The following is a 57,368-nucleotide window of genomic DNA, read 5'->3' on the forward strand; positions in this document are numbered from 1 at the left end:
GGCAGAGCGTCCGGGACGAAAGCCGCGCAAGCCCCATACCGCCCAGGTTGTGCGCACCGAGCGGCTGACTCCGCACATGCAGCGTGTGGTGCTCGGCGGCGAGGGTCTGGCCGGATTCGCCGCGGACACCTGCACCGACCATTATGTGAAGCTCCTTTTCGGCCCCCCGGGTGTGACCTATCCGGAGCCGTTCGACGTGGAGCGGATCCGTGCGGAGTTCCCCCGCGAGCAGTGGCCGGTCACCCGGACATACACGGTGCGCGCCTGGGATCCCGAGCACCATGAGCTGACCCTGGACTTCGTGATCCATGGCGACGAGGGTCTCGCCGGGCCCTGGGCCACCCGGGTGCAGCCCGGTGAGAGCGTGCGCTTCATGGGCCCCGGCGGTGCGTATGCGCCCGACCCGAGCGCCGACTGGCATCTGCTCGCCGGGGACGAGAGCGCGCTGCCCGCGATCGCCCGGGCTCTGGAGACGCTGCCCGCCGGCACCCGGGCCCACGCCTTCGTGGAGGTGTCCGGCCCCGAGGAGATCCAGAAGATCGACTCCGATGTGCAGGTCGTCTGGCTGCACCGCGGGGACCGGCCGGTGGGCGAGGCTCTGCTGGAGGCCGTGCACGCGCTGGAGTTCCCGGCCGGCCGGCTGCAGGCGTTCGTGCACGGCGAGGCGAGCTTCGTGAAGGAGCTGCGCCGCCTGCTCCGGGTCGAGCTGCAGATTCCGCGCGAGGACCTGTCGATCTCCGGCTACTGGCGCCGCGGCCACAACGAGGACGGCTGGCAGGCCTCCAAGCGGGAGTGGAACGCCCGTATCGAGGCCGAGCAGGAGACCAGCGCCGCGGCCGCCGCCTGAGCGGCCGTACGCCATGTGAGCAGCTGGGTGGACGGCGCACCGAGGACCGTGCCGCGCACCAGGCGGCCCCGGGCTCACCGCACCCGGCCCCCGTACCCTTGACCGCGATGAGACGCCGTAAGCCGCCCCCGCCCTCTCCGCTCCCCCAGCGCGACGGTGTCGACCCGGTGCGGGTGCGGCTGCCGTTCGGCGAGGCCTGGGACAGCGTGCGGGAGTATCTCGTGGCGCGGCTGACCGGTGCCGGGCCCGGGGTGATCGAGGGCATGTTCGACGCGGGGCTGGTCGTCGGGGCCGATGCGCGGGCAGTGGCGCCGGACGCGCCCTACGAGCCGGGGATGTACGTGTGGTTCCACCGGGAGCTGCCCGCCGAGGTCCCGGTGCCGTACGCGGTGGAAGTGGTGCACCGGGACGCGCACATCGTCGTGGCCGACAAGCCGCACTTCCTCGCGACGACCCCGCGCGGCACACATGTCACCGAGACCGCGCTGGCCCGGCTGCGCCGCGAGCTGGACATCCCTTCGCTGAGCGCCGCGCACCGGCTGGACCGGCTCACCGCCGGTCTGGTGCTGTTCACGGTGCGGCCCGAGGAGCGCGGCGCGTACCAGACGCTGTTCCGGGACCGCCGGGTGGGCAAGGAGTACGAGGCCGTCGCGCCGTACGATCCCTCGCTCGCCCTGCCCCGGACGGTGCGCAGCCGGATCCTGAAGGAACGCGGAGTGCCGGCCGCGCGAGAGGTCGAGGGCGAGCCGAACGCCGTGACCCGGGTGGAGCTGGCCGAGCGCCGGGGCGAACTGGGCCGCTACCGGCTCCTCCCGGAGACCGGCCGGACGCATCAGCTGCGGGTGCATCTGAACGCGCTGGGCGTACCCATCCTCGGCGACCCGCTCTACCCGGAGGTGACGGCCCCCGTACCGGACGGCGACTTCCGGCGTCCGCTGCAACTGCTCGCACGGAGGCTGGAGTTCACCGATCCGGTCACGGGGGCGGAGCACACGTTCGTCAGCGGACGGACGCTGCGGGCGTGGTCCTGCCCGCAGGTGTGGGCAGACCGGCGGCCGTAGCCGCTCAGTCCCCCCGCCACCAGCGCAGCATCCGCCGCCACAGGTTCTGGCGGCGCGTCGGTTGCGGCGTCGCGGGCACGGGCTGCGGAGCGGGGCGCGGAGGTGTCGCAACGGGCTCCGGGGCGGGTGCCGGGTCCGTGCGCACGGTGCCGACCTGCCAGTCGGCACGCTGGGGCGGAATGGGCGAGGGGCTGGGTGGCAGGCCCACGTCCTGCTGGGGCTTCGGTTCGAAGCGCACCGGCAGGGCCACCAGATGCCGGGAGGCGATGGACGAGCGCCAGCGCAGGTCCTCCTCGGGGCAGTCCAGCTGGATGTCCGAGAGCCGCATCAGCAGGGCGTCCACGCCGACGTCGGCGATGGCACGGCCGATGTCCTGGCCGGGACACTCGTGCGGCCCCCCGCCGAAGGCGAGATGGGAGCGGTTGCCCTGCATGTTGGCGGACAGGTCGGGCCGCACCCGCGGGTCCACGTTGCCCGGGGCGGGCGCGAAGAGCACCCCGTCGCCCTTGCGGATGCGCTGGCCGCCCAGCTCCGTGTCCTGCTTGGCGAAATAGCCGAGGACGGTGCTGAACGGCGGCTCGTCCCACAGGGACTGCTCGATCGCCTCCGGCACGGTCATCTGGCCGCCGTTGAGCTGGGCGCGGAAGCCCGGCTCGGTGAGGACCATGCGCAGGGCGTTGGCGAGCAGGTTGGCGGTGGCCTCGTAGGCCGCGAAGAGGACGAGGCGCAGGTGTTCGCGGACCTCGTCGTCGGTCAGTCCCACGGGGTGGGTGATGAGGTGACTGGTGAAGTCGTCGTCGGGCCGGGCGCGGCGGCGGGTGGTGAGGCGGCCCAGCGCGTCCATGACGTAGGCATGGCTCTGGATGGCGGTCTCGGTGCCCTTGAGCGCGTCGCGGGCGGCCTGCACCATCCGGTCGTTGTACTCCTCGGGCATGCCGAGGATCTCGCACATGACGGCCATCGGCAGGTGCTCGGCGAACTGGGACACCAGGTCGGCCCGGCCCCGCCCGCAGAAGCTGTTGACCAGCTCCTGGGTGTAGCGGCCGATGTGGCGGCGCATGCTGCGGTGGTCGATGGTCGACATGGCTCCGGTGACCGCCGCACGCAGCCGCTGGTGCTCGTCGCCCTCGGCGTGCGAGCAGATGGGCTGCCAGGCGATGTGCGGCATGAGCGGGTGGTCGGGTTTGACCATGCCCTCCAGCAGCGGGGTCCAGATCCGGCTGTCGCGGGCGTACAGGGAGGGGCTGCGCACCAGGTGGAGGTTCTCGGCGTGCCCGAGGACCACCCACATCGGTACGTCGTCGTGGAGCAGCACGGGCGCCACGGGGCCGTGCTCCTCCCGCAGGCGCTCGTAGAGGTCGCCCAGGTCCTCCGCGTGGGGGCCGTAGAGACGGCGCAGCCCCCCGGGGCCGAGGCCGTGCGCCGGGCAGCCCGGCGGCGGGCCGGAGGTGGGGTCTGTGCCGGTCAGGGAATGGGATTCAGGCGTCACAGTGTCGCTCCGGAACGGAAAGGTGGGGGTAGGTCGGATACGTATCAGGTGAGGGCGCCGGAGAGGGCGAGCGAGTGCAGGAAGCGCATCAGGGTCATCAGCACGTCCTTGCTGGAGGCCCGGCGGCGCACGTCGCAATCCATGATCGGGATGTCCGGTGCCAGGTCCAGCGCGGTGCGCAGTTCCTCGACGGGGTAACGGGGCGCGTCGGGAAAGGAGTTGATGGCGACCACGAAGGGGACGCCGCGCTCCTCCAGCCGCCCCATGACGTCGAAGCTGACTTCCAGGCGCCGGGTGTCGACCAGGACGACCGCGCCGAGGGCGCCTTCGAACAGACGGTTCCACAGGAACCAGAAGCGCTCCTGGCCGGGGGTGCCGAAGAGGTAGAGCACCAGCTTGTCGGTGATGCTGATGCGGCCGAAGTCCATGGCCACGGTGGTGGCCGTCTTGGAGTCGGAGCCGTAGTTGTCGTCGACCCCGATGCCGGCCTGGGTCATGGTCTCCTCGGTGGTCAGCGGCCGGATGTCGCTGACCGAGCCGACCATCGTGGTCTTGCCGACGCCGAAGCCGCCCACGATCACGATCTTCACCGCGGCCCGGGCCGTGTGCGGGAGATGGTCCTCGGTGCGTGGGCCGGGGATGGTGTCAGAGCCGTTGAAGTCCATGCATCACCGCTTCGAGGAGGGAACGGTCGGCTACCGCCTTGCGGACGATCGGGGCACGCGCCTGCACCAGTTCGGTCGTGATCAGCTCGGTGATCACGACGGTCATCGCGCTGAACGGCAGCTTGAGATAGGCCGAGAGCTCGGCCACGGACAGGGGCGCGGTGGAGAGCCGGAGCACTGCCGCCTCCTCCGGTGAGGCGGACGGCGGTGGCGCGGCACGCGCCACGATCAAGGTCACCAGGTCGAGTTCGGCCCGGCCGCCGTCGGCGGTGCCGGCGATGGTGTAGAGCCGTTCGGGGTTCCTGGGCGTCTCCTCGCCCTCCGCCGGTTCGGGGGGCGGCGGTGGCGGGGGCGGCAGTTGCTCCGGCTGGCGCCGTTTGCGGCGCGGAGGAGTCATACGGTCTGCCCGTTCCTCCGGGGCGGACTGGTGAGATGGGTGCCGATCCGGACGACCAGGTCACGCATCATGCCGCTCATCCGGCCCGGCTCGCACGTCACGTCGGCGAGCACGGCGAGGTAGGCGTTGGCACCGGCGTTCATGAGGTAGAAGTAGCCGCCGTCGATCTCGATGACGACGAGCTTCATGTCGCCGGCGCCGGTGATTTCCTGGGTGATGGCACTGGCCAGGCTCTGTACGCCCGCGCAGGCGGCGGCCACCCGGTCGGCGGCGTCGGGGTCGCCGCCGTAGCGGGCGATGCGCAGTCCGTCGGCGGAGAGGACCACGATCATCTGGATGCCCGGTACGCCGTCGTTCAGCTGCTTGAGCATCCAGTCGAAGTTCGCTCGCTGCTGGATCACTTGAGGTTCCCCTCGTCGTCGGCCTGGATGGCGGCCTCGATGGCGGTGTCCGAATCGTCGATCAGGTGCAGATACGCGGTCGGGTTCCGTGTGAAGTCGGTCAGCTCGGCCGCGGAGGCGTCCTCGGGCATGCCCTTCCTGAGGCCGTCCCAGAAGGCGTCGACCCACATGCCCGGCGGCCGGTCCAGGAGCTTCTGGCGCTCGGGGTCGATCTCGGGCTCGGGCTCGGGTTCGGGCTTGTGCTGGGACCAGATGGTCGGCCGGCCCTCGCGCTCGGCGCGCTCGATGGCGGCCTGTTCGGCGATCCGCTGGCTGAGCGGGGTCTTCACCCGGCTGCGGCGCTGCGGCAGACCGCCCGCCGTCCATTCGGTGACCTCCGGGACGTCGTCCTCCATGGAGATCCCGGCAGGGATGCGGGGGCTGGTGGGGCGGCGCTTCTTGGGCGGGCGCTTCGGGCCCTCGACGGCACCGAGTTCGGGCTGCGGCACGGCGGTCGCACCGATGCCATGGGCGGCTCCGACGCCGGGCTCGGTGGTGGTCATCACGCGCGGTACGACGAGGATCGCGCGGACACCGCCGTAGGCGGAGGCGCGCAGCGAGACCTGCATGTCGAAGGCCTTGCAGAGCCGGCCGACGACGGCGAGGCCGAGGCGCGGGCTCGAGCCCAGGTTCTCCGCGTCGTCACCCGCCATGGCGTCGGTGATCGCCTTCTCGATGCGGGCGCGGCCTTCCTCGCTGAGGCTGACGCCGGCATCCTCGATCTCGATGACGAGGCCGGTCTGCACCTCGGCGGCGGTGACGTGCACCTTGGTCGACGGCGGCGAGTAGCGGGTGGCGTTGTCGAGGAGTTCGGCTGCCGCGTGGATGATCGGCTCGACGGACGTGCCCTTGATGTTGATGTTGACGATGGAGTTCAGCTCGATGCGCCGGTACTCCAGGATCCGGGACATGGCACCGCGCAGCACGCTGTACAGCGACACGGGCAGCGGCCACTGACGACCGGGGCGGCCGCCGCCGAGCACGGAGATGGAGTCCGCGAGGCGGCCGATCAGCGCGGTGCCGTGGTCGATGCGCAGCAGGTCGTCGAAGACCTCGGGGTTGCGGCCGTGGTCCTCCTCCATCTCGCGCAGTTCGTTGGCCTGCTGATGGACGATGGCCTGGACGCGGCGGGCGATGCTGACGAAGGAGCGCTCCGTGGCGTCGCGCATCGAGATCTCGTGGTCGGCGCCGCGCAGCGCGTTGTACAGCAGGGTGCGCTGCGACTCGGGCATGTGGCGCAGTTCGGGGTCGTTGTCGACGACCTTGCGCATCACCTCTCTGAGGGGTTCGCCGTAGCGCAGCCGGTGCAGCGCGGTCGGTACGACCTCGGTGCCGAGGCGGACGATCTCCGCGTCGTGGGCGGCGAGACGGTGCTCCAGATACGCGGTGTGACGGGCGTGCTCGGCCTGCGCCTCGCGGAGCCTGCGTCCGCGGCGGACGGCTTCGGCGGCCGTGGCGAGGACCAGCAGCAGGGCCACGGCCCCGCACCCGCCGACGGCGATCCGGGCCGAGGCCGGTGCCAGGGCGACGGCGGCTCCGGTCGCCGCGGCCATCACTATGGCCGGCAGCAACAGCACGCGCGCATAAGGACGTTCACGGCCACCGGGAGGCTTTTGAACACTCACCATGGATGCCTTCTGAGACGAGTCGGCTGGGTGTCAGGGGGGCTTGAGGGGGGAAGGTTCATGGAACTGAAGGGATCTTCAGGAAGTTTGGGAACAAGCGCACGAATACACCTCAACTCGGTGCGCCGCGGGCGAGCTTAGTCCGACCGGATCATCGCCGTGTCATATTCGGCAAGCACCTGAAATCGCCCCTGCAACAGGAGTACGCTCGGCTCCATTTATACGCTCGGCGATCATTCGAACACGGCACGTGATCGCGGATGGGTGTACGAAAGTAACTCACCGTGATGAGTGAAAGAGCGCTCGCGCCTGCCTCGGATGCCCGCTCGTCCCGGCATCGCACGACGAGCAGACATGTCCGGCACCGTCGGCCGCGTCGAGGCGGCCTACGCCCGTATCGACGCCATGGACCGGCCCGAGCCGTGGTTCGGCCCGCGTCCCCGTGCGGACGCCGAGGCGGAGGCCCGCGCGATCGGCGAACGGGGCGCAGCGGGCACACACCTCCCGCTCGCGGGGCGCCTGCCGGCCGTCGATCGGCCCGGCGTCCACGGACGACCCTCCGGCCGCCATCACCCGCAGCCCGACGCCCGAGACCGCCCGACGGTGCTGGGCGCCCGTCCGACGGGCCGGCCCCTGAAGCCCGGCTTCTCGGCCTGGGCGCCCGTCCGGGCCTTACGACGACCACGGCCCCGGTGTGCCGCCCGCACGCGCTGCGCACCGATCGAGACGGAGATGTGGTGTCTCCCGGCCGAGGGCCTGGGCCGCCTGGTGACCAGGCTCCCCCGCCCGATGCCCCTGGGCAGCGTGCACCCGGCGGACGGCAGGCGGGCCCCGGGCTTCCTCTGGAGCCGGACGCCCTGCCGGACACGGAGGACATCACGCGCTACGTCGGCCGGCGAGCCTCTCCGTGCCGCTGATCGGGTCCGACCGCCCAGGGGCGCGGGGAACTGCGCGACCGGCCACAGCGCACCCGCGAACGCAGGATCAGCCCACCGACGAATAGGCGACCACACCCCGCAGCAGCTGATCGACCGCCTTGCGCGCGGCCTTGGCCACGGTCGAGCCCGCCACGGGAGAAGCCGCCGAGATCTGCCCGAGCACGTCGATGACCTGCTTGCACCAGCGCACGAAGTCACCGGCCGGCATCTCCGCCTCGCGCAGCACCTCGTCGAGGCCCTTGCCGGAGGCCCACATATAGGCGGCCCAGGCGAAGCCGAGGTCCGGCTCGCGCTGGCCGACGCCCTCGGTCTGGCTGATCCGGAAGTCCTCCTCCAGACCGTCCAGCCGACCCCAGATCCGGACCATCTCGCCGAGCGCGGCCTTCGCCTTGCCGGAGGGCAGCTTGGGCGCCATGGCGTCGTCGGCGACCCGGGCCTCGTACACCAACGCCGAGACGCAGGCGGCGAGTTCGGCCGGGGCGAGGCCCTCCCAGACGCCCTCGCGCAGGCATTCGCTGGCCAGCAGGTCGAGTTCGCCGTAGAGCCGGGCGAGCCGCTTGCCGTGCTCGGTGACCTCGTCGCCGCGCAGGTAGTCCAGCTCGGTCAGCAGCGCCACGATCCGGTCGAAGGTCCGCGCGATGGTGTTCGTACGGCCCTCGATACGGCGCTCCAGCTGCGAGGTGTCGCGCAGCAGGCGGTGGTAGCGCTCGGCCCAGCGGGCGTGGTCCTCACGGTCGTTGCAGCCATGGCAGGGGTGGGCGCGGAGCTCGGCGCGCAGCCGGGCGATCTCGCGGTCGTCGGCGGCCTGGGACCGCTTCTTGCGGGCCCGCTCCGGCGGAATGTGCCCGGCCTTGCTGCGCAGCGCGGAGGCGAGGTCCCGACGGGACTGCGGGGAACGCGGATTGAAGGACTTCGGGATCCGCATCCGCTCGAGCGGCTCGACGGGCACCGGGAAGTCCATCGACGCCAGCCGCTTGACCTGCCGCTCGGCGGTCAGCACCAGCGGGCGCGGGCCGTCGTGGTGGTCGAAGCCGCGATGGCCGTTGGAGCGGCCGGCGGGCAGCCCGGGGTCGAGGACCAGGGCGAGACCCGCGTACTTCCCCGTGGGCACGTGGATGACATCGCCCGGCTTGAGCCGCTCCAGGGCGACAGCGGCCTCGGCGCGCCGCTCGGACGCGCCCTGCCGGACCAGTTCGGTCTCGCGGTCCTTCAGCTCACGGCGCAGCCGCGCGTACTCCTCGAAGTCGCCGAGGTGGCAGGTCATGGAGGCCTTGTAGCCCTCCAGACCCTCCTCGTTGCGCTGCACCTGCCGGGAGATCCCGACGACCGACTTGTCGGCCTGGAACTGCGCGAACGAGGTCTCCAGCAGCTCGCGCGAGCGGTGCCGGCCGAACTGCTCGACCAGGTTGACCGCCATGTTGTACGACGGCTTGAAGCTGGAGCGCAGCGGATACGTGCGGGTGCCCGCGAGACCGGCGAGGTGCTCGGGGCTCATACCGCGCTGCCAGAGCACGACCGCGTGGCCCTCGATGTCGATGCCACGGCGGCCGGCCCGGCCGGTCAGCTGGGTGTACTCGCCGGGGGTGATGTCGGCATGCTGCTCGCCGTTCCACTTGACGAGCTTCTCCAGGACCACCGAGCGGGCGGGCATGTTGATGCCGAGGGCGAGGGTCTCGGTCGCGAACACGGCCTTGACCAGTCCGCGCACGAAAAGCTCCTCGACGACCTCCTTGAAGGTCGGCAGCATGCCCGCGTGGTGGGCGGCGATACCGCGCTCCAGGCCCTCCAGCCACTCGTAGTAGCCGAGGACGTGCAGGTCCTCGGACGGAATGGCGGCGGTGCGCTCCTCGACCAGTGCGCGGACCTGCTGCCGCGCCTCCTCGTCGTTGAGCCTGAGGCCCGCGAACAGGCACTGCTGGACGGCCGCCTCGCAGGCGGCGCGGCTGAAGATGAAGGTGATCGCGGGCAGCAGGCCCTCGGCGTCCAGGCGCTCGATGACCTCCGGCCGGCCCGGCGTCCACACCCGTGAGCGCTGTCGGCGCTCCCGCTCGCGGTCCGCCTCGCGCATCGCGCGGCCCCGCCGGCGGTCCTGGAAGGACGGCCGGGTCGCCTCCATGCGGGCGAGGCGGGCGAGGTCGGGGTTGACGGCCTTCCTGTGCCCCTCGCCCTCCTCGAACAGGTCGTACATCCGGCGCCCGGCGAGCACGTGCTGGAACAGCGGCACGGGCCGGTGCTCGGAGACGATCACCTCGGTGTCACCACGGACGGTGTCCAGCCAGTCGCCGAACTCCTCGGCGTTGGACACCGTCGCCGACAGCGACACCAGGGTCACCGACTCGGGCAGGTGGATGATCACTTCCTCCCAGACGGCACCGCGGAAGCGGTCGGAGAGGTAGTGCACCTCGTCCATGACCACATGGCCGAGGCCGAGGAGGGTCTGCGAGCCGGCGTACAGCATGTTCCGCAGCACCTCGGTGGTCATCACGACCACCGGGGCGTCGGAGTTGACGCTGTTGTCTCCGGTGAGCAGGCCGACCTTCTCGGCGCCGTAGCGGCGGCACAGGTCGGCGTACTTCTGGTTCGACAGCGCCTTGATGGGTGTCGTGTAGAAGCACTTCTTGCCCTGCTGCAGGGCGAGGTGGACGGCGAACTCGCCCACGATCGTCTTGCCCGAGCCGGTGGGGGCGGCCACCAGCACACCCTTCCCCTCTTCGAGTGCCTGGCAGGCCTCGATCTGGAAGGGGTCGAGGCCGAAGTCGTACATCTCGCGGAAGGACGCGAGCGCGGTGGCCTGCTCGACTGCCCGTCTCCGGGCTGCCGCGTACCGCTCGGCCGGTGAGAGATCCTCTGTCATCGTGCTTTCGAGCGTACCGGGCCCCACTGACAACAGGACGATCATTATCCGATCGTGGGCCGAGCAACAGCGGCTCCGGGGGGCGCGGGAACGACGGATGCCCCCGTCCTCGGGACAGGGGCATCGCGGCGGCTCGGTGCGGGCTCAGGTCACGTCGTCGTAGCCGTTGACCCGGTCCGTGCTCGTCTGCTCGGGCAGGGCCCGGTTCGCCGAGACGGGCTCGATGTCGCCGATGTCCTCGGGTGTGAGGTCCAGGTCGGAGGCCTCGTCGTCGTCGGGACCCGACGCATCGCGGCGGCGCTTGCGCTTGTCGTTGGCCAGCGAGAAGGCGACCGCGGCGAAGTACAGCACCCAGATCGGGCCGGCCAGGGCCATCATCGACAGCGGGTCCGTGCTCGGCGTGGCGACGGCCGCGAAGATCGTGATGCCGAGGATCATGGCCCGCCACCAGCCGAGCATGCGCCTGCCGGTCAGCACCCCGGTGAGGTTGAGCATGACCAGCAGCAGCGGCAGTTCGAAGGACAGGCCGAAGACGATCACCATGCGGGTGACCAGCTGGAGCAGGTCGTCCAGTGGCAGCAGGTTGTCGATGTTGCCGTTCGGCGTGAAGTCGATCAGCACCTTCGCGGTGGTGGGGAGCACCTTGTACGCGAAGTACGCACCGCCGAGGAACAGCGGGGCGCCGGTGAAGACGAAGGCGTAGGCGTACTTCTTCTCGTGCCTGTGCAACCCGGGAGCCACGAAGGCCCACAGCTGGTACAGCCAGATCGGCGAGGCGAAGACGACACCGGCCGTCAGCGAGACCTGCAGGGCCAGGGTGAAGGGGGCGAGCAGGCCGTTGATCGTGATCCGCGCACACGGCTGCGACTTGACGGTCGAGCTGGCCAGCTCCTCGAAGCTCTTCCCACAGCCGACCGAGTCGAGAATCGGCTGAGTCAGGAAGTTGATGATGTCGTTGTAGAAGAAGGCGGCGACGACCGTCACGACGACGATGGCCAGCAGTGCCTTCGCGAGCCGGTTGCGGAGCTCACGAAGGTGATCCGCAAGGGGCATCCGCCCCTCGGGATCTTTCTCCTTCTTGCGGGCAGACTTGGGCAACCCACGTCCTCATCTCGTGCGGCAGGCCGGAGCGCTCCGGCCCTGCGTCAGCGCTTGGTGGTGTCCGTCGGCTCGTTGACCGGCCGCGAGCTGGTCACGTCGCCGGGAGACGCCTGGATGGTGCGCTGGGACGGAGGCTGCTCGTTGGAGGTGGGGGCCTGGGCGGAGGAGTTGCTCTCTTCCTTCATCGCCTTGGCCTCGCTCTTGAGGATGCGAGCGGACTTGCCGAGGGAGCGGGCCATGTCCGGAAGCTTCTTCGCGCCGAACAGCAGCACGACGATGACGAGGATGAGAATGATCTCGGTAGGTCCGAGCCTTCCGAACATAAGTGTTTACCTTCTCACCGAGGCGGCTGGGATGGGTGCTGTCCGACCGGTCGGACATGCGTCCGAGCAGTCGTGCTGCCAGCGATCGTAACGCTCAGGGGTGAACGAGAGGCAATCCCCGTGCGTACTCCCGGTCCGCGGTACGCGCCTCGCTCTTCGCACCGCGATCAGCAGCGTACCTGTCCCGGCGGTCGCCATGACAGGGCGAAGTGACCCAAAACGTTTGCCGTGGAGACTCACGGGGCCCGTCGACGCCCCTCACAGCGTGTCCGCGGAACGGGCCGCGCTCACCGCCGCCCGCTCCAGATCCTCGGCCGCCCTGTTGATACGGCGCGCGGAGGCGTCGACCTGCTGCCCGAGGCGCCGCGCCTCCAGGAAGACCCGGACGGCGAGCACCCCCAGGACGGCGAGACCCAGGAAACCCACGGCTACCGCGAACATCGGCCAGAACATGACGTCGAGCCTAGACGGTCCTACACCGTGGAGTGCAGCCGCAGGGTCCTGACCCCGCCGCCGGTGAGCAGCTCGACGATGCGCTCCCCGGCCGGCTTGCGCACCGAGGCGCCGCAGTCGGGGCAGGTGAAGGAGTAGAACGTCGTCCGGCTCGAGGCCCCGATGGCGAGGCGCAGAGCGCTCGCGGAGAGTTCGAAGCGGCCCCGGCAGTCCGGGCAGCCCGCCTTGAACATCACGGGAACCGCTCTCTTCATCCCGGCGAAGGCGGCCGCCACCGTCATCTGACCCGCACCGGACACCGCAGACTCGCTCAAAGCCCTCGCTCCTGCCTGTCGTGAACACCGTGCACCGCCGCCGGCGGTGTGTCTGTGTCGTACGCCGCCAGTGCCTCGCGGGCCGCCCGGCGGGCGCTGTCGGCCAGCTCGGGCGGCGAGACGATCCGGCCGTCGCCGCCGAGGCGCAGCGCCAGTCGGCGCAGGGAGGCCGGATCGGGGGTGCGCAGAGTGATACGCAGCCCGCCGTCGGGAAGCTCATCCGCGCTGTCGTGCGGGTAGTACTCGGCGACCCAGCGGCCGCCGGGGCCGACCTCGATCACGACCTCCGGGTCCTCGGCGGCCGGCTGCACCAGGGCCTCCGAGAGGTCCCGCAGCTCGATCTCCGGCGGTGCCGCGGGCTCGTCCAGGATTCTGATCTCGGCGACCCGGTCGAGCCGGAAGGTGCGCCGGGCCTCGGAGCGGCGGCACCAGGCCTCCACATAGGTGTGGCCGACGCTGACCAGGCGGATGGGGTCGATCTCCCGCTCGGTGACCTCGTCACGCGCCGGTGAGTAGTAGCGGATCCACAGTCTGCGGCGCTCCGAGATCGCGCGGTCCACGTCGGCGAAGACTCCGCCCTCGGACTCGAAGGTCACCGAGAGCCGGGAGCTGGCGCCGGCGACCTCGCCGGCCGCCGTCTCCACCTTGGCCGTCGCCCGCAGCAGGGCCTGGCGGTCGCTCTCCCGCAGTCCGGGCAGGGTCGACACGGCGCGGGCGGCCACCAGCAGGGCCGTGGCCTCGTCGGCGGCGAGCCGCAGCGGTTCGGCCGCCTCCTCGCCGAGCGCGGCCGGGTTGTGCCACCAGATGCGCTCGCCGTCGGTGTCGATGTCCAGCAGATCGCCGCCGCGGAAGCTGGTGCCGCACATCGGCAGCAGATCGAGGTCGGAGACCAGCTCGTCCTCGGTGATGCCGAAGGCGCGCGCGACGTCCGCGATCCTGGCGCCGGGGCGCTCCCGGAGGTAGGTGACCAGCGAGAGCATCCGCCGGGTCTGGTCGATGGCGTTCACGGGCCTGACCGGTTTGCCTGCCATGGTTCTGCTCCGCTCCCCCTCAGCCCTTGGCCACGGCACGCAGCCGGTCCACCACGTCGGCCCGCAGCTCGGCGGGCTCCACGACCACCACGTCCGGACCGAACTCCACCAGCCAGGCGTCCAGGCCGTGGCCGTACGGAATCTCCAACTCGTCCCAGCCGTCACCGAGTTCCCGGACCCTGGCGGCCTTCGCCCGAAGGGGGTAACCCGCTCCGGAACGCAGCCTGATCAGCGCCGACCGGTCGGCGATCTCCCCGGCCCAGCCGGCGACGGTCTCGCGCACGGTGACGACGTCGGGAACGGGCACGGTGAAGCCCGTACCGCGCGAGCGGACCCTGCCGGTGATCCGGGAGAGCCGGAAGACGCGCTCGGCGCCCCGGTCGCGGTCCCAGCCTGCCAGGTACCAGTGGCCGCGCCAGCACTCCAGCGCCCACGGCTCGACATGCCGGGGCCCGGGGTGGGCGGCGGAGGCCTTGCGGTAGTCGAAGACGACCGGGCGGCGGTCGCGGCAGGCCAGCATCAGCGGCTCGAAGGCGGCCTCGTGCACGGGGATGCGCGGCTCCAGGGCGCCGTGCGCCTCGTACGGGTCGACGTCCTCCGGCAGCCCGGCCGCGCGCAGCTTCTGCAGGGCGCCGCTGGCCGCGCCTGCCAGCCGCGCCTGCTGCCAGACCTTGGCGGCGAGGCCCAGCGCGGCGGCTTCCTCGGCATCCAGGGTGATGGGGGGCAGGCGGTTGCTGTCGCGGCGGGCGAGGTAGCCGATCTCGCCGTCGAGGTTCTCGACGGTCTCGATGACCAGGCCCAGCTCGCGCAGGTCGTCCTTGTCCCGCTCGAACATCCGGTTGAAGGAGTCGTCGCTGCCCGCTGCGCCCTTGTCCGGCCGGGCGGTCTCCAGGTACGCCTCGATGGAATCGCGCAGCTCGCGCTTGCTGAGCGGCCGTCGTGTGCCGAGCAGACACAGCGCGAGATTCATCAACCGCTCGGCCTTGGCAATGGCCATCGACGCCCTTCGCCTTCCTCATCATGCTTCTGACCGACGACCGTACCGCTCCGGGGTGTCGCGGCAAAAGCCGGAGCAAAGAAGGACGCCCATTGCGGACAGCAGGGGGCAAAGAAGAAGGGCCCATGCGGACAGCACGGGCCCTTCCTCGACCAGGATCGGTCAGCGCTTGGCCACGCCCACCAGGTCGCAGACGAAGATCAGCGTCTCGCCCGGGCCGATCGCCCGGCCGGCACCACGGTCGCCGTAGGCGAGGTGCGGGGGGATGGTCAGCTGGCGACGGCCGCCGACCTTCATGCCCTGCACGCCCTTGTCCCAGCCCTGGATGACCTGGCCGATGCCCAGCTGGAAGTCCAGCGGCGTGCCCCGGTTCCAGGAGGCGTCGAACTCCTCGCCGGTGGAGAACGCGACACCCACGTAGTGGACCTTGACGAAGTCATTGGCCTCGGCGAGCTCGCCGTCGCCCTCCCAGATGTCCTTGATCTCGAGGTCCGCCGGGGGCTCGCCGCCCGGGAAGTCGATCTCGGGCTTGTCGATGTTCACGTCAGAAGCTCCTGCTTGTGTACGACACGAAACACGGACAGTCTTTCATCCCCGCAGGTCTGCTGCCTGCCAGGTCGCCGCGGCGCGGCCTGCTACATCGCGGCCAGGATGTCCACCGAGAACACGAGCGTGGAGCCCTTCTTGATGGCGCCGCCGCTCGGCGGGGTGTCTCCGTAGCCCAGGTCCGGCGGTACGACGACGAGCACCCTGCTGCCCACCTTCTTGCCGGTCAGCCCCTGGGACAGGCCCTTGACGGCCTGCTGCATCTGCTCCAGGGAGAACTGGCTGAGGCGCCCGGAGCCGTACGTCTGCTGAAACGTCTTTCCGCCGTCCCAGACCACGCCCTTGAACTGGCACAGGATCGCCTGGTCCGCCTTCAGCTCGGCGCCGTCGCCCTCAAGGATGTAGTTCGACACCAGCTTCTTCGGCGGGTCGGACTTCGGGACGGTGATCTTGGGCTCGCTGCCGTCGGTGTTGGTACCCACCTGCGGCAGTGCGGCATCACCCTGCCCGACCGGCTTGCCCTTGGACGAGCTCTTGGAGTTGAAGGCATCGATCAGATCGATGACGAAGACCAGGTTGTCGGTGCCCTTGATGCCCGCCTGCGGGTTCCCCGACTTGCCGTAGCCCCAGGTGGGCGGGACGGCGATCTGAACGCGGCTGCCCACCTTCTTGCCCGCCAGTGCATACCGCCAGCCGTCGATGATGCTGCCCTGGGCGAGCTGCATGATCAACGGGCTGTGGCGGTCGTAGGAGTTGTCGAAGACCTTGGCGGTGCTCCAGATCTGGCCCAGGTAGTTCGCCTGGACGAAGTCGTTCTCCGCGACCGTGCGGCCGCTGCCCGCGATGACCGTCTTGACCGCGAGGTCCTTCGAGGGCTCGCCCGGCCCCTTGGCCACGGTGGGCTTCTCGCCGAACTTCGTGCCCGCCGTGATCGCCGGCAGCGGCCCGTCCACGATCTTGGGCGGGGGCGCGGAGGACGCCGAGGGTGTCGGAGACGCACTGGCCTTGCTGGAGTCGGACTTGTCGTCGCCGCACCCGGCGAGCGTGACCAGTCCTGCGGGTACAGCGGCGAGGAGGAGTGAACGTCGGCGCACGGAGATGCCTCGTAATCGGTCGATCTTGTGGATTGGCGTGCGCGCAACTCTACGACGTGAGCGGGGCGCCGTACCGAAAACGTACGGCGCCCGTGTGGCGTTCCGGCAATTGCACGCGGAAACGCTTGACTCACATACCTTCGTCACATTCCGGCGATGAGCTTCTCCACGCGGTCGTCCACCGAACGGAACGGGTCCTTGCACAACACGGTGCGCTGTGCCTGGTCATTGAGCTTCAGGTGTACCCAGTCGACCGTGAAGTCCCGGCGCTGTTCCTGCGCCCGGCGGATGAAGTCGCCACGCAGCCGGGCCCGAGTGGTCTGCGGGGGAACCGACTTACCCTCGAAGATCTTCAAATCGTTGCAGATCCGGGTGGCTTGGCCCCTTTTTTCCAGCAGGTAGTACAGACCACGACGGCGGTGGATGTCGTGGTAGGCGAGGTCTATCTGGGCGACCCGCGGGTGCGACATGGTCATGTTGTGCTTGGCCCGGTACCGCTCGATGAGCTTGTACTTCATGACCCAGTCGATCTCGGTTCCGATGCGATCCAGTTCCTCGGTCTCGATCGCGTCGAGGGTGCGGCCCCACAGCTCCAGGACCTGCGCGACGGTGCCGGTGCGGATGCCCCGGCGGTCGCAGAAGTCCACGGCCTTGTCGAAGTACTCGCGCTGCACCTCCAGCGCGGAGGCCTCCCGGCCGCTGGCCAGGCGCACCTTGCGCCGTCCGGTGATGTCATGGCTGACCTCGCGGATCGCCCGGATCGGGTTCTCCAGGGTGAGGTCGCGCATCACGGTGCCCGCCTCGATCATGCGCAGCACCAGGTCGGTGGCGCCGACCTTGAGCAGCATGGTCGTCTCGGACATGTTCGAGTCGCCCACGATGACGTGCAGACGGCGGTAGCGCTCGGCGTCCGCGTGCGGTTCGTCGCGGGTGTTGATGATGGGCCGGGAGCGGGTCGTCGCCGAGGAGACGCCCTCCCAGATGTGCTCCGCTCGCTGGCTGACGCAGTAGACGGCGCCGCGCGGGGTCTGCAGGACCTTGCCCGCACCGCACAGCAGCTGCCTGGTCACCAGGAACGGGATGAGAATGTCCGCGAGCCGGGAGAACTCCCCGTGCCGGGCCACCAGGTAGTTCTCGTGGCAGCCGTAGGAGTTGCCCGCCGAGTCGGTGTTGTTCTTGAAGAGGTAGACGTCGCCCGCGATTCCCTCCTCGTGCAGGCGTCGTTCCGCGTCCACCAGGAGTCCCTCGAGAATGCGCTCGCCGGCCTTGTCGTGGGTGACCAGTTCGGTCACGTTGTCACATTCGGGTGTCGCGTATTCCGGATGTGACCCCACGTCGAGATAGAGCCGGGCGCCGTTTCGCAGAAAGACATTGCTGCTGCGGCCCCATGACACGACACGGCGGAAGAGGTACCGCGCCACCTCGTCAGGAGACAGGCGGCGCTGTCCCCTGAACGTGCACGTGACGCCGTACTCGTTCTCCAGCCCGAAAATGCGGCGGTCCATGACTGAACATTACGCCCGATCCCCTGAGCTGAAACGGGGTTCGGCAGCACGATTTGGATCAGTTTCCGATGAAGCCGCAACGACCCCGCCCCGCACGGGAGCTGCGAGGACCCGCCCGGTGGCGAGCAGGACCAGCAGGGACACGGCCCCCGCCGCACCCGGAAGCACGAATCCCCACAGCGCGCCACCGGCCTGGACCACCGGGCCCGCCAGGCCCGTTCCCACCGAGGCGCCCACGGTGAACGTCGTCACGAGCCAGGAGAACGCCTCGGTGACGGTGCCGCTCGGCGCGTGCCGGTCGACGATGATGAACGCGCAGGCGATGCAGGGGGCCAGGAACACACCGGACACCGTGGTGAGCAGCACCATGGCGACCGCACCGGGCATCAGCGTCAGCGGCAGGTAACACACCGCCAGAAGCGCCACCAGGACGCGCAGTCGCCGTTCGGGCATGCCACTCCACTGGCGGGCACCATAGACGCTGCCGCCGATGAGCGCCCCGAGGCCGAGCGCGGCCATCAGCCAGCCGTAGACGGCGTCGCCGCCGTGGTCGTCGGCGTACGGCACCGAGGCCACGGTGATGGAGCCGAGCGCCATGCCGACGAACAGGAACGCACCGAGCAGCGCGAGCAGGCCGGGCGAGCGCAGGGCGCCCAGCCAGTGTGCCTCGCGCGGTGCCGAGCGCCACGCGCGCGAGGGCGGCGAAAGGACCACCGAGAGGGCGCCGAGGACCCCGACGGCATTCAGCACCAGCAGGGCCGCACGCTCCGACCAGAGCGAGACGCAGAGGGTCACCAGCAACGGGCCGACCGTGAACATGACTTCCTGCGCGACCGCGTCCATGGCGTAGGCCGTGTGGACCTGCTCCTCACGGCGGAGCACCGAGGGCCACAGGGCGCGCAGACCGCCCTCCAGGGGCGGCGTGAAGAGGCCGGCGGCCGCGACGGAGGCGTACGCGAGGGGCAGCGGGTCGGTGCCCGAGAAGGCGAAGACCGTCATGGCGAGAGCCGAGAGGACGGCGGCGGGGAGCTGGATGCGCGGCTGCCCGTACAGGTCCACGAGCCGGCCGAGCACCGGCTGGCCCACCGCGTTGGCGACGCCGTACACGGCCGCGAGGGCGCCCGCCAGGCTGTAGGTGCCGCCCTCACCGCGGACGAACAGCACCAGGGCGATCGCGGCGGTCGCATTGGGCAGCCGGCCCACCAGCGTGCCGGTCAGCAGACGGGCCGCATGTCTCGCCCTGAGGATCTCCAGGTATCCCGCGGCCATGTCCCGCCTCCAAGTGTTACGTATAACCCCGTCTCTCATACGTACCATGTGCGCTGTTCACACGTCCAGACGACCGGAAGCGACCGGGACGGCGCGCCGGTGTCCGAGCCACGAGCACGCGCAGGCCCGCAGGGCCGGCACGGCCACGGCCCGACACCGGCCGACGCACCCCCGGGCGAACGACCGGAAGAACCGGAAGAAGAGGAGCAGGCCCACCGTGGCACGCAGCAGCACGCGCCCGACCAGCCGTGACGTCGCGCAGGCGGCCGGGGTCTCCCAGGCGGCCGTCTCGCTCGTGCTGGGCGACAAGTGGCGCGGCCGCGTCTCGGCGGCCACCGCCGAGCGGGTCCGCGAAGCCGCACGGGAACTGGGCTACCGGCCCAACCTCGCCGCCCGCAATCTGCGCCTGGGCCGCACCCGCACGGTCCTGCTCGTCGTACCGGCCCTGACGACCGAGTTCTTCGCCGGCGTCTACACCGGCGCGGCACGGGTCGCCGCCCGGCACGGCTTCGGTGTCGTCCTGTACCCCTCCCCCGAGGGCATCGGCCCGGCCCGCAACCCCTTCGCCTCCGCACAGGCCGCCCTCGACGGCGTCATCGCCTCCTCCATGGCCGCCGACGCACTCAGCGCGATCCGGGGCGACCAGCTGCCCCTGGTCATGCTCGACAGCGACCCGGAAGGCAGCCTGGGCGCCGCGACCGTCAACCTGGACATCGCCGACGGCGTCCGGCAGGTCACCGAACACCTGCTCGGCCTCGGCCACCGCCGCATCCTGCACCTCGCCGCCGACGTGGCCTCCTGGACCTTCGAGATGCGCGCACGCGAACTGGCGACACGCCTGGCCGCCGTACCGGGGACGCAGATCCGTACGGCCTCCGCCCCGATCTCCATCGAAGAGGCCCTGGCCGCCACCGAGGCCGCACTCACCGCACCCGGGCCCCGCCCGACGGCGGTGGTCTGCGACGACGACAAACTCGCCGCCGGCGCCTACAAGGCCCTGCGCCGCCTGGGCCTCAGGGTGCCCGACGACGTCTCCGTGACCGGCCTGGACGACCTGGCCCTGGCCACGGCCCTGGACCCCGAGCTGACGACCGTACGACTGGACGCCGAGCTGTTCGGGGAACGCGGCATGGAAGCCCTGCTGGCGGTCCTGGAGGGCCGGGAGCCCGAGGCCGGGGACATCCCCGTGGAACTGGTCGTCCGGGGCTCCACCGCACCGCCACGCACCCCCTGAACGCCCGTGTGCCCCGACCGGGGAACCGGACGGGGCACACGGAGCGGGACGAGGGCGGGGCCTACTCCTCGTCGGAGCTCTCCGCCTCGGTGGCCGCACCGTCCGCCTCCAGGAGGCGGGAGAGCTGGCGGCCGACGATGCGCTTGAACTTGCGCTTCTGCGGGCGCGTACGGTCCAGCACCGCGACCTCCAGGCGCTCGGCGGGGATCTCCCGCTCGCTGCCGTTGGTGTCACGGGACAGGGCCTGTACCGCCAGCTTCAGAGCCTCGGCGAGACTCATGCCGTCCTGGTGACGCTGGTCCAGGAAACTGCTGATCTGCTCCGCGTTGCCACCCACCGCCACCGAGCCGTGCTCGTCCACGATGGACCCGTCGTGCGGCAGCCGGTAGATCTGGTCGCCCTCGGGCGTCTCGCCGACCTCGGCCACGACCAGCTCCACCTCGTACGGCTTCTCGGCCGCGGAGGAGAAGATCGTGCCCAGCGTCTGCGCATACACGTTGGCCAGGCCCCGGGCGGTGACGTCGTCCCGGTCGTAGGTGTAGCCGCGCAGGTCGGCGTAGCGAACGCCGCCGATGCGGAGGTTCTCGTACTCGTTGTACTTACCGGCGGCCGCGAAGCCGATCCGGTCATAGATCTCGCTGAACTTGTGCAGCGCACGGGACGGGTTCTCGCCGACGAACACGATGCCGTCGGCGTACTGCAGCACGACCAGGCTGCGACCGCGGGCGATGCCCTTGCGGGCGTACTCCGCCCGATCGGCCATGGCCTGCTGGGGTGATACATAGAACGGCGTCGACACCGGTTATCCGTCCCTTTCTGTCATGGTCACTGGATCACCTCGATAAGAACAGCGCCCGCGCTCAGAGCAGGGCGGCCTTGGGCCCGTCCGGCTCCTGCAGGCGCCGCTCGAGCACCGCACGGGAGAGCTCGGAGGACTCGTCCTCGGTGAGCCGGCGGAAGCCGTCCTCGGTGATCACGGTGATGATCGGGTAGATCCGGCGGGCGACATCGGGACCACCGGTCGCCGAGTCGTCGTCTGCCGCGTCGTACAGGGCCTGGACCACCAGGGTCGTGGCCTGTTCCTGGCTCAGGTCGTCACGGAACAGCTTCTTCATGGCACCGCGCGCGAAGATCGAGCCGGAGCCCGTCGCCGCGAAGTTGTGCTCCTCGGAGCGGCCGCCCGTCACGTCGTAGGAGAAGATGCGACCCTTCTCGCGGTCCAGGTCGTACCCGGCGAACAGGGGCACCACGGCCAGGCCCTGCATGGCCATGCCGAGATTGGAACGGATCATGGTCGACAGCCGGTTCGCCTTGCCCTCCAGCGACAGCTGGGCACCCTCGACCTTCTCGAAGTGCTCCAGCTCCAGCTGGAAGAGCTTGACCATCTCGACGGCGAGACCGGCGGCGCCGGCGATACCGACGGCCGAGTACTCGTCCGCCGGGAAGACCTTCTCGATGTCCCGCTGGGCGATGACGTTGCCCATGGTGGCCCGGCGGTCACCGGCGAGCACCACACCACCGGGGAACGTGACAGCCACGATCGTCGTACCGTGCGGCGCCTCGATCACCCCCTGGGTGGGCAGCTGCCGCTTGCCGGGCAACAGCTCCGGCTGGTGCTCCGACAGGAAGTCCATGAACGAAGAAGACCCTGGCGTCAGGAAGGCAGCTGGTAGACGCCCGGTGCCACGACTATTGGCTTCCACGAGTTTCCTTCCAGATAGGCGGCTGCCCGGCGTACGGCGTCGGGGTTGTCACCCAACTTGCCGATGGCCGAATTGCAGTTGAAGCACAGTACGCCACGGACCCTACCCGTCTTGTGGCAGTGATCCACATGCACAGCGGAGGCGTCCAGACAGATCACGCAGAGCCCGCGCTGAGCAACGACCATCGCGTCACGCTCAGCTTCGGTCAGGCCGTAGTTGCGCCTGAGATGGTCCTGCCGCCCCTTCACCGCCTTGCACGCCTTGCAGAGCGTCGCCAGGCCGTCCGAGGCACTGCTGTTCCGCGTCCACTCGCTGTGCGGCTTGATCTCGCCACAGGTACGGCAGTACTTGTGACCTTCGGGCACTTTGACTCTGGGGCGGACATTGCGCCCCTGGGCCAGCTGTCTCTGCTGGTGGTAGGCGGCCGCACACTCCCGGCAACAGGCCTGCAGACCATCACGCATCGACTTGTTCTTCGCGAATGCTGCTCGCGGCTTGTGTCCCTTGCACCGCGAGCAGCGCTTCGCACCCTCTTGGTATGCCAACCCGATTCCCCGCGATCACCTTCGATTCGAAGGCTACTCGCCGCCTTTCTGAACGAAACTTCGAACGAAGTCCTCCGCGTTCTCCTCCAGGACATCGTCAATCTCGTCCAGGACGGAGTCCACGTCGTCGCTCAGCTTCTCGTGCCGCTCCTTGAGGTCCTCGGAAGCCTGCGCGTCCTGCGCCTGCTCCTCGACCTCTTCGGTGGAGCGCGTGGCCTTCTGCTGGCCGCCGCCGGTGTCCTTCGTTGCCATATCCCTCACCCCGCTCAGTTCGCCCGACATGGTCGACGGGTCGGCATTCCTGCCGATCGGTGATGATCAGACCCTACAAGCCGGGTCCGACATCGGCCCCGCAGTTTCGACAACGTGCGGGGGCCACCTCGATGATTCCCGGGCGATCGGGTTTCCACCCTGTGCGCCCGGGCCGGTACAAGTGCCCGCTGATCGCGCTCAGCCGCCTGACAGGACCCTGACCAGGTCTTCCGCCGTGCGGCAGCGGTCCAGCAGCTCCTTGACGTGATTTCGCGTTCCGCGAAGCGGTTCGAGGGTTGGAACGCGCTGGAGCGAGTCCCGGCCGGGGAGGTCGAAGATGACCGAGTCCCAGGAGGCCGCGGCCACGTCGTCCGCGTACTGCTCCAGGCAGCGGCCGCGGAAGTAGGCACGCGTGTCCTCCGGCGGCTTCGTACGGGCCCTGTCGACCTCGGACTCGTCCAGGAGCCGCTTCATCCGCCCGCGGGCCACCAGGCGGTTGTAGAGGCCCTTCTCGGCGCGTACGTCGGCGTACTGCAGGTCGACCAGGTGCAGCCGGGCCGCGTCCCAGTCGAGGCCGTCGCGGCGGCGGTAGCCCTCCATCAGCTCCCGCTTGGCGACCCAGTCCAGCTCGCCGGCCAGGCTCATCGGGTCGTTCTCCAGCCGGTTGAGCGTGTCCTCCCAGCGGGAGAGCACGTCCTTGGTCTGTTCGTCGGCGTCCGCCCCGAAGCGCTCCTCCACGTACTTGCGCGACAGCTCGTAGTACTCCATCTGCAGCTGGACCGCGGTGAGCGTCCGGCCGCTGCGGAGGGTGACCAGGCGCTTGAGGGACGGGTCGTGCGAGACCTGGTGGAGGGTGCGGACGGGCTGGTCCACGGCCAGGTCCACGGCGATGAAGCCGTCCTCGATCATGGACAGGACCAGGGCGGTCGTGCCCAGCTTGAGGTAGGTGGAGATCTCGGAGAGGTTGGCGTCGCCGATGATCACATGCAGGCGGCGGTACTTCTCGGCGTCCGCGTGGGGCTCGTCGCGGGTGTTGATGATCGGGCGCTTGAGGGTGGTCTCGAGGCCCACCTCGACCTCGAAGTAGTCCGCGCGCTGGCTGAGCTGGAAGCCGTGCTCGTGCCCGTCCTGGCCGATGCCGACGCGGCCCGCTCCGGCGAAGACCTGACGGGAGACGAAGAACGGGGTGAGATGGCGCACGATGTCCGAGAAGGGGGTCTCCCGCTTCATCAGGTAGTTCTCGTGCGTGCCGTAGGAGGCGCCCTTGTTGTCGGTGTTGTTCTTGTAGAGGTGGATCGGCTGGGCGCCGGGGAGCTGTGCGGCCCGCTCGGCGGCCTCGGCCATGATGCGCTCGCCGGCCTTGTCCCAGAGGACGGCGTCACGTGGATTGGTCACCTCGGGGGCGCTGTATTCGGGGTGGGCGTGGTCCACGTAGAGGCGCGCACCGTTGGTGAGGATCACGTTGGCGAGGCCGATGTCCTCATCGGTGAGCTGGCTGGCGTCGGCGGCCTCCCGGGCGAGGTCGAAGCCTCGCGCGTCCCGCAGCGGATTCTCCTCCTCGAAGTCCCAGCGGGCCCGGCGGGCCCGGTGCATCGCCGCCGCGTAGGCGTTGACGATCTGGGACGAGGTGAGCATGGCATTGGCGTTCGGGTGGCCGGGGACGGAGATCCCGTACTCCGTCTCGATGCCCATTACTCGCCGTACGGTCATGCGGCCCTCCTTGCCCGGCGGCACCCTCGGTCGTGGGCGCCGCTCAAGTACCGCTGGCGCTCCGGTGCGTGTGCGGTGCCCGTCCCCGCACTGCGCGACTCGGCGGTAGGAAAGAGCCTAGAACGCCTTTGCGCTGGTGGGGAGATCATTTGCGTCATTGCCTGCTCCGGTCGTGGCCTGAAAAACAGTCGGCTGCGGGCACCCGCCGAGGGCACCCGCAGCCGCCCTGCTCTTACAGGTACTGACCGGTATTCGCCACCGTGTCGATGGAGCGTCCGGTGTCCGCGCCCTGCTTTCCGGTGATGAGCGTACGGATGTACACGATCCGCTCGCCCTTCTTTCCGGAGATCCGGGCCCAGTCGTCCGGGTTCGTGGTGTTGGGCAGGTCCTCGTTCTCCTTGAACTCGTCCACGCATGCCTGGAGCAGGTGGGAGACGCGGAGACCCTTCTGGCTCTTCTCCAGGAAGTCCTTGATCGCCATCTTTTTGGCGCGGCCCACGATGTTTTCGATCATGGCGCCGGAATTGAAGTCCTTGAAGTAGAGGACTTCCTTGTCGCCATTGGCGTAGGTGACCTCCAGGAAGCGGTTTTCCTCGGATTCGGCGTACATGTGCTCGACCGCTGTCTGGATCATGCTCTGGACAGTGGTCTCCTTGCTGCCGCCGTGCTCGCCGACGTCGTCGGAGTGCAGCGGGAGCCGCTCGGTGAGGTACTTGCCGAAGATGTCCTTCGCGGCCTCGGCGTCCGGACGCTCGATCTTGATCTTCACGTCGAGCCGGCCGGGGCGCAGGATGGCGGGGTCGATCATGTCCTCGCGGTTGGAGGCGCCGATCACGACCACGTTCTCCAGGCCTTCGACACCGTCGATCTCGGCGAGCAGCTGCGGGACGATGGTGTTCTCCACGTCCGAGCTGACGCCGGAGCCACGGGTGCGGAAGAGCGACTCCATCTCGTCGAAGAAGACGATCACGGGGGTGCCTTCGCTGGCCTTCTCACGCGCACGCTGGAAGACGAGGCGGATCTGCCGCTCGGTCTCGCCGACGTACTTGTTCAGCAGCTCGGGGCCCTTGATGTTCAGGAAGAAGCTCTTGCCGGCGGCCTGGCCGGTCACCTCGGCGACCTTCTTGGCCAGCGAGTTGGCCACGGCCTTGGCGATCAGGGTCTTGCCGCAGCCGGGGGGGCCGTAGAGCAGGACGCCCTTGGGCGGCCGCAGCTCGTGCTCCTTGAACAGGTCCGGGTAGAGGTACGGCAGCTCGACCGCGTCGCGGATGGCCTCGATCTGGTTGCCGAGGCCGCCGATCTGCTCGTAGCCGATGTCGGGGACCTCTTCGAGGACGAGTTCCTCGACCTCGCTCTTGGGCACGACCTCGTAGACGTAGCCGGAGCGGGGTTCGAGCAGCAGGGCGTCGCCGGGGCGGATGGTGACGTCCAGCAGTGGTTCGGCGAGCCGCACCACCCGCTCTTCGTCGGTGTGCCCCAGCACGAGGGCGCGCTCGCCGTCCTCGAGGATCTCCTTGAGGGTGACGATGTCGCCGACGCGCTCGTACTCCATGGCCTCGACCACGTTGAGCGCTTCGTTGAGCATGACTTCCTGGCCGCGCCTGAGGTCGTCGAGCTCGACGCTGGGGCTCACGTTCACGCGGAGTTTGCGGCCGCCGGTGAAGATGTCGGCGGTGCCGTCCTCGTTGGCCACGAGGAAGACCCCGAAGCCGGCCGGCGGCTGGGCGAGCCGGTCGACCTCTTCCTTGAGGGCCACGATCTGGTCGCGGGCCTCGCGGAGCGTGTTGGCCAGTCGTTCGTTCTGCGCGGAGACGCCGGCCAGGTTCGTCTGCAGCTCGACGATCCGCTCTTCGAGAATCCTCGTGTGCCGCGGAGAGTCGGCGAGCTTGCGTCGCAGGACGGCGATCTCCTGCTCAAGGTAGGCGATCTGCCCGGCCGGGTCGTCGGACCCTCGTCCCGGGCGGATGCCGCGGTTCATGTCGTCGTCGTGGGCTGCCACGGTCCTCACCTCCTCCAAGGGGAGCTGGACGCTTCCAGACCCTACCTGGGTGGGTGACGATTGAAACCCCTAGATCACAATGACTGTCAAGGTGTGTCGTCGGTCACCCGGTGCGCTCCCTCTCGCACGGAGGGAATACCCACTCAACGTCATTCGGAAGCGACTTGTTCCTTGTCGGGAGCGGTCAAAACCCTTCAGGACTGGCTGGAGTTGTCCCTTCCGGGCCGGTCGCCCGGTACGTGGGCAGGCTTGCGGACGCTCTTGCGATCATCACGCAGAGCGACGGCCCGGACGGTCGGCGTCACCTCCGGAGCGGCCTGAAGTGTTCCCTCCGGCCTGCGGGGCTCCCTTCCCCGGTCGGGCCCTCGTACCCGAGGGTGCCGGGGAGGAAACCCCATCCCCGTCGAACACGGCCGGAAAGCGCGCGGAGGTAGGGTCGAGGTGTTCAACAGCCGCTGGAGCGGACCCGGCTGGCGTGCGCGCCGGGGGCACCGCCCGGCGAACCGACGGCAGGAGAGATGACCGTGCAGCAGGAGGCCCCGGGCGGCGAGGCGCTGGAGGTCTGGATCGACCAGGACCTGTGTACCGGCGACGGGATCTGCGTCCAGTACGCCCCCGAGGTGTTCGAGCTGGACATCGACGGGCTGGCCTATGTGAAGGGCGCGGACGACGAGCTGCTTCAGGACAGGGGTGCCACGACGCCGGTGCCGCTGCCGCTGCTCACGGACGTGGTGGACTCGGCGAAGGAGTGCCCCGGCGACTGCATCCACGTGCGCCGGGTTCTGGACAAGGTCGAGGTGTACGGGCCCGACGCCGGCTGAGTCCGGGCCGGGCCCGGGTGGGTCAGACGCTGTGGGCCCCGGCCGGGGTGGAGCGGAGGAACGCGCCGCCGTTCCAGTGCCACTTGGCCGGGGTCTTCACGTCGGGGCAGCAACTGGGCACGTCGGCCGAGGAGTAGCCGAGCAGGGTGGCGGTGACGGCCCGTGCGCGCAGGGCGAGGTCGGTGACGGTGACCCGGTTCTTGGGGTCGACGAGGGTGGCGACCACGCGGGCCCTGCCGCCGTCCGTTCCCCGGGTGAGGACGTAGACCCCGTCCGGCGGGGTGCCCATGGGGGCGTCGCAGTGCACGACCGCGACGGTTTCCGGCCTGCCGTCGCCGTCCAGATCGCCGGTGGCCTGCTTCACCACCACCGCCTTCACCGGTCCGCACTCGAGAGGGAAGTGCACGCCCGCCGTGCTGGGCGGCGCGACGACGGCGGGGGCGGACTTGACCTCGGTGCCGGGGGTCGGCTGGGCTGCCGTGGCCGATCCGGGCTGCACGACGGAGGACAGGGCGATCACTCCGGCGACCGCGGTGGCGGTGGCGACCCAGTGGATGGGCCGCGTGTGCGTGTGGGCGAGCTCCGGAACGGCGGATTGCTGCACTAGCAGTGTCTCCTGTGAGGGCTGTGCCGGTGGGGGGGGTGGCCAGCATGGTGCCACACGTCACAGTGCGGGGGAACGGCGGGGTCGGTACGGAATTCCCGCAGGCGAAGGGTCCGCGCGCGCGGGTTCGTACGCGTCGTGGTGCCCTGTCAACGGACGGGCGCCGTGACCGAGTTCCCGGGATGGGTCGGGAACTCGGTCACGGCGCCCTCGCGTTGTGCTCGGTGGCCGCCGGTCAGCGGGCGGTGCCGCCGTCGGCGTTGGGGCCGGCGTAGTCCTCGCCGTAGGCGCCCTTGGCGGGGCGGCGGCGGCGCATGGGCGGCTCGACGCCGTCGGCCAGGCGGCGGGCGGTCAGCAGGAAGCCGGTGTGGCCGATCATCCGGTGGTCCGGGCGGACGGCCAGGCCCTCGATGTGCCAGTTGCGGATCATCGTCTCCCAGGCGGTCGGCTCGTTGAAGCAGCCGATCTCCCGGATGGACTCGACGGTCCGGGCGAGCTGGGTGGTGGTGGCCACGTAGCAGCACAGGATGCCGCCGGGCACGAGCGCCTTGGAGACGGCCTCCAGGCATTCCCAGGGGGCGAGCATGTCGAGGATGACGCGGTCGACGTCGGCGTCGCTCAGGTTGTCCTGGAGGTCGCCGACGGTGAGCTGCCAGGCGGGGTGCGGGCCCCCGAAGTAGCGCTCCACGTTCTGCTGGGCGATCTCGGCGAAGTCCTCGCGGCGCTCGTAGGAGTGCAGCATGCCCTGGTCGCCGATGGCGCGCAGCAGGAAGCTGCTGAGCGAGCCGGAGCCGACTCCCGCCTCCACGACGCGTGCGCCGGGGAAGATGTCGGCGAAGGCCAGGATCTGCCCCGCGTCCTTGGGGTAGACCACGGCGGCGCCGCGGGGCATGGACAGGACGTAGTCGGGGAGCAGGGGGCGCAGCGCGAGGTAGGCGACGTTTCCGGTGGTGCGGACAACGCTGCCCTCGGGAGCGCCGATCAGCTCGTCGTGGGGGAAGGAACCCTTGTGGGTGTGGAAGTTCTTCCCGGCCTCGAGCGTGAACGTGTAGTGGCGGCCCTTGGGGTCGGTCAGCTGAACCTGGTCCCCGACCTTGAAGGGCCCGCGCCTGCGGGCGGCACCGGTCGGTTCGGACATGTGACCAGCCTACCGGGGTTTGTGGGGGCCGCCGACCACTACGACGGCCTGGCCATGGCCTTCACGAAGGCGCGCTCGACGTCCGCGGCGGACAGGACGCCGTAGATCTCGCCGGTCTCCTCGACCACCAGGTATTCCGTCGCCGGGGATGCCCGCAGGGCGTCCAGCAGCTCCTCCCCGGACAGTTCGGCGGAGACCCGCATGCCGTCGGTCAGGTCCTGGGCGAGGCCGCTGACGGCCACCCAGGGGCGGCGGTGCTCGGGTACGCCGACGATGGCGGCCTCGCGGACGAGGGAGAGGGGGTTGCCGTCGGCGTCGACGACCACCAGGGCGCGGGCGCCTGCGGCGTTGGCGCGGCGCAGCGCCTCGGAGAGCGGGGTGTCGGTCTGCACCGGTACGGCCCGCCGGGTCAGGGTGCGGGCGCGCAGCTCGGGGAGGTGCTCGCGCAGGCGGGCCATGCGCAGGCTGTTGCCGGCGCCGGTCCAGATGATCGCGGCGAGGATGGCGGCGAGCAGGGCGTCGGTGACGGTGTCCATGCCGCTGATGTCCTCGTTGCCGCCGCCGAGGGCGCCGGACTGGTTGAGCAGCGGCAGGCCGATCAGGACGCAGAGGGCGAGGGCGCGGCCGACCCAGGCGGCGGCGACGGTGCCGCTCATCGGCTTGCCGGTGATCTTCCAGACGACGGCGCGGAGCATGCGGCCGCCGTCCAGGGGCAGGCCGGGCAGCAGGTTGAAGATGGCGACGATGAGGTTGGAGATCATCAGGCCGGCCAGCAGGACGCCCGGCACGGTGTCGGGTTCCACCGGCTTCATGGCCAGGTAGAACAGCCCGGCGAGGACGAGTGAGAGCAGTGGGCCGACGAAGGCCAGTACGAACTCCCGGCCCGGGGTCTCGGCCTCCTTCTCGATCTCGGAGACGCCGCCGAAGAACTGGAGCTGGATGCGGCGGACGGGGAGCTTGAAGCGGATCGCGGCGACCGTGTGGGCCAGCTCGTGGACCAGGACGGAGGCGTAGAAGGCGACGGCGAAGAACAGGGAGACCAGGTAGCGGGCGGCGCCCAGCTCGGGCAGCACCCGGTCCAGCTGACCGCCGAAGACCCAGGTGATCAGTGCGGCGACGAGGAACCAGCTCGGCGCGACGTACACCGGCACACCGAAGGGACGGCCCATGAGCAGCCCGCCGCCGGGTTCCTTGGGCCGCGGCTGGGGCGGCTCGCCCTTGGCGATCCCGGAGTGGGCGAGCGACCGGTGCTCACCGGCGTCGGCACGGGTGCCCGCGGCGGGCGTGTCGTCGCCGCCCCGGGACTGCGAGCCCACGCCCTTGTGACGGGCGGCGGCTGTGTCGTCGCCGGCCTGTGGCTGCGGGCTCGCGGCGCGCACATCCTCGCCGGTCCGCGGCTGCGGGGTGGAGGCTCGCGCGGGCTCACCGGCCCGTGGCTGCGGGCTCGCGGCTCCGGCATCCTCGCGCTCCGCCGGCTCCCGGTCCGCCGCCCCGGCGTCCTCGGCAGTCGTCGGCTGTGGGGGCGCGGCGTGCGGATGGTTCCGGGCGGGGGCGGTCTCGTGTGGGTCCCGGGCCGTGGGAGGCGTGTGGTCCGGGGCATCGTGGGGCTCCGGACCGGGGTGGTCGGTGGGTCCGGTCGCCGGGGCCGTAGGACCTGCGGGGTGCTCGGCCGGCTCGTCTTTGCCGGACCGCGGCTGCCCGGTCCCGCCGCTCACGTCCACGCTGTCCCCTCGTTCGAAGCGTCTTCCGTCCGTGTGGGGCGGAAGGGTCTGTGGTCGATGGTATGCGGCCGTGGTGGCACGTTCCGCCCCGGCACCCCTTGTGTTTGCCCCGCCGTCGTACGGACGACTCGGGCGACGGCTGGGTCACTGTCAGTGCCGGGCCGTATGGTCTGTGGTCATGGACAGCAGCAGCGAGGACGCGGGGGCCCTGCCGGGCGCGGTGGAGGGGACGGCCCCGGCGGCGGAGGCGGACGGAACGGCGACGGCCGGGCCGGGCGGGAATGCCGACGTCAGCGGTGGTGGTGCCGAGTCGGTGGGTGAGCGTGCAGCCGTCGCACCCACCTCGTTGTCGCCTTCCCGTGCCAGTGACTTCATGCAGTGTCCGCTGCTGTACCGGTTCCGGGTGATCGACCGGTTGCCGGAGAAGCCGAGTGAGGCGGCGACCCGGGGGACGCTGGTGCATGCCGTGCTGGAGCGGCTGTTCGACGCGCCTGCCGGGGAGCGGACCGCACCGCGGGCCAAGGCGTTGATCCCGGCGCAGTGGGACCGGTTGCGGGAGAGCAGGCCGGAGGTGGGCGAGCTGTTCGCCGACGATCCGGAGGGGGAACGGCTCGCCCGCTGGCTCGGTGAGGCCGAGTCGCTCGTGGAACGCTGGTTCACGCTGGAGGACCCGGCGCGGCTGGAACCCGCGGAGCGGGAGCTGTTCGTGGAGGCCGAGCTGGATTCCGGGCTGCGGCTGCGCGGGATCATCGACCGCGTCGACGTGGCGCCCACCGGCGAGGTCCGGATCGTCGACTACAAGACGGGGAAGGCGCCGCGGCCTGAGTACGCCGAAGGCGCGCTGTTCCAGATGAAGTTCTACGCCCTGGTGGTGTGGCGGCTGAAGGGGGTCGTGCCGCGCCGGCTCCAGCTGGTCTATCTCGGCAGTGGGGACGTGCTGACCTATGACCCCGTCCTCGCCGACCTGGAGCGCGTGGAGCGCAAGCTGCTGGCGCTGTGGGAGGCCATCAGACAGGCCACGGAGAGCGGTGAGTGGCGGCCACGGCCGACCAAGCTGTGCGGCTGGTGCGACCACCGGGCGCACTGCCCGGAGTTCGGCGGTACTCCCCCGCCCTATCCGCTGCCGGTGAGGGCGCCCGAGTCGGGTGCCGTGCAGCAGGGCAGAATGGGGCCGGACTAGCGAAGGAGTGTCACGTGGCCATCCGCGTCCTACTGGTCGACGACCAGCCGTTGCTGCGTACGGGTTTCCGGATGATCCTGGAGGCCGAGCAGGACATCGCGGTCGTGGGTGAGGCCGGTGACGGTCTGCAGGCCCTCGATCAGGTACGAGCCCTGCAACCGGATGTCGTGCTCATGGACATCCGGATGCCGCGGATGGACGGGGTGGAGGCGACCCGTCAGATCAGCGGGCCGGGGCGGGACGGCCCGGCGAAGGTTTTGGTGCTGACCACGTTCGACCTGGACGAGTACGTGGTGGAGGCGCTGCGGGCGGGGGCGAGCGGGTTCCTGCTCAAGGACGCGCCCGCCAACGAGCTGGTGCAGGCGATCCGAGTGGTCGCGGCCGGTGAGGCCATGCTCGCGCCGAGCATCACCCGCCGGCTGCTGGACAAGTACGCCACGCATCTTCCCTCCGGTGAGGAGCCCGTGCCGGACACCCTGCACACCCTCACCGACCGTGAGGTGGAGGTGCTGAAGCTGGTGGCACGCGGCCTGTCCAACGCCGAGATCGCCGCCGACCTGTTCGTCAGCGAGACCACCGTCAAGACGCACGTCGGGCACGTCCTGACCAAGCTGGGCCTCAGGGACCGGGTGCAGGCCGCGGTGTACGCGTACGAGAGCGGCCTGGTGCGTCCTGGCGCGCAGTAGGCCCGGCAGTGCCAGGGGCGCCCCTCCCGCGTGGAGAAGGGCGCCCTCGGTGTCATCGGGACGAGCGGCGGTCAGCCCTTGCTCAGCTCCCAGAAGCGGAACACCGTCGAGGCGTCCAGGCAGTATTCCAGGCCGTAGACGCCGTCGCGGGCGAGCGCGTACTGCTTGGCCTGCCAGACCGGCAGCACGGGCAGTTCGGCGGCGACGATGTCCTGCAGCTTCCCGAAGTCCCCGTCGGTCGCGGAGCGGTCGCTCTGTGCGGCCGTTGCGGGGATCAGGGAGCCGGTGATCGTGCGGTTGCTGTAGTTGTTGCCCAGCACGTTGCCCTTGCCGAAGAAGGGGGCCGTGAAGTTGTCGGCGTCCGGGTAGTCGGGCACCCAGCCCTTCACGTACACGCCGTACTTGCCCTGCTCGATGTCCTTCTCGTACTGGTCGAAGGCGACGGACTTGACGTCGGCCCGGAACAGTCCGCTCGCGTTGAGCTGGGCGGCGATGGCCTTCAGCTCCTCGTCGGTGGCGGGGCCGTAGCGTGACGGCGTGGACCAGAGGGTGAGCTTCACCTTGCCGGTGATGCCCGCGGCGCGCAGCGCTGCGGCGGCCTTGTCCTTGGAGGGGCGGGCGCCGTAGGTGTCGAAGAAGGCCGTGTTGTGGCCGGCGATGCCCGCCGGGACGATCGAGTACAGCGGGGTGGCGGTGCCCTGGTAGACGTTCGAGACCAGGGCGTCGCGGTCGATGAGGTGGGCCATGGCCTTGCGGACGCCGAGCTTGCCCGCCACCGGGTCCTTCATGTTGAAGACCAGGTGCTGGACCTCGGCGCTGCTGCCCTCGATGACGTCGATGCCCTTGCTGCCGTCCTGCTGGTCCAGGTCGGCGATGTCGGTCGCGGTCAGACCGCGGTAGGCGATGTCGACGTCGCCGCTCTCGAGGGCCTTCTTCAGGGCGGTCCGGTCGCCGTGGAAGAACTTCAGCGTGACGCCCGAGTTCTTCGTCTCGGCGGTGCCCTGGTAGTCGGGGTTGACCGAGAAGACCGCCTGCTCCTTGTCGAAGGAGTCCAGCTTGTAGGGCCCGGAGCCGACGGCCTTTTCGTCGGTGCGCAGGCCGTTCGCGTCGTACTGCCGGTGGTCGACGATGGAGCCGGCTCCGGAGGCGATCTTGCTGGGGAAGGTGGCGTCGGGGACCTTGAGCTTGAAGACGACCGTCTTCGCGTCCGGTGTCTCGACGGTGTCGAGCATCGGGAACATGATCGCCGGGCCGGCGGCGTCGTCGATGTGCAGCATGCGGTCGAAGGAGAACTTCACGTCCTCGGAAGTGAGGGCGTCACCGTTGCTGAACTTCAGGCCGTCCTTGAGGGTGCACTTGTACACCATGGCGCGGGTGTCGGTGAAGGTGCACTGCTTCGCCGCCTCCGGCTGCGGCTCCGTCCCGCCCTTGGGGAAGCCGAGCAGCGACTGGAAGACGTTGTTGAACAACAGCCAGGAGCCGGGGTCGTAACCGGAGGCCGGGTCCGTGGCGAGGACGTCGTCGGACATCCCCATCACCACGGAGGAGCCGGTACCCCCGGAACCACCGGTCTCCGAGCCACAGCCGGTCAACAGGCCGGAGGCCAGCCCCGCCACGATCGGCAGGACTGGCCACTGGTTGCGCATGTTCACTATGTGCCTTGTCGTCGGTTCGTCGATCCGGGGCCCCCGTTCCGTGCCCCGGACAAAGAGAGACGTCAGCCGCTCACTCCGCGGCTGAGCTCCCACAGCTGAAGCGTCGAGGAGGAGTTGAGGGCGTAGGAGACGCCCGTGATGTTGTCCCGTGCGGCGACGTACTGCTTGCCCTGCCACAGCGGCAGCACGGGGACGTCCTCGGCGACGATGTCCTGGATCTCGGTCAGGCTCTTGGCGGCGTTGAGCCGGTCGGCCTCACGGCGGGACTCCGGGATCAGCGTGCGCCGGATGGTGCCGTTGGAGTACGGCGAGCCGAGGAAGTTGCCCTTGTCGAGGAAGGGCGCGAGGAAGTTGTCGGCGTCCGGGAAGTCGGGGAACCAACCCATGCCGTAGACGTCGTAGTCGCCCTTCTTCTCGGCGGGCCGGAAGGTCGCCCAGGGGTGGCCCTGGATGCTGACGTCGAACAGGCCGCTGCCGTTGAGCTGCTTCTGCAGGATCTCGAACTCCTGCTTGGTGGCCGAGCCGTAGTGGTCGGTCGTGTAGTGCAGGGTCAGCTTCACCGGGGTGCTGATGCCGGCCTTGGCCAGCAGGTTCTTCGCCTTGGCGGCGCTGGGGTCGCCGTACTTGTTGAAGAACGAGTTGGAGTGGCCGGTGAGGGTCGCCGGGACCAGCGAGTACAGCGGCTCGGCCTGGGTGCCGTAGACCTTGGAGACGAGTTCGCCGCGGTTGATGACCTGGGCCATGGCCTGGCGGACGGCCTTGCTCTTCACGGTGGACGCGTTGGTGTTGAAGGCCAGGTAGCGGATCTCCAGGCCCGGCATGTCGACCAGGTCGACGTTCGCGTCGGAGCCGGCGTCGAGCTTGTCGATCTGCGCCGGGGACATGGCGCGGGTCATGACGTCGATGTCGCCCTTGTCGATCGCCTCGCCCATGAGCTTCGCGTTGCGGAAGGCCCGCATCACGACCTCGTCGTTCTTCACCTCCACGCTGCCCTTGTAGGAGGGATTCTTGGCGAAGGTGGCGCTGACGATCGCGTTGTCCTCGACCTCGGCCTTGAAGGTGTACGGACCGGAGCCGTCGACCTCGAAGCCGTCGCGCAGCTTGCGCTTGTCGTAGTTCTTGGGGTTGACGATGCCCGCGACCGGGGTGGACAGCTTGTACGGGAAGGTGGCGTCGGCCGTCTTGAGGTGGAAGATGACCTCGCGCTCGCCCTGGGTCTCGACCGTGTCGATGGTGTTGAGCAGGGTCGCGACACCGCTGTCCGCGTTGATGTGCAGGGCACGCTCGATGGAGAACTTGACGTCCGCAGCCGTGACCGCGTCGCCGTTCGCGAACTTCAGGCCCTCACGCAGCTTGCAGGCGTAGCGCTCGTTGCCGCTGTCGGTGAAGGAACAGCTCTCGGCCGCCTCCGGCACGGGCACGCCCTCGCCCTTGGGCTGGGTCAACAGGGTCTGCACGGTCTGGCGCAGGATGTTCCAGGTGCCGACGTCGTAGGCGTAGGCCGGGTCGAGGGGCGCGGGGGCGTCGCTCGTCACGGTGAACCGGTCCGTGGTGCCGACGACGATGGCGTCCCCGCTCTTGCTCCCGCTGTCGGATCCGCCGCACGCGGCGAGAACCGGGGCGAGCAGGCCGGCCACTGCCGGCAGCACCAGAGTCTTGCGGTTCATGCGGGAGTTTCTCCAGAGCTGTTCGAGTCCGTGTACCCGGCATGCATGGGTGGTGCGGCGGATCACGGGGGTTGCGGCGATGTTCTCGCGACGAGATTAGTCCGCGCCCGCAGGAGGGTTCGCTGCCCCGTGAGTTGAGCCCCCATCACGCAGTGAAACCGGGTGTGGACACACCGAAAACCCGACAGCGGCAGGATTGGTGCAGCATTCCATCAATCGGGACACAAGGGCACGTCCGACGCCCCTGGACCGGGGTGGTCGGCACACCGGGGCAACGTTGTCGAGGGCGGCCGACGTGGGGAACGTCACACTTCCAACTGGGTTGGCGGTTACCGCAATTCAGCCGGGCGACCCGCTTCGAATTCCACTTGGGTGTACTTCCCCGGAATTTTGTCCAACCCGTCCAATGGACTTTGCACGCTGGGTGAACGACTAGCGCATTTCCGTCATCAGACCGCGCAGAAATGCCAGGTCGACCTCTTCGAGGGAGGTGACGACCGTGCGCCGGTCGGTGGGCGCGATGGGTGCCACCGAGGGCACGGCGACCACCCGGCAGCCCGCCGCCTCCGCGGCCTGGACGCCCGTCGCGGTGTCCTCGATCACCGCGCACCTGGCCGGATCGGCACCGAGCCCGGCGGCGGCGAGCAGATACGGGTCCGGGTACGGCTTGGTGCGCGACACCTCGTCGCCGGCGACGGTCAGGGCGAAGTGCTGGGGGCCGAGGGCGGCCAGCACGCGGTCGATGATGCGCCGGTGCGAGGCGGAGACCAGGGCGGTCGGGATCTCGTACTCGTACAGCTCGGCGAGCAGCCGGGCGGCGCCCGGCATCAGCGGCAGGGCGTGGCCGATACGGTCCTCGAACCCGTCGTTGAGCAGGGTCGTGAGCTCGGCGAGGGTGATGTCGGCGCCCGTGGCCTCGATCAGGAACCCCGCGCTGCGGGTCATGGGACCGCCGACCACGACATGGCGCCAGGTCTCGTCCAGGGTGTGGCCGAGGGCGGCGAAGACCTCCACCTCGACGTCCCACCAGAAGCCCTCGGTGTCCACCAGGGTGCCGTCCATGTCGAGGAGCACCGCCTGCAGGGCTGAGCCTTCGGCCGTACGGGTTCCGAGCGCAGGGACTGTGCTGGTCATCCTGGCGCACCTCCTTGGGGACGACCAGGCCGGCTCCCGGACAGGGAACCGGCCTGCAGTGGACCGACCAGTGTACGACTTATCGGATCAATGTGCTGTGCGGCGCGCCTCACCTTGCGTTGAAGTACTTCGCCTCCGGGTGGTGGATCACGATCGCGTCCGTGGACTGTTCGGGGTGCAGCTGGAACTCCTCGGACAGGTGGACACCGATCCGCTCGGGCTGCAGCAGCTCGGCGATCTTGGCGCGGTCCTCCAGGTTGGGGCAGGCGCCGTAGCCGAGGGAGAAGCGGGCGCCCCGGTACTTGAGGGCGAACATCTCCTCGATGTCGGCCGGGTCCTCGCCCGCGAAGCCGAGTTCGGCGCGGACGCGGGCGTGCCAGTACTCGGCCAGCGCCTCGGCCAACTGCACGGAAAGACCGTGCAGTTCCAGGTAGTCGCGGTAGGAGTTCGCCTCGAAGAGCTTCGCCGTCTGCTCGCCGATGCGGGAGCCGACGGTGACCACCTGGAGGCCGACGACGTCCGTCTCCCCCGACTCCTCCGGGCGGAAGAAGTCGGCGAGGCACAGGCGGCGGCCGCGGCGCTGACGCGGGAAGGTGAAGCGGGTGCGCTCGTTGCCGCGCTCGTCCAGGATGATCAGGTCGTCGTCCTTGGAGACGCACGGGAAGTAGCCGTAGACCACGGCCGCTTCCAGCAGGTTCTCCGTCTGGAGCTGGTCCAGCAGGCCGCGCAGCCGGGGGCGGCCCTCGGTCTCCACCAGTTCCTCGTACGACGGACCGTCCCCGGTGCGGACCTGCTTCAGACCCCACTGGCCCTTGAACAGCGCACCCTCGTCCAGCCAGCTCGCGTACTCCTTGAGCTGGATGCCCTTGATCACCCGGGTGTCCCAGAACGGCGGGGTCGGCACGGGGTTGTCGATGGCGACGTCGGAGCGGACGTGACCCTCCTCGGGCCGCTCCTCGATCTCGACGGCCGTCGCGCGCACCCGGCGCTGCTTCAGCTCGGGCAGCTGCGCACCGGGCACGCCCCGCTTGACGCCGATCAGGGCGTCCATCAGGCGCAGCCCCTCGAAGGCGTCGCGGGCGTAGCGGACCTCGCCCTCGTAGATCTCGTGGAGGTCCTGCTCGACATAGGCCCGGGTCAGCGCGGCGCCGCCGAGAATGACCGGGAAGCGGGCGCCGAGGCCGCGCTGGTTCAGCTCCTCCAGGTTCTCCTTCATGATCACCGTGGACTTGACCAGCAGGCCCGACATGCCGATGACGTCGGCCCGGTGCTCCTCGGCGGCCTCCAGGATCGCGGAGACCGGCTGCTTGATGCCCAGGTTGACGACGTTGTAGCCGTTGTTGGACAGGATGATGTCGACCAGGTTCTTGCCGATGTCGTGCACGTCGCCGCGCACGGTCGCCAGCACGATGGTGCCCTTGCCCTCGGCGTCGGACTTCTCCATGTGCGGTTCGAGGTGGGCGACGGCGACCTTCATGACCTCGGCGGACTGGAGCACGAACGGCAGCTGCATCTGGCCGGAGCCGAAGAGCTCGCCGACCACCTTCATGCCGTCCAGCAGGGTGTCGTTGACGATGTCGAGGGCCGGCCGGTCCTTGAGGGCCTCGTCCAGGTCGGGCTCCAGGCCGTTGCGCTCGCCGTCGATGATGCGGCGCTTGAGCCGCTCCTCCAGCGGCAGCGCGGCCAGTTCCTCGGCCCTGCCCGCCTTCAGGGACTTCGCGGTCGCGCCCTCGAAGAGCTGCATGAGCTTCTGGAGGGGGTCGTAGCCCTCGGCGCGGCGGTCGTAGATCAGATCGAGGGCGGTCTGCACCTGCTCCTCGTCGAAGCGGGCGATCGGCAGGATCTTGGAGGCGTGCACGATGGCCGAGTCCAGGCCCGCCTTGACGCACTCGTCCAGGAAGACGGAGTTCAGCAGGATGCGGGCGGCCGGGTTGAGGCCGAAGGAGATGTTCGACAGGCCCAGCGTGGTCTGCACCGCCGGGTGCCGTTCCTTCAGCCGGCGGATCGCGTCGATGGTGGCGATGCCGTCCTTGCGGGACTCCTCCTGACCGGTGCAGATGGTGAAGGTCAGGGTGTCGATGAGGATGTCCTCCTCGCGGATGCCCCAGTTCCCGGTGAGGTCGTCGATCAGCCGTTCGGCGATCTCGACCTTCTTCTCCGGGGTGCGGGCCTGGCCCTCCTCGTCGATGGTCAGCGCGATCAGCGCGGCGCCGTGCTCCCGGGCCAGCTCGGTGACCTTGGCGAACCGGGACTCGGGACCGTCGCCGTCCTCGTAGTTGACCGAGTTGATGACCGCGCGGCCGCCGAGCCTTTCCAGACCCGCCCGGATGACGTCGACCTCGGTGGAGTCGAGGACGATCGGCAGAGTGGAGGCGGTCGCGAAACGCCCGGCCAGCTCCTCCATGTCGGCGACGCCGTCGCGGCCGACGTAGTCCACGCACAGGTCGAGCATGTGCGCGCCCTCGCGGATCTGCTCGCGGACCATCTCCACGCAGTCGTCCCAGCGGGCGCCCAGCATGGCCTCGCGGAACTTCTTCGAGCCGTTGGCATTGGTGCGCTCGCCGATGGCCAGGTAGGAGGTGTCCTGGCGGAACGGCACCGTCTGATAGAGGGAGCCCGCGCCCGCCTCGGGCCGCGGCTGCCGCTCGGGCGGGGTGACGCCCCGGACGCGCTCGACGACCTGGCGCAGGTGCTCGGGGGTGGTGCCGCAGCAGCCGCCGACCAGCGAGAGGCCGTACTCGCGGACGAAGGTCTCCTGCGCGTCGGCCAGCTCCGGCGCGGTCAGCGGGTAGTGGGCACCGTCCTTGCCGAGGACCGGCAGGCCCGCGTTGGGCATGCAGGACAGCGGGATACGGGCGTTGCGGGCGAGATAGCGCAGATGCTCGCTCATCTCGGCCGGGCCGGTGGCGCAGTTCAGGCCGATCATGTCGATGCCGAGCGGCTCCAGCGCGGTGAGGGCCGCGCCGATCTCGGAGCCGAGCAGCATGGTGCCGGTCGTCTCGACGGTCACCGACACGATCACCGGAACATCCAGACCGAGCGCCTCCAGGCCCCGGCGGGCGCCGAGCACGGCGGCCTTGGTCTGCAGCAGGTCCTGGGTGGTCTCCACGAGCAGCGCGTCGGCGCCCCCCGCGATCAGGCCTTCGGCGTTGCGCTGGTAGGCGTCGCGCAGGGTGATGTAGGGGGCGTGACCCAGCGTGGGCAGCTTGGTGCCGGGGCCGATGGAGCCGAGGACCCAGCGGGGCCGGCCGTCCTGCGCGGTGAACTCGTCGGCGACCTCGCGGGCCACGCGGGCGCCCGCCTGAGACAGTTCGTACACGCGGTCGGGGATGTCGTACTCGCCGAGCGCGGAGTGGTTGGCCCCGAACGTGTTGGTCTCGACGCAGTCGACGCCCACGGCGAAGTACGCCTCGTGGACGGAGCGGACGATGTCGGGGCGGGTGACATTGAGGATCTCGTTGCAGCCCTCGAGATTCTCGAAGTCCTCGAGTGTCGGCTCCTGGGCCTGGAGCATCGTGCCCATCGCTCCGTCGGCGACCACCACACGGGTGGCGAGCGCCTCTCGGAGCGCGGACGCACGGGTCCGGCTGTCGGCGGAAGGGGTCGTTGGCAACGAGGCCATGAAGGGGCTCCCTGGGATGCGACGGCTGTCGGCTATGCGACTTCCCCGGTCAGAGCCGGGCAAGGGGCACGGCGTCAGAGTAACCGGGAGTGGGCTTGGATGGGCACCGGCGTCCACGAGGCGGACGCCGGGGGGGCGCCCCGGACGGCCGAGCTGCCACGCGCAGGCCACAGGAGACGTAACAGCTGTCGTCCGATTCATTAGCGGGAGGCCGACATGGACCGGTAGTGTTCGACATTGCCGAACGGCGTTGACGATGGTGTACGACAGCCCCTGTCAGTACCCGGAAGTACCTGGAAGTACCTGGAAGTACCTGCCGGGAGTGCCGGCATTCGAAGGAGACGGAGGCAGGACGGGGATGGCACGGAACATCCAGTCGCTCGAACGGGCGGCCGCGATGCTGCGGCTGCTCGCGGGCGGCGAGCGGCGACTCGGCCTCTCGGACATCGCCTCGTCGCTGGGCCTCGCCAAGGGCACCGCCCACGGCATCCTGCGCACCCTCCAGCAGGAGGGGTTCGTCGAGCAGGAGGACACCTCCGGCCGCTATCAGCTGGGCGCCGAACTGCTGCGTCTGGGCACCACCTATCTGGACGTGCACGAGTTGCGGGCGCGGGCCCTGGTGTGGACCGACGACCTGGCCAGGTCCAGCGGAGAGAGCGTGTACCTGGGCGTCCTGCATCAGCAGGGCGTCCTGATCGTGCACCACGTCTTCCGGCCCGACGACAGCCGGCAGGTGCTGGAGATAGGGGCCATGCAGCCGCTGCACTCCACGGCGCTGGGCAAGGTGCTGTCGGCCTACGACCCCGTGGCGCACAGCGAGGCCATGGAAGCCGACCGCAAGCCCTTCACAGACCGCACGGTGTGCGACCTGACGGACTTCGAGCACCTTCTCGACATCACGCGCGCGCGTGGGTACGCGGCGGACGTGGAGGAGACCTGGGAGGGCATGGCCTCGGTCGCCGCCCCCATCCACAACCGGCGCCGCATGCCCGTGGGCGCGGTCGGCATCACGGGCGCCGTGGAACGGCTCTGCCGGGACGGCGAGTTGCGCCCCGAACTGATCGCGGCGGTGCGGGACTGCGCCCGTGCGGTCTCCCGAGACCTGGGCGCGGGACGGTTCTGAGCGGCGGGTACCCGCCCCTGACCAGCGGGTGACGCACCGGGGAACGACCGGGACGCTGGGCGGCGTTCCGGTTCTCGCCATACCCTGAAATGGACATATCGGGTGAGAACGTACGTCAAGGCACGAAGAGCGATAACCGACAGCGATCAATAACGATCCTGTTTTCGATAACAGAACTCTTGACGCATGCGTAACGCCGAAGCAAGACTCCCGTCCATCGGTCGGCATTGTCGAACACCTACCGGCAATACGCGCTAGAGTGTGACAACGCCAAGGACCGGAATCGCTCTCACCCCCGAGGGCGCCAGAACCCCCGGCGGGACCCGGGGTTCGGCTTCCCTGGACGAAGGACAAAGGAGTCGCGGGTGTCCAGCTCCGACATCTTCATCGGCGAGACCATCGGTACCGCCATACTCATCCTGCTCGGTGGCGGCGTGTGCGCCGCCGTCACACTGAAGGCCTCCAAGGCCCGTAACGCCGGTTGGCTCGCCATCACCTTCGGGTGGGGTTTCGCCGTTCTGACGGCCGTCTACACCTCGGCGCCGCTCTCCGGCGCCCACCTGAATCCGGCCGTGACGCTCGCGCTCGCGATCAAGGACAAGGACTTCAGCAACCTCCCCACCTACTGGGGCGGCCAGCTGCTCGGCGCCATGATCGGCGCGGCCCTGGTCTGGGTCGCCTACTACGGCCAGTTCCACGCGCACCTCACCGACAAGGAGATCGTCGGCGGTCCGGGCGCGCAGGCCACGACGGCCAAGGCCGTCGAGGCCCAGGAGAAGGGCGCCGGCCCGGTCCTCGGCGTCTTCTCCACCGGCCCCGAGATCCGGAACGTGGTGCAGAACGTCCTCACCGAGATCATCGGCACCGTGGTGCTGGTGCTCGCCGTCCTCACGCAGGGCCTGAACGACAAGGGCAACGGCCTGGGCACCCTGGGCGCCCTGGTCACCGCGCTGGTCGTCGTCTCCATCGGTCTCTCGCTCGGCGGCCCCACGGGCTACGCGATCAACCCGGCCCGTGACCTCGGTCCGCGCATCGTGCACGCCCTGCTGCCGCTGCCCAACAAGGGTGGCTCCGACTGGCGCTACGCCTGGATCCCGGTGGTCGGTCCGCTGATCGGCGGCGCGATCGCTGCAGGCATCTACAACGTCGCCTTTGCTTAGGAAGCACCAAGTCTTCGAGCACGCGCCGTACGTACAGCCACATCACCACGGATCTTTCAGGAGCACACAGTGACCGACGCCCACACCTCAGGCCCGTTCATCGCGGCTATCGACCAGGGCACGACCTCTTCGCGCTGCATCGTCTTCGACCGGGACGGCCGCATCGTCTCCGTCGACCAGAAGGAGCACGAGCAGATCTTCCCGAAGCCGGGCTGGGTCGAGCACAACGCCAACGAGATCTGGACCAACGTCCAGGAAGTCGTCGCCGGAGCCATCCAGAAGGCCGGCATCACCCGCGACGACATCAAGGCCATCGGCATCACCAACCAGCGCGAGACGACCGTGCTGTGGGACAAGAACACCGGTGAGCCCGTCCACAACGCCCTCGTCTGGCAGGACACCCGCACCGACGGGCTCTGCAGGGAGCTCGGCCGCAATGTCGGCCAGGACCGCTTCCGCCGCGAGACCGGCCTCCCGCTGGCGTCCTACTTCTCCGGTCCCAAGGCCCGGTGGCTGCTCGACAACGTCGAGGGCCTGCGCGAGCGCGCCGAGGCGGGAGACATCCTCTTCGGCACCATGGACACCTGGGTCATCTGGAACCTGACCGGCGGTGTCAACGGCGGCAAGCACGTCACCGACGTCACCAATGCCTCCCGCACCCTTCTCATGAACCTGCACACGATGCAGTGGGACGAGAAGATCGCCGAGTCGATCGGCGTGCCGCTGCAGATCCTGCCCGAGATCCGGTCCTCCGCCGAGGTCTACGGCGAGGTCACCGGCGGCAAGCTGGGCGACCTGCTCGGCGGCATCCCGGTCGCCTCCGCGCTCGGCGACCAGCAGGCGGCCCTGTTCGGCCAGACCTGCTTCTCCGAGGGCGAGACCAAGTCCACCTACGGCACCGGCACCTTCATGGTGATGAACACCGGTGACAAGATCATCAACTCCTACGCGGGCCTGCTGACCACCGTCGGCTACAAGATCGGCGAGCAGCCGACGGTCTACGCCCTGGAGGGCTCGATCGCCGTCACCGGCTCGCTGGTGCAGTGGATGCGCGACCAGATGGGCCTGATCTCCACCGCCGCCGAGATCGAGACGCTCGCGCTCTCGGTCGAGGACAACGGCGGCGCCTACTTCGTACCGGCCTTCTCCGGCCTGTTCGCCCCGCACTGGCGCTCCGACGCCCGCGGTGTGATCGCCGGCCTGACCCGGTACGTCACCAAGGCGCACCTCGCGCGCGCCGTCCTGGAGGCGACCGCGTGGCAGACGCGGGAGATCGCCGACGCCATGGTCAAGGACTCCGGCGACGAGCTGGTGGCCCTGAAGGTCGACGGCGGCATGACCTCCAACAACCTGCTGATGCAGACCCTCTCGGACGTCCTGGACGCACCCGTGGTGCGCCCGATGGTCGCCGAGACCACCTGCCTCGGCGCCGCCTACGCCGCCGGTCTCGCCGTCGGCTTCTGGTCCAGCACCGACGAACTGCGCGCCAACTGGCGCCGGGCCGCGGAGTGGACCCCGAACATGGACGCGGACACCCGCGACCGTGAGTACAAGAACTGGCTCAAGGCCGTCGACCGGACCATGGGCTGGATCGAGGACGAGGACTGAGCGGCTCGGACCGCTCAGACAGCTCTGACGAGGAGTAAGTACCCGACATGACCAGTCAGTCCACCCTGAAGTCCGTGCCTGCCCTGGGGACGCACCCGTCCTCCGGCTCCAACCCGAGCCGGGCCGAGACCAGGGAGCAACTCTCCAAGGCGTCGTACGACCTTCTTGTGATCGGCGGCGGCATCCTGGGCATCTCCACCGCCTGGCACGCCGCGCAGTCCGGGCTCAGGGTGGCGCTGGTCGACGCCGGCGACTTCGCCGGAGCCACCTCCTCCGCCTCCTCCAAGCTGCTCCACGGCGGCCTGCGCTACCTGCAGACCGGCGCGGTGAAGCTGGTGGCGGAGAACCACTTCGAGCGCCGTGCGGTCTCCCGCCAGGTGGCCCCCCACCTGGCGAACCCGCTCACGTTCTACCTCCCCGTGTACAAGGGCGGGCCGCACGGCGCGGCGAAGCTCGGGGCGGGCGTCTTCGCCTACTCCGCGCTCTCCGCGTTCGGTGACGGCGTGGGCCACCTGCTCTCCCCCTCCAAGGCGGCGCAGGACGTGCCCGAGCTGCGCACCGAGAACCTCAAGGCCGTGGCCGTGTACGGCGACGACCAGATGAACGACGCGCGCATGGCGCTGATGACGGTCCGTGCGGCCGTCGAGTCGGGCGCGGTCGTCCTCAACCACGCCGAGGTCACCGGCCTTCGCTTCACCAAGGGCCGGGTGACGGGTGCCGATCTGAAGGACCGCACGTCCGGCGACGAGTTCGGCGTCAACGCCCGTCTCGTGCTGAACGCGACCGGCCCCTGGGTCGACCACCTGCGCCGGATGGAGGACCCGAACGCGGCACCGTCCATCCGCCTGTCCAAGGGTGCGCACCTGGTGCTGAAGCGCACCTCCCCCTGGAAGGCCGCGCTCGCCACCCCCATCGACAAGTACCGCATCACCTTCGCCCTCCCCTGGGAGGACATGCTGCTGCTCGGCACCACCGACGAGGAGTTCGAGGGCGATCCGGCGGACGTCGCCGTCAACGAGAAGGACATATCCCAGATCCTCGACGAGGCCGCGTTCTCCATACGCGACCAGCAGCTGTCCCGCGACCTCATCACGTACTCCTTCGCGGGGCTGCGAGTGCTGCCGGGCGGCCCCGGTGACACGGCCAAGGCCAAGCGCGAGACGGTGGTGACCGAGGGCCGGGGCGGCATGCTGTCCGTCGCGGGCGGCAAGTGGACCACCTTCCGGCACATCGGCCGTACCGTGATGCAGAAGCTTGAGGCGCTGCCGGGCCACCCGCTCGGCGACGACTTCGAGCCGATCTCCTCGCTGCCGAAGAAGCTCCCGCTGCCCGGTGTCGCCAACCCGCGCGCGGTCGCCCACCGCCTCCTGGTGGACCACCCGGCACCCGGTCCGCGCATGGCCGCCGACACCGCCAGGCACCTGGCCACCCACTACGGCTCGCTGGCCTTCGACATCGCCCGCCTGGCGAACGAGAACCCGGAGCTGGCCGAGCGCGTCCACCCGGACGCCCCGGAGATCTGGGCGCAGGTCGTCTGGGCCCGCGACCACGAGTGGGCCGAGACGCAGGACGACGTGCTGCGCCGCCGGACGACGCTGACCATCCGGGGCCTGGCCACGGACGAGGTCCGCGCGAAGGTCCAGGACCTGCTCGACAAGAAGTGAACCCGCTGCCGGCCCCTCCCCCCTGACCAGGGCCGCCGGCATCGAGGGACGGCCCCCGCCGCACCGGGGCCGGACACCACGAGAGGGGCGGCTCCACGCCGATGGAGCCGCCCCTCTCGCGTGCCCGGGTGTCAGTGCCGGCTGATATCCATGGCCCCATGAACATCGATCATGTGGATCCCGGTGAGCCGGCGGCCCTGCGGGAGGCGTTCGGCATCGGCGACGGCGGCACGTCGGCTCTCGGCTGGGAGGCGGTGCGGGCCTTCGAGGCCGAGCAGGACGTCGTGCTGCCGGAGCCGTACCGCACGTTCGTGGCCGAGATCTGCGACGGGTCGCTCCAAGGGCCGCCGCACTACGGGCTCGTGGGGCTCGCCGAGCTGCCCTCCGACTGGCACGACGACGGCAGCGGGCGCGACCTGGGCAAGCCGTTCCCGCTCACGGAGGGATGGCTGTGGGAGGAGGACGACGGGCTCCACGAGGATCCGGATGCCGTCATCGACCAGGTCCTCAACCACGGTTCGATCGTGCTCGGGACCGACGGGTGCGCGATGAACTGGCACCTGGTCGTCACCGGCCCCCGGCGGGGGCACATTTGGCACATCACCGACGTGGGAGCCATGCCGTTCGGCGCGGAGTTCGGTCACACGACAGCGGCGCCCGGCTTCGCCGGATGGGTGAGGCACTGGGCGGCGGGCAGGGAGTGGTTCGACGCCGACTGACAGCGTTCAGGCGGACGCCATGCGCATTAAAGAGCAGCTATAGCCGACACCTTCATTGTCATGAACCTGCGATCCGATGGCCGGATCGCAGTCTCATGGAGGTGTGGGATGCACCGCAGACTTGCCACCGGCCTCGCCGCCTCGGCCCTGGCCCTCATCACCGTCACCGCCACCGCCACCGCGGCCACCGCGGCCCCGGCCGACAAGCCCCAGGTGCTCGCCGACTTCACCCAGACCAGCGCGTCCAGCTACAACGCCTGGGCGGCCGCCCGCGCGAACCAGTCGGCATGGTCCGCCTACGGGTTCGACTGGTCCACCGACTACTGCTCCTCCTCACCTGACAACCCGTTCGGCTTCCCCTTCGCCACGTCCTGCGCCCGCCACGACTTCGGCTACCGCAACTACAAGGCGGCCGGCACCTTCAGCGCCAACAAGTCGCGCCTCGACAGCGCCCTGTACGAGGACCTCAAGCGCGTGTGCAACACCTACGGCGGCGCCACGAAGACCGCCTGCAACAGCACGGCGTGGACCTACTACCAGGCGGTCAGGGCGTTCGGCTGACGAACTGTCATCTGCCGGAACCGGCCGGTCGTCCTCGCGCACTCCCCCGCATAATGTGCTGAGACATCCGATGTCTGGGCACCAGGGAGGCCGGCCATGGCAGTCACCGACGAGGCGATCGAGAAGATCAAGGACATGATCGTCTCCGGTGCGCTGCGCCCGGGCGACCGGCTGCCCAAGGAGAGCGAACTCGCCGCCGAGCTGGGCCTGTCCCGCAACTCCCTGCGGGAGGCCGTACGGGCCCTGTCGCTGATCCGGATCCTGGATGTGCGGCAGGGCGACGGCACCTATGTCACCAGCCTCGATCCGCAACTGCTGCTGGAGGCGATGAGTTTCGTCGTGGACTTCCACCGCGACGACACGGTGCTGGAGTTCCTGGCGGTGCGCCGGATCCTGGAGCCGGCGGCGACGGCGATGGCGGCCTTTCGGATCAGCGAGCAGCAACTGGACGCCCTCTCGGCCCAGTTGGACGCGCTCGGCACCGAGCCCTCGGTGGAGGAGCTGGTCGCCTGCGATCTGGAGTTCCACCGGGGCATCGTGCAGAGCTCGGGCAACTCGGTGCTGTGCTCGCTGCTGGACGGCCTGTCGGGGCCGACCACACGGGCCCGGATCTGGCGGGGGCTCACCCAGGAGGACGCGGTCAGCCGCACACTGCGCGAGCACCGGGCGATCCTCGCCGCGCTGCGCGACCGGGACGCCGAGGCGGCCCGCTCCTGGGCGACCGTGCACATCGCGAGCGTGGAGCAGTGGCTGCGCAGCACGCTGTGACATGCCGGTGCGCAGCGGACCGGGCTCCCTTCGACGGGGGTGTTCCGAGGTGGCGAACGGGGCAGTGATCCGTGCATCCCCCGGGCCGGGGGGCTGCGGACGCCCCCGCCGGACGCCGTAAGGTTGGGACGTCAGGCGAGGGCACGTCGGAAGGAGGCACTGGGTGATCGAGCTGGAGGGGGTTCCCGAGCTGATCGACCCAGTCATGGTGGCCGCGTTCGAGGGCTGGAACGATGCCGGCGACGCCGCCTCCACGGCGGTCGCACATCTGGAACGCGAGTGGAAGGGCGAGGTGTTCGCGGCGCTGGACGCCGAGGACTACTACGACTTCCAGGTGAACCGCCCCACGGTGTTCATGGACGGCGGAGTGCGCAAGATCACATGGCCGACGACAAGGTTGTCGGTGGTCCGGGTCGGCGGCGACAAACCGCGCGACCTGGTGCTGGTCCGCGGCATCGAACCGTCCATGCGCTGGCGCTCGTTCTGCAACGAGCTGCTCGGCTTCGCGCACGAGCTGGGCGTGGAGCTGGTGGTCATCCTGGGCGCCCTGCTCGGTGACACTCCGCACACGCGTCCGGTGCCGGTCAGCGGGGTCACGTCCGACCCTGACCTGGCCGAGCGCATGGATCTGGAGGAGACCAAGTACGAGGGCCCGACGGGCATCGTCGGCGTCCTGCAGGAGGCGTGCACGCACGCGGGCGTCCCGGCGGTGTCGCTGTGGGCGGCCGTCCCGCACTACGTCTCCCAGCCGCCCAATCCGAAGGCCACGCTGGCGCTGCTCAACCGCCTGGAGGACCTGCTCGACCTGCGCGTCCCGCTGGGCGAGCTGCCCGAGGACGCGCGCGCCTGGCAGGTGGGCGTGGACCAGCTGGCGGCGGAGGACAGCGAGGTCGCCGAGTACGTCCAGACGCTGGAGGAGGCCCGGGACACCGCCGAACTGCCGGAGGCGTCCGGCGAGGCGATCGCCCGGGAGTTCGAGCGGTATCTGCGGCGCAGGGACGTCAGCCCGCCCGGCGGGCACGCCACGGCGGACGGCGGGGACGGCACCTATCTGCGGGACAGCCCCGGCGGCAGGACCCGGCCGCCCAGGCCGCCGAAGCCGGGAGCCTCCGAGCCCACGGAAGGCTCCTCGGAAGGGCCCTCGGAGGGGCCCGCCGAGGGCGGCGACGAGGACACCTCGGAGGGCTGAGACGACGAGAAGAGGGGCGGTTCCCGGTGGGATCCGCCCCTCAGCCGTACCTGCGGCTACAGCGCCACGCCCAGCAGCGCGTCCACCGCCCGGGTCACCAGACCGGGCGCACCGGTGTCGGTGCCGCCCTCCGCCTCCTGGCGGGCCGCCCAGCGGTCCACCGCGGCCAGCGCGGCGGGTGCGTCCAGGTCATGGGCCAGGGCCTCGCGGATCTCCTCCACGAGCGCGTCGGCGGACGGGCCGTCGGGCCGGGAGACGGCCGCGCGCCAGCGGCCGAGCCGGTCCGTGGCGTCCTGGAGCACCTGGTCGGTCCACTCCCAGTCGGAGCGGTAGTGGTGGGCGAGCAGCGACAGCCGGACGGCGGCGGGGTCGACGCCGTCCCGGCGCAGCCGGGAGACGAAGACGAGGTTGCCCTTGGACTTGGACATCTTCTCGCCGTCCAGGGCGACCATGCCGGCGTGCACGTACGCCTTGGCCATCGGGAACTCGCCGGTGAGCACCTGGGCGTGCGAGGCGCCCATCTCGTGGTGCGGGAAGGCCAGGTCGGAGCCGCCGCCCTGGACGTCGAAGCCCATGCCGAGGTGGTCGAGGGCGATGGCCACGCACTCGATGTGCCAGCCGGGCCGGCCACGGCCGAGCGAATCGCCGTCCCAACTGGGCTCGCCCGCACGGGCGGCCATCCACAGCATCGGGTCGAGCGGGTTCTTCTTGCCCGGACGGTCCGGGTCTCCGCCGCGTTCGGCGGACAGCAGCCGCATCGCGGCCGCGTCGAGGTTCGAGACCTGGCCGAAGTGCGGGTCCGACTCGACGGAGAAGTAGATGTCGCCCTCCAGCTCGTAGGCCGCGCCGAGGTCACGCAGCCGCTCCACGAGCGGGACGATGCCGGGTATCGCCTCGACGGCGCCTATGTAGTGCTGCGGCGGGAGCATCCGAAGGGCGGTCATGTCCTCGCGGAAGAGGGCCGTCTCCTTCTCCGCGAGGGCGACCCAGTCGACGCCGTCCCGGTCCGCGCGCTCCAGGAGCGGATCGTCGACGTCGGTCACGTTCTGCACGTAGTGAACCTGGCGCTTGGTGTCGAGCCACACGCGCTGAACGAGGTCGAACGCGTTGTAGGTCGCCGCGTGACCCATGTGGGTCGCGTCGTACGGCGTGATGCCGCAGACGTAGATACGGGCGACGGGACCGGGGTCGAGGGTCACCAGAGCACCGGTCGCGGTGTCGTGGATCCTCAGGTCGCGGCCCTGACCAGGCAGGGCGGGGACCTCGGAAGCGGGCCAGGCATGCATGTACATGAGCCTAACCGGCCACGAGCTGCGTATACGAACGGGATCAAGCCGAATGACCGGTTGGGCGTTCTTGCGGCTCGGCCCCCGATGTGCTCACACCGGCGGCCAGGGGATCGCCGGCCACTCGCCGCCGGGCTCCGGGTGCCGTCCCGAGGCCAGCAGCGCGTCGACACGCGCGCGCGTGGCGTCGATCTCGGCCGCCGTGATCAGTCCGGCCAGCCGGACGGCCAGTTCCCCGCCCTCGGCGAGGGTCTTCGTCAGCCGCTTGAGGACGTCGACGGCCTCCGGGGTGAGCGGCTCCCCGGCCCAGCCCCACAGCAGCGTGCGCAGCTTGTTCTCGACGTTGAAGCTGACCCCGTGGTCGATGCCGTAGAGCCGTCCGTCCGTGGTGGGCAGCAGATGGCCGCCCTTGCGGTCGGCGTTGTTGATCACCGCGTCGAGGACGGCGAGACGGCGCAGCCGCTCGTCGTCGGCGTGCACCAGCAGCGCGGTGCGGCCCTCACCGACCTCGGCGAGCCCGATCGCCCTCCAGCCGCGCTCCGGCTCCTCGCCGTCGACCAGGGCGAGCAACTCGGTCTCGGCGGTGACGTCGATCCACAGCTGGCACATGCCCTCGCCGTAGGGCCCGTCGCGCAGCACGGTCGGGGGGACGAGGCCCCAGCCGGTGGCCTCGGAGACCTCGTAGGCGGCCACCTCGCGGCCTGCCAGGGTGCCGTCGGGGAAGTCCCACAGCGGGCGCTCGCCCGCCACGGGCTTGTACACGCAGGAGGCTTCGCGTCCCTCGTGCGCGACCGTGCAGAACAGCGCCGCGTTGGACGCTTCGCGGATCCGGCCGCGCACGGACAGCTCACCCGACGCGAGCAGCTCGGCGGCGTGCGGGTCGGCCGTCACGCTCCGCGGCGGTATCCGTTCTGGCGCGGACATACGTGTCCTTCCGGATCGAGCGGGAGGCTGCACAACGGACACGGCGGCCGCCCGGCGTTGACGACGTCCAGGGCACGCTTGGCGAAGGACCTGGCCTGCGCACCGGTCAGCCGGACCCGCAGCATCGGGGGCCCGTTCTCCTCGTCCTGGAGCAGGCGCTCCTCGGCCTCGGCGAGGTCCTCCTCGGTGTCGGCGTCCAGCTCCACGAGGGCCTGGGCCTCCACGATCATGCGCTGTTCCTCGCCGTCCCAGGCCAGGGCCATGGTGCCGACCCGGAACTCCTCCTCGATGGGGGTGTCCAGCGGGCGGATGTCGGCGACCTCCGTGGGCGCCACGGCGGGGACGGCCGCGCTGCCGCCACTGCGCCGTACGACCTCGTCCAGCAGCTCGTCCATGCGCTCGGCGAGTGCGGCGACCTGGGTCTTCTCCAGAGCCACGCTGGTCACCCGGGGGCCTGCCGTGGCCTGGAGGAAGAACGTACGGCGTCCGGGCAGCCCGACCGTGCCGACCACGAAGCGGTCCGGCGGATCGTAGAAGAACACCTGACGGGACACGTCCTGTCTCCATTGGATTCGAGAGTTGCTGCGGTGCCGGCCATGCGTGAAGGCGACGGTGCGGATCGCTTCACCCTACTGCGGCCGACGATCACGGTGCGCCCGCACCGCCACCGACCGGTGCGTCTTCCTCCGGAGGTTCCTCGCGCGGGGCAAGGGAGGCGAAATCGCCGGTGTCGCCGAGGCGAACGAGGAAAGGCCTGAGGCGGGTGTAGCGGATCGCGGTGATGGAACACGGTTCCACGGAGATCCGTTGGAAGAGGTCGAGATGAAGTCCGAGGGCGTCCGCGACGAGCGACTTGATGATGTCGCCGTGCGAGCACATGAGGTAGACGGCGTCCGCGCCGTGGTCGCGCTCCACGCGCGCGTTCCACTCGCGTACGGCCTCGGCGGCGCGGGTCTGCATGGCCCGCATGGACTCGCCGCCCGGGAAGGCGGCTGCCGACGGGTGCGCCTGGACGACCTCCATCAGCGGCTCGTCCTTCAGCTCCGCGAGCTTGCGACCGGACCAGTCGCCGTAGTGGCACTCACCGATCCGTTCGTCGGTGTGGGCGCGCAGCCCGGGCCTGGCGTCGAGCAGCGGCCGTACGGTCTCCTGGCAGCGCTGCAGGGGGCTTGCGACGACCTCGGAGATCGGCAGCGCGGCGAGGCGGCCGGGCAGTGCGGCGGCCTGTGCGGCCCCCCGCTCGTCCAGGGCGACGCCTGGCGTCCACCCGGCGAGCACACCCGAGGTGTTGGCGGTCGACCGTCCGTGCCTGACGAGGATCAGCGTGGGCATGCCGCCCAGCGTAAGCGCATCGCGACATGCGCAGGCGGCCGGGCCAGGGGAGAATGCGCTCCGTGATCGTGGACTGCGCCGTCTACCGGCACGGGCACCGTACCGAGGCGCCGGACGACCTGTCCGACGCCCTGGAGGAGGCGCGGGCGGCGGGCGGTTTCGTGTGGATCGGGCTGTACGAGCCCTCGGAGCGGGAGTTCGACCTGGTCACCCAGGAGTTCGGGCTGCATCCGCTGGCGGTCGAGGACGCCCTCAAGGCGCATCAGCGGCCCAAGCTGGAGGTGTTCGACGACTCGCTGTTCATGGTCCTCAAGCCGGTCATGTACGAGGCCGAGAGCGACGCCGTCTCGGCCGGCGAGGTCATGATCTTCGTCGGCGACGCCTTCGTGGTGACCGTCCGGCACGGCGAGGGCTCGCCGCTCGCGGCGGTACGACACCGGCTGGAGGACGAGCCGGAGATGCTCGGCAAGGGCCCCACGGCCGTGCTGTACGCGATCTCCGACGCCACCGTCGACCACTATCTGGAGGTGGCGACGGAGCTGCAGACGGACCTGGAGGAGCTGGAGGCGGAGGTGTTCTCGCCGGGCGGCGGCGGCTCGCGCAACACGGCGTCCCGGATCTACACCTTCAAGCGGCAGATCCTGGAGTTCCGCCGGGCCACCGTGCCGCTCGCGGTGCCCCTGGTCCGGCTGGCCGGCACCGGCCAGTTCGGCGGCGGGCTGCCCTTCGTGCACGACAAGGCGCGGCCCTTCTTCCGTGACGTGCACGACCACCTCGCACGCGTGAACGAGTCCGTGGAGGGCCTGGACCGGCTGGTGTCGGACATCCTGTCGGCGCATCTGGCGCAGATGAGCGTGCGGCAGAACGACGACATGCGGAAGATCTCCGCGTGGGCGGCGATGGCGGCGGTGCCCACCATGATCGCGGGGGTCTACGGGATGAACTTCGACCACATGCCCGAGCTGCACTGGCTGTTGGCCTACCCGGCGGTGATCCTGCTGATGGGTGTGCTTGAAGTGGTGCTGTACCGCACGTTCAAGCACCGCGGCTGGCTGTGAGCGCGGCTCAGGCGAACTCGTGGGCGGCTGTCGCGGGCCCGCCGAGGGGGTCGCGGCGCTCGGGCATGCGCAGGACCACCATGCGGCGCCAGCCGGCCAGGCGCTCGTAGGCGTACAGGGCCCGGATGGCGGCCTCGAGCACCGCGGACTTGGCCCTCGGCCAGCCGAGGATCCGGCCCATGTGGGCCATGACGGCAAGGCTGACGTCCCGGTGGACGCGGATCTCGGCCAGCGCGCACTCGCGCAGGGTGCGCTGGATCAGCCGGCCGTGGCCGGCCGCGGCGTAGCGCAGGAGTTCCTCGTGGGTGTAGGCGAGGTGGTTGTCCTCGTCATGGGAGATCATGCGGACGGCCCTGCCGATCTCGGCGTCGTCGTCGAAGTACGTGCGCAGCATCACCATCTGGTCGGCCGCGCGCTGTTCGGTGACCCGGCTGTGCGAGAGGTAGACGATGATGTCCCGCACGGTGAGCGGCTCGTCCCGGCGGAGCTTGTCGTGGGCGAGGCCGATGCCGTGCCGCTCCAGGAGCATCGTGTAGTCGGTCTCGGACGGTACGGGAACGGGGGTGAGACCCCGCTTCTTCAGCAGGGCGTTGAAGATGCGCCCGTGCTTGTCCTCGTCGGCGCCGTGGCGGGCGATCTTGGGGGCCAGCGCACGTTCGCTCTGCGGTACCAGCGCGGCGATCCGTCCGTTCTCCCAGCCGCCCTGGGACTCCCCGCTGGCGGCGATGGAGCAGAAGAGCCGGAAGGACTCGTCGTTGTCGAGGATCTCCTGGAACAGACTCTTGGCCGAAAGCATGGAAGACACCTCTCTGCAGGATTCCGCAAAGAACGAGTCAAATGCGGACAGAGAGGTGTCGCAACAGCACTGCGGCCGGGCTCGGCCGAAAGGCGGATCGCCGGGGTCGTAACCGCGCGGCGCCCGGCGCGTTGTTCCCCGTGACGGCCGTGGCGGGGAAGACCCCCGAGCCCCCACCACGGCCGCTGAAAACCGCCTAGGCGATCCCGGCGCGCTCCAGGGCCTCGCTGCCGGCCCGCAGGGAGGCGAGCCGCTCGTCGAGCGTGAAGCCGGCCGGGGCCAGGCTGAGGGTGGTGACCCCGGCGGCGGCGTAGGCCCGCATACGGTCGGCGATGCGGTCGACGGAGCCGAGCAGTGTCGTCTTGTCGATGAGGTCCTGCGGGACGGCGGCCGCGGCGCCCTGCTTGTCCCCGGACAGGTACTTGTCCTGGACCTCGGCGGCCTCCTTCTCGTACCCCATCCGCTGCGCGAGCTGGTTGTAGAAGTTCTGCTTGGCGCTGCCCATGCCGCCCACGTACAGCGCGGTGTAGGGCCGGAAGGTGTCGGCGAGCCGGGCCACGTCCTTGTCGTCGCCGACGGCGAGCGGCAGGGTCGGGCAGACGTCGAACCCTTCGAGGGTCCTGCCCGCCTTCTCACGGCCGGCGCGCAGGTGCTTGAGCGCGGTCTCCTCGAGGTGTTCGACGGCGGGGAAGATCAGCAGCGCGCCGTCGGCGATCTCACCGGTCTGCTCGAGGTTCTTGGGGCCGATGGCGGCGATGTAGAGCGGAATGTGCTCGCGCTGCGGGTGCACGGTCAGCTTGATCGGCTTGCCCGGACCGCCGGGCAGCGGCAGCGTCCAGTGCTCGCCCTCGTACGACAGGCGCTCGCGCGTCATCGCCCGCCGCACGATCTCCACGTACTCGCGTGTACGGGAGAGCGGCTTGTCGAACTTGACGCCGTACCAGCCCTCGGAGACCTGCGGCCCGGAGACGCCGAGGCCGAGCCGGAAGCGGCCCTTGGACAGCGAGTCCAGCGTGGCGGCGGTCATCGCGGTCATCGCCGGCTGCCGGGCCGGGATCTGGAAGATGGCCGAGCCGACGTCGATGCGTTCGGTCTGCGCGGCGACCCAGCTGAGCACCGTGGCCGCGTCGGAGCCGTACGCCTCGGCGGCCCAGCACACGGAATAGCCCAGCCGCTCGGCCTCCTGCGCCACGGCGAGATTGTCCGCGTCCATTCCCGCGCCCCAGTAGCCGAGGTTGATCCCGAGCTGCATGGCCGATCCCCTTACCCATGAGTAACGTCGCTTGGCGGAGACCATAGCGCGGGGCCGGGGCCCACGGGCAGGGCACGCCCGGGATCGAGGCCGATCGCCCGGCCCGTCGCCCGGCCGGTCGCCCGTGAACGGAGTTATCCACAGGCAACCCACGGCACCAGTTCTGGCCAGTAATCTCGCGCACATGGAGCAGAGGCATCTCGGCCGCACAGGCCTTCGCGTGTCCCGCATCGGACTCGGCACCCTCACCTGGGGCCGGGACACCGACGAGCATGACGCGGCAGACATGCTCAAGGCGTTCTGGGAGGCCGGCGGCACCCTCGTCGACACGGCGGACGTGTACGGCGACGGGGAGGCGGAGTATCTGCTCGGACAGCTCATAGACGGCCTGGTGCCACGCCGCGACCTGGTGATCTCGACCAAGGCGGGCAGCGTCCCCGACCCCGACCGGCGCTTCGACGGCTCCCGCGGTCATCTGCTCGCCGCCCTGGACGCCTCCCTGGCCCGCCTCGGCACGGACCACGTCGACGTGTGGCACATCCACGCCTTCGACCCCGACACCCCGCTGGAGGAGACGCTCCAGGCCCTCGACCTGGCGGTGAGCAGCGGCCGCGCACGGTACGCCGGCGTCTCCAACTTCTGCGGCTGGCAGCTCGCCAAGGCGGCCACCTGGCAGCTCGCCGCACCGGGCACCCGCACCCGGCTGGCCAGCACACAGCTGGAGTACTCCCTGCTCCAGCGCGGCATCGAGCGGGAGGTGCTGCCCGCCGCGCTCGACCTGGGCGTCGGCCTGCTGCCTTCCTCCCCGCTGGGCCGCGGCGTGCTGACCGGGAAGTACCGGCACTCCACTCCCCAGGACTCGCGCGGCGCCTCCGAGCACCTCGCGCCCTTCGTCGAGCCCTATCTGGACGACACGGCGACGCGCATCGTGGACGCGGTCACGACGGCCGCCGACGGACTCGCGGTCACCCCGCTCCAGGTGGCCCTCGCATGGGTCCGGGACCGGCCCGGCGTGGCCGCACCGATCGTCGGCGCGCGCAACGCGCAGCAGCTCACGGCGGCATTGTCAGTGGAGGCCCTTAGTCTTCCTGACGAGATCTGCCGGGCGCTCGACGATGTGTCGGCGCCCGTGCACCGCTATCCCGATCACGACTGGAGCACGCTGTGAGCACGGAGCCGGAGACCACGGAGGCAACCGGGCCGGGGACCCCGGACACCCCCAAGAGCCCGGAGACCCCCGAGCAGGACACGGCGGCCGGCGACAGCCCTGAGAGCACCGGTGCCGGGACCGCCGGCGGCGAGGCCGCG

Annotated in this window: 52 protein-coding genes and 1 pseudogene (2 of these 53 cut by a window edge); 18 read left to right on the forward strand and 35 right to left on the reverse strand. The window is 70.1% G+C overall.

The features are described 5' to 3' along the window. Together ACIRU3_RS18385 and ACIRU3_RS18390 are read left to right on the forward strand one after the other, a co-directional pair. On the forward strand, positions 1–847 hold the 3' portion of the coding sequence (locus tag ACIRU3_RS18385) for a siderophore-interacting protein (RefSeq protein ID WP_404057304.1). 2 nt of this gene lie to the left of the window's left edge; only the last 847 of its 849 coding nucleotides appear in the window; only part of the start codon is in view: it crosses the left edge, with 1 base visible at position 1; its stop codon occupies positions 845–847. A gap of 107 nt (positions 848–954) precedes the next feature. Then, the gene (locus ACIRU3_RS18390; RefSeq protein ID WP_404057306.1) at positions 955–1,908 is read left to right on the forward strand and encodes an RluA family pseudouridine synthase; all 954 of its coding nucleotides are present in this window, start codon (positions 955–957) and stop codon (positions 1,906–1,908) included. Between the two features lie 4 nt (positions 1,909–1,912). On the opposite strand, the gene ACIRU3_RS18395 is transcribed toward ACIRU3_RS18390, so the two are convergent. From ACIRU3_RS18395 to ACIRU3_RS18415, 5 genes are read right to left on the reverse strand one after another with little or no spacing between them, the layout of a single operon-like run. Then, the gene (locus ACIRU3_RS18395) at positions 1,913–3,397 is read right to left on the reverse strand and encodes a cytochrome P450 (RefSeq protein WP_404057308.1); all 1,485 of its coding nucleotides are present in this window, start codon (positions 3,395–3,397) and stop codon (positions 1,913–1,915) included. A 44-nt stretch (positions 3,398–3,441) separates the two neighbouring features. Next, entirely contained in the window at positions 3,442–4,062 is a 621-nt protein-coding gene (locus ACIRU3_RS18400; protein ID WP_404057310.1) for a GTP-binding protein, read from the reverse strand. Further along, complete coding sequence (locus ACIRU3_RS18405) at positions 4,043–4,459, reverse strand: DUF742 domain-containing protein (RefSeq protein WP_404057312.1); 417 nt, start codon at positions 4,457–4,459, stop codon at positions 4,043–4,045. Before ACIRU3_RS18405 ends, ACIRU3_RS18400 begins: the two co-directional genes overlap by 20 nt. Further along, positions 4,456–4,860, reverse strand: a complete 405-nt coding sequence (locus ACIRU3_RS18410; protein WP_404057314.1) for a roadblock/LC7 domain-containing protein — start codon at positions 4,858–4,860, stop codon at positions 4,456–4,458. The genes ACIRU3_RS18405 and ACIRU3_RS18410 overlap by 4 nt, the downstream gene beginning before the upstream one ends. Continuing rightward, positions 4,857–6,527, reverse strand: a complete 1,671-nt coding sequence (locus tag ACIRU3_RS18415) for an ATP-binding protein (RefSeq protein ID WP_404057316.1) — start codon at positions 6,525–6,527, stop codon at positions 4,857–4,859. Before ACIRU3_RS18415 ends, ACIRU3_RS18410 begins: the two co-directional genes overlap by 4 nt. Positions 6,528–7,256: 729 nt before the next feature. On the opposite strand from ACIRU3_RS18415, the pseudogene ACIRU3_RS18420 reads away from it, so the two are divergent. Further along, a pseudogene (locus ACIRU3_RS18420) lies at positions 7,257–7,322 on the forward strand (hypothetical protein); the annotation flags it as partial. Between the two features lie 186 nt (positions 7,323–7,508). Here ACIRU3_RS18420 and ACIRU3_RS18425 read toward each other — a convergent pair. The 11 genes from ACIRU3_RS18425 to ACIRU3_RS18475 form a co-directional block, all read right to left on the reverse strand. After that, positions 7,509–10,361 (reverse strand): DEAD/DEAH box helicase, encoded by a 2,853-nt coding sequence (locus tag ACIRU3_RS18425; RefSeq protein WP_404057318.1) that lies wholly within the window; start codon positions 10,359–10,361, stop codon positions 7,509–7,511. Positions 10,362–10,460: 99 nt separating this feature from the next. Further along, the gene (gene tatC, locus ACIRU3_RS18430) at positions 10,461–11,414 is read right to left on the reverse strand and encodes a twin-arginine translocase subunit TatC (protein WP_404057320.1); all 954 of its coding nucleotides are present in this window, start codon (positions 11,412–11,414) and stop codon (positions 10,461–10,463) included. A gap of 47 nt (positions 11,415–11,461) precedes the next feature. Further along, positions 11,462–11,740, reverse strand: coding sequence for a Sec-independent protein translocase subunit TatA (gene tatA / locus ACIRU3_RS18435; RefSeq protein WP_404057322.1), 279 nt, complete (start codon positions 11,738–11,740; stop codon positions 11,462–11,464). 258 nt (positions 11,741–11,998) lie between these two features. Then, entirely contained in the window at positions 11,999–12,193 is a 195-nt protein-coding gene (locus tag ACIRU3_RS18440) for a hypothetical protein (RefSeq protein WP_404057324.1), read from the reverse strand. Between the two features lie 20 nt (positions 12,194–12,213). Further along, complete coding sequence (locus tag ACIRU3_RS18445) at positions 12,214–12,507, reverse strand: hypothetical protein (protein WP_404057326.1); 294 nt, start codon at positions 12,505–12,507, stop codon at positions 12,214–12,216. Then, positions 12,504–13,538, reverse strand: coding sequence for a helix-turn-helix transcriptional regulator (locus ACIRU3_RS18450; RefSeq protein ID WP_404057328.1), 1,035 nt, complete (start codon positions 13,536–13,538; stop codon positions 12,504–12,506). The genes ACIRU3_RS18445 and ACIRU3_RS18450 overlap by 4 nt, the downstream gene beginning before the upstream one ends. 19 nt (positions 13,539–13,557) lie before the next feature. Next, positions 13,558–14,535 carry a helix-turn-helix transcriptional regulator gene (locus tag ACIRU3_RS18455; RefSeq protein ID WP_404057330.1) on the reverse strand — a complete coding sequence of 326 codons (978 nt, stop codon included), beginning with the start codon at positions 14,533–14,535 and terminating at the stop codon, positions 13,558–13,560. A 162-nt stretch (positions 14,536–14,697) separates the two neighbouring features. Then, the gene (locus ACIRU3_RS18460; RefSeq protein ID WP_404057332.1) at positions 14,698–15,078 is read right to left on the reverse strand and encodes an FKBP-type peptidyl-prolyl cis-trans isomerase; all 381 of its coding nucleotides are present in this window, start codon (positions 15,076–15,078) and stop codon (positions 14,698–14,700) included. Between the two features lie 92 nt (positions 15,079–15,170). Then, positions 15,171–16,175, reverse strand: coding sequence for an FKBP-type peptidyl-prolyl cis-trans isomerase (locus tag ACIRU3_RS18465; RefSeq protein WP_404057334.1), 1,005 nt, complete (start codon positions 16,173–16,175; stop codon positions 15,171–15,173). Between the two features lie 143 nt (positions 16,176–16,318). Next, positions 16,319–17,680, reverse strand: a complete 1,362-nt coding sequence (gene pafA / locus ACIRU3_RS18470; RefSeq protein ID WP_404057336.1) for a Pup--protein ligase — start codon at positions 17,678–17,680, stop codon at positions 16,319–16,321. A 9-nt stretch (positions 17,681–17,689) separates the two neighbouring features. Beyond that, on the reverse strand, positions 17,690–18,949 hold the full coding sequence (locus ACIRU3_RS18475; RefSeq protein ID WP_404057338.1) for an MFS transporter: 1,260 nt from the start codon (positions 18,947–18,949) through the stop codon (positions 17,690–17,692). A gap of 217 nt (positions 18,950–19,166) precedes the next feature. Between ACIRU3_RS18475 and ACIRU3_RS18480 the strand changes: the two genes are divergently transcribed. Next, entirely contained in the window at positions 19,167–20,183 is a 1,017-nt protein-coding gene (locus ACIRU3_RS18480) for a LacI family DNA-binding transcriptional regulator (RefSeq protein ID WP_404057340.1), read from the forward strand. 61 nt (positions 20,184–20,244) lie between these two features. On the opposite strand, the gene prcA is transcribed toward ACIRU3_RS18480, so the two are convergent. The 6 genes from prcA to arc form a co-directional block, all read right to left on the reverse strand. Continuing rightward, positions 20,245–20,982 (reverse strand): proteasome subunit alpha, encoded by a 738-nt coding sequence (prcA, locus tag ACIRU3_RS18485; protein WP_404057342.1) that lies wholly within the window; start codon positions 20,980–20,982, stop codon positions 20,245–20,247. 61 nt (positions 20,983–21,043) lie between these two features. Beyond that, a complete protein-coding gene (prcB, locus tag ACIRU3_RS18490) occupies positions 21,044–21,886 on the reverse strand; it encodes a proteasome subunit beta (RefSeq protein ID WP_404057344.1) in 843 nt (280 codons plus the stop codon). Beyond that, entirely contained in the window at positions 21,838–22,251 is a 414-nt protein-coding gene (locus tag ACIRU3_RS18495) for an endonuclease VII domain-containing protein (RefSeq protein WP_404057422.1), read from the reverse strand. Before ACIRU3_RS18495 ends, prcB begins: the two co-directional genes overlap by 49 nt. 213 nt (positions 22,252–22,464) lie before the next feature. Next, positions 22,465–22,683, reverse strand: coding sequence for a ubiquitin-like protein Pup (locus tag ACIRU3_RS18500; RefSeq protein ID WP_020939002.1), 219 nt, complete (start codon positions 22,681–22,683; stop codon positions 22,465–22,467). Between the two features lie 198 nt (positions 22,684–22,881). After that, positions 22,882–24,393: a depupylase/deamidase Dop gene (gene dop / locus ACIRU3_RS18505; protein ID WP_404057346.1), complete on the reverse strand. Its 1,512-nt coding sequence runs from the start codon at positions 24,391–24,393 to the stop codon at positions 22,882–22,884. Between the two features lie 232 nt (positions 24,394–24,625). Next, positions 24,626–26,392 carry a proteasome ATPase gene (arc, locus tag ACIRU3_RS18510; RefSeq protein ID WP_404057348.1) on the reverse strand — a complete coding sequence of 589 codons (1,767 nt, stop codon included), beginning with the start codon at positions 26,390–26,392 and terminating at the stop codon, positions 24,626–24,628. Positions 26,393–26,910: 518 nt separating this feature from the next. On the opposite strand from arc, the gene ACIRU3_RS18515 reads away from it, so the two are divergent. Continuing rightward, entirely contained in the window at positions 26,911–27,213 is a 303-nt protein-coding gene (locus ACIRU3_RS18515) for a ferredoxin (protein ID WP_404057350.1), read from the forward strand. A gap of 22 nt (positions 27,214–27,235) precedes the next feature. On the opposite strand, the gene ACIRU3_RS18520 is transcribed toward ACIRU3_RS18515, so the two are convergent. The 3 genes from ACIRU3_RS18520 to ACIRU3_RS18530 form a co-directional block, all read right to left on the reverse strand. After that, positions 27,236–27,817, reverse strand: coding sequence for a hypothetical protein (locus ACIRU3_RS18520; protein WP_404057352.1), 582 nt, complete (start codon positions 27,815–27,817; stop codon positions 27,236–27,238). 235 nt (positions 27,818–28,052) lie between these two features. Continuing rightward, positions 28,053–28,955 (reverse strand): tRNA (adenine-N1)-methyltransferase, encoded by a 903-nt coding sequence (locus ACIRU3_RS18525; protein WP_404057354.1) that lies wholly within the window; start codon positions 28,953–28,955, stop codon positions 28,053–28,055. 38 nt (positions 28,956–28,993) lie between these two features. Then, positions 28,994–30,676: a site-2 protease family protein gene (locus ACIRU3_RS18530; RefSeq protein ID WP_404057356.1), complete on the reverse strand. Its 1,683-nt coding sequence runs from the start codon at positions 30,674–30,676 to the stop codon at positions 28,994–28,996. A 178-nt stretch (positions 30,677–30,854) separates the two neighbouring features. Here ACIRU3_RS18530 and ACIRU3_RS18535 point away from each other — a divergent pair, with 178 nt between their 5' ends. Next, positions 30,855–31,856 (forward strand): RecB family exonuclease, encoded by a 1,002-nt coding sequence (locus tag ACIRU3_RS18535; RefSeq protein ID WP_404057358.1) that lies wholly within the window; start codon positions 30,855–30,857, stop codon positions 31,854–31,856. 14 nt (positions 31,857–31,870) lie between these two features. Continuing rightward, positions 31,871–32,542, forward strand: coding sequence for a response regulator transcription factor (locus ACIRU3_RS18540; RefSeq protein ID WP_094216819.1), 672 nt, complete (start codon positions 31,871–31,873; stop codon positions 32,540–32,542). 71 nt (positions 32,543–32,613) lie between these two features. On the opposite strand, the gene ACIRU3_RS18545 is transcribed toward ACIRU3_RS18540, so the two are convergent. The 4 genes from ACIRU3_RS18545 to metH all read right to left on the reverse strand — a co-directional run bounded on the left by ACIRU3_RS18545 (position 32,614) and on the right by metH (position 40,620). Then, a complete protein-coding gene (locus tag ACIRU3_RS18545; RefSeq protein ID WP_404057360.1) occupies positions 32,614–34,194 on the reverse strand; it encodes an ABC transporter substrate-binding protein in 1,581 nt (526 codons plus the stop codon). Positions 34,195–34,259: 65 nt separating this feature from the next. Continuing rightward, positions 34,260–35,864: an ABC transporter substrate-binding protein gene (locus tag ACIRU3_RS18550; RefSeq protein ID WP_404057362.1), complete on the reverse strand. Its 1,605-nt coding sequence runs from the start codon at positions 35,862–35,864 to the stop codon at positions 34,260–34,262. A gap of 432 nt (positions 35,865–36,296) precedes the next feature. Beyond that, on the reverse strand, positions 36,297–36,998 hold the full coding sequence (locus ACIRU3_RS18555; protein ID WP_404057364.1) for an HAD family hydrolase: 702 nt from the start codon (positions 36,996–36,998) through the stop codon (positions 36,297–36,299). 109 nt (positions 36,999–37,107) lie between these two features. Next, a complete protein-coding gene (gene metH, locus ACIRU3_RS18560) occupies positions 37,108–40,620 on the reverse strand; it encodes a methionine synthase (RefSeq protein ID WP_404057366.1) in 3,513 nt (1,170 codons plus the stop codon). A 358-nt stretch (positions 40,621–40,978) separates the two neighbouring features. Here metH and ACIRU3_RS18565 point away from each other — a divergent pair, with 358 nt between their 5' ends. From ACIRU3_RS18565 to ACIRU3_RS18600, 8 genes are all read left to right on the forward strand, one after another. Beyond that, positions 40,979–41,743: an IclR family transcriptional regulator gene (locus ACIRU3_RS18565; RefSeq protein ID WP_404057368.1), complete on the forward strand. Its 765-nt coding sequence runs from the start codon at positions 40,979–40,981 to the stop codon at positions 41,741–41,743. A 365-nt stretch (positions 41,744–42,108) separates the two neighbouring features. Continuing rightward, positions 42,109–42,903, forward strand: coding sequence for an MIP/aquaporin family protein (locus ACIRU3_RS18570; RefSeq protein WP_404057370.1), 795 nt, complete (start codon positions 42,109–42,111; stop codon positions 42,901–42,903). A gap of 69 nt (positions 42,904–42,972) precedes the next feature. Further along, the gene (gene glpK / locus ACIRU3_RS18575) at positions 42,973–44,511 is read left to right on the forward strand and encodes a glycerol kinase GlpK (protein ID WP_404057372.1); all 1,539 of its coding nucleotides are present in this window, start codon (positions 42,973–42,975) and stop codon (positions 44,509–44,511) included. A 47-nt stretch (positions 44,512–44,558) separates the two neighbouring features. After that, complete coding sequence (locus ACIRU3_RS18580) at positions 44,559–46,175, forward strand: FAD-dependent oxidoreductase (protein WP_404057374.1); 1,617 nt, start codon at positions 44,559–44,561, stop codon at positions 46,173–46,175. Positions 46,176–46,333: 158 nt separating this feature from the next. Beyond that, a complete protein-coding gene (locus ACIRU3_RS18585) occupies positions 46,334–46,894 on the forward strand; it encodes an SMI1/KNR4 family protein (protein WP_404057376.1) in 561 nt (186 codons plus the stop codon). Positions 46,895–47,002: 108 nt separating this feature from the next. Then, positions 47,003–47,455, forward strand: a complete 453-nt coding sequence (locus ACIRU3_RS18590; protein ID WP_404057378.1) for a phospholipase — start codon at positions 47,003–47,005, stop codon at positions 47,453–47,455. Between the two features lie 96 nt (positions 47,456–47,551). Further along, positions 47,552–48,223 carry a FadR/GntR family transcriptional regulator gene (locus ACIRU3_RS18595; protein WP_404057380.1) on the forward strand — a complete coding sequence of 224 codons (672 nt, stop codon included), beginning with the start codon at positions 47,552–47,554 and terminating at the stop codon, positions 48,221–48,223. Positions 48,224–48,386: 163 nt separating this feature from the next. After that, on the forward strand, positions 48,387–49,412 hold the full coding sequence (locus ACIRU3_RS18600; protein ID WP_404057382.1) for a PAC2 family protein: 1,026 nt from the start codon (positions 48,387–48,389) through the stop codon (positions 49,410–49,412). 56 nt (positions 49,413–49,468) lie between these two features. Here ACIRU3_RS18600 and mshC read toward each other — a convergent pair whose 3' ends face one another. The 4 genes from mshC to ACIRU3_RS18620 form a co-directional block, all read right to left on the reverse strand. After that, positions 49,469–50,698: a cysteine--1-D-myo-inosityl 2-amino-2-deoxy-alpha-D-glucopyranoside ligase gene (gene mshC, locus ACIRU3_RS18605; protein WP_404057384.1), complete on the reverse strand. Its 1,230-nt coding sequence runs from the start codon at positions 50,696–50,698 to the stop codon at positions 49,469–49,471. A 93-nt stretch (positions 50,699–50,791) separates the two neighbouring features. Next, complete coding sequence (locus tag ACIRU3_RS18610; protein ID WP_404057386.1) at positions 50,792–51,622, reverse strand: SCO1664 family protein; 831 nt, start codon at positions 51,620–51,622, stop codon at positions 50,792–50,794. Beyond that, positions 51,586–52,176, reverse strand: coding sequence for a DUF3090 domain-containing protein (locus ACIRU3_RS18615; protein WP_404057388.1), 591 nt, complete (start codon positions 52,174–52,176; stop codon positions 51,586–51,588). The genes ACIRU3_RS18610 and ACIRU3_RS18615 overlap by 37 nt, the downstream gene beginning before the upstream one ends. 91 nt (positions 52,177–52,267) lie before the next feature. After that, positions 52,268–52,954, reverse strand: a complete 687-nt coding sequence (locus ACIRU3_RS18620) for a histidine phosphatase family protein (protein WP_404057390.1) — start codon at positions 52,952–52,954, stop codon at positions 52,268–52,270. 62 nt (positions 52,955–53,016) lie between these two features. On the opposite strand from ACIRU3_RS18620, the gene corA reads away from it, so the two are divergent. Then, positions 53,017–54,012, forward strand: a complete 996-nt coding sequence (gene corA, locus ACIRU3_RS18625) for a magnesium/cobalt transporter CorA (RefSeq protein WP_404057392.1) — start codon at positions 53,017–53,019, stop codon at positions 54,010–54,012. Between the two features lie 7 nt (positions 54,013–54,019). On the opposite strand, the gene ACIRU3_RS18630 is transcribed toward corA, so the two are convergent. Both ACIRU3_RS18630 and ACIRU3_RS18635 read right to left on the reverse strand, forming a co-directional pair. After that, positions 54,020–54,808 carry a ferritin-like domain-containing protein gene (locus tag ACIRU3_RS18630; protein WP_404057394.1) on the reverse strand — a complete coding sequence of 263 codons (789 nt, stop codon included), beginning with the start codon at positions 54,806–54,808 and terminating at the stop codon, positions 54,020–54,022. Positions 54,809–55,004: 196 nt separating this feature from the next. Continuing rightward, positions 55,005–56,060: an LLM class F420-dependent oxidoreductase gene (locus ACIRU3_RS18635; protein WP_404057396.1), complete on the reverse strand. Its 1,056-nt coding sequence runs from the start codon at positions 56,058–56,060 to the stop codon at positions 55,005–55,007. Positions 56,061–56,244: 184 nt separating this feature from the next. On the opposite strand from ACIRU3_RS18635, the gene ACIRU3_RS18640 reads away from it, so the two are divergent. Together ACIRU3_RS18640 and ACIRU3_RS18645 are read left to right on the forward strand one after the other, a co-directional pair. After that, positions 56,245–57,228: an aldo/keto reductase gene (locus ACIRU3_RS18640; protein ID WP_404057398.1), complete on the forward strand. Its 984-nt coding sequence runs from the start codon at positions 56,245–56,247 to the stop codon at positions 57,226–57,228. Then, on the forward strand, positions 57,225–57,368 hold the beginning of the coding sequence (locus ACIRU3_RS18645) for a helix-hairpin-helix domain-containing protein (protein WP_404057400.1). The gene runs 2,022 nt beyond the window's last position; only the first 144 of its 2,166 coding nucleotides appear in the window; it begins with the start codon at positions 57,225–57,227; its stop codon lies off the right edge, out of view. The genes ACIRU3_RS18640 and ACIRU3_RS18645 overlap by 4 nt, the downstream gene beginning before the upstream one ends.

Source organism: Streptomyces sp. NPDC101151 (assembly GCF_044768335.1).
In the GTDB taxonomy this organism is placed as follows: Bacteria; Actinomycetota; Actinomycetes; order Streptomycetales; family Streptomycetaceae; genus Streptomyces.

Bases quoted from the DNA above. Each gene is read 5' to 3' on its own strand.
- ACIRU3_RS18390 (WP_404057306.1), top strand. From the start codon at position 955: ATGAGACGCCGTAAGCCGCCCCCGCCCTCTCCGCTCCCCCAGCGCGAC.
- ACIRU3_RS18400 (WP_404057310.1), bottom strand. From the start codon at position 4,062: ATGGACTTCAACGGCTCTGACACCATCCCCGGCCCACGCACCGAGGAC.
- ACIRU3_RS18405 (WP_404057312.1), bottom strand. From the start codon at position 4,459: ATGACTCCTCCGCGCCGCAAACGGCGCCAGCCGGAGCAACTGCCGCCC.
- ACIRU3_RS18415 (WP_404057316.1), bottom strand. From the start codon at position 6,527: ATGGTGAGTGTTCAAAAGCCTCCCGGTGGCCGTGAACGTCCTTATGCG.
- ACIRU3_RS18425 (WP_404057318.1), bottom strand. From the start codon at position 10,361: ATGATCGTCCTGTTGTCAGTGGGGCCCGGTACGCTCGAAAGCACGATG.
- tatA (WP_404057322.1), bottom strand. From the start codon at position 11,740: ATGTTCGGAAGGCTCGGACCTACCGAGATCATTCTCATCCTCGTCATC.
- ACIRU3_RS18440 (WP_404057324.1), bottom strand. From the start codon at position 12,193: ATGTTCTGGCCGATGTTCGCGGTAGCCGTGGGTTTCCTGGGTCTCGCC.
- ACIRU3_RS18450 (WP_404057328.1), bottom strand. From the start codon at position 13,538: ATGGCAGGCAAACCGGTCAGGCCCGTGAACGCCATCGACCAGACCCGG.
- ACIRU3_RS18455 (WP_404057330.1), bottom strand. From the start codon at position 14,535: ATGGCCATTGCCAAGGCCGAGCGGTTGATGAATCTCGCGCTGTGTCTG.
- pafA (WP_404057336.1), bottom strand. From the start codon at position 17,680: ATGGACCGCCGCATTTTCGGGCTGGAGAACGAGTACGGCGTCACGTGC.
- ACIRU3_RS18475 (WP_404057338.1), bottom strand. From the start codon at position 18,949: ATGGCCGCGGGATACCTGGAGATCCTCAGGGCGAGACATGCGGCCCGT.
- ACIRU3_RS18500 (WP_020939002.1), bottom strand. From the start codon at position 22,683: ATGGCAACGAAGGACACCGGCGGCGGCCAGCAGAAGGCCACGCGCTCC.
- dop (WP_404057346.1), bottom strand. From the start codon at position 24,393: ATGACCGTACGGCGAGTAATGGGCATCGAGACGGAGTACGGGATCTCC.
- ACIRU3_RS18515 (WP_404057350.1), top strand. From the start codon at position 26,911: ATGACCGTGCAGCAGGAGGCCCCGGGCGGCGAGGCGCTGGAGGTCTGG.
- ACIRU3_RS18525 (WP_404057354.1), bottom strand. From the start codon at position 28,955: ATGTCCGAACCGACCGGTGCCGCCCGCAGGCGCGGGCCCTTCAAGGTC.
- ACIRU3_RS18535 (WP_404057358.1), top strand. From the start codon at position 30,855: ATGGACAGCAGCAGCGAGGACGCGGGGGCCCTGCCGGGCGCGGTGGAG.
- ACIRU3_RS18550 (WP_404057362.1), bottom strand. From the start codon at position 35,864: ATGAACCGCAAGACTCTGGTGCTGCCGGCAGTGGCCGGCCTGCTCGCC.
- ACIRU3_RS18555 (WP_404057364.1), bottom strand. From the start codon at position 36,998: ATGACCAGCACAGTCCCTGCGCTCGGAACCCGTACGGCCGAAGGCTCA.
- metH (WP_404057366.1), bottom strand. From the start codon at position 40,620: ATGGCCTCGTTGCCAACGACCCCTTCCGCCGACAGCCGGACCCGTGCG.
- ACIRU3_RS18565 (WP_404057368.1), top strand. From the start codon at position 40,979: ATGGCACGGAACATCCAGTCGCTCGAACGGGCGGCCGCGATGCTGCGG.
- ACIRU3_RS18580 (WP_404057374.1), top strand. From the start codon at position 44,559: ATGACCAGTCAGTCCACCCTGAAGTCCGTGCCTGCCCTGGGGACGCAC.
- ACIRU3_RS18585 (WP_404057376.1), top strand. From the start codon at position 46,334: ATGAACATCGATCATGTGGATCCCGGTGAGCCGGCGGCCCTGCGGGAG.
- ACIRU3_RS18590 (WP_404057378.1), top strand. From the start codon at position 47,003: ATGCACCGCAGACTTGCCACCGGCCTCGCCGCCTCGGCCCTGGCCCTC.
- ACIRU3_RS18595 (WP_404057380.1), top strand. From the start codon at position 47,552: ATGGCAGTCACCGACGAGGCGATCGAGAAGATCAAGGACATGATCGTC.
- mshC (WP_404057384.1), bottom strand. From the start codon at position 50,698: ATGCATGCCTGGCCCGCTTCCGAGGTCCCCGCCCTGCCTGGTCAGGGC.
- ACIRU3_RS18610 (WP_404057386.1), bottom strand. From the start codon at position 51,622: ATGTCCGCGCCAGAACGGATACCGCCGCGGAGCGTGACGGCCGACCCG.
- ACIRU3_RS18620 (WP_404057390.1), bottom strand. From the start codon at position 52,954: ATGCCCACGCTGATCCTCGTCAGGCACGGACGGTCGACCGCCAACACC.
- ACIRU3_RS18630 (WP_404057394.1), bottom strand. From the start codon at position 54,808: ATGCTTTCGGCCAAGAGTCTGTTCCAGGAGATCCTCGACAACGACGAG.
- ACIRU3_RS18635 (WP_404057396.1), bottom strand. From the start codon at position 56,060: ATGCAGCTCGGGATCAACCTCGGCTACTGGGGCGCGGGAATGGACGCG.
- ACIRU3_RS18640 (WP_404057398.1), top strand. From the start codon at position 56,245: ATGGAGCAGAGGCATCTCGGCCGCACAGGCCTTCGCGTGTCCCGCATC.